Origin of the sequence: Clostridium sp. KNHs214 (assembly GCF_000744935.1) — a bacterium.
Classification (GTDB): Bacteria; Bacillota; Clostridia; order Clostridiales; family Clostridiaceae; genus Haloimpatiens.
In genome coordinates, this window is the sequence record NZ_JQMW01000009.1 from 1,268,774 (window position 1) to 1,326,444 (window position 57,671).

52 protein-coding genes and 2 pseudogenes (2 of these 54 running past the window's edge) are annotated in these 57,671 nt (G+C 30.3%); 5 read left to right on the plus strand and 49 right to left on the minus strand.

Annotation, left to right across the window (positions count from 1 at the left end; translation table 11 throughout):
* Both CC89_RS08500 and CC89_RS08505 read right to left on the minus strand, forming a co-directional pair.
* Positions 1 to 346, minus strand: the 5' portion of a protein-coding gene (locus CC89_RS08500) for an FAD-dependent oxidoreductase (protein ID WP_035291043.1). 1,352 nt of this gene lie to the left of the window's left edge; the window shows 346 of its 1,698 coding nt (coding positions 1-346); its start codon is at positions 344 to 346; the stop codon falls past the left edge of the window.
* A 174-nt stretch (positions 347 to 520) separates the two neighbouring features.
* A complete protein-coding gene (locus tag CC89_RS08505) occupies positions 521 to 1,783 on the minus strand; it encodes a YeeE/YedE family protein (RefSeq protein WP_035291044.1) in 1,263 nt (420 codons plus the stop codon).
* Positions 1,784 to 2,316: 533 nt separating this feature from the next.
* Between CC89_RS08505 and CC89_RS08510 the strand changes: the two genes are divergently transcribed.
* The gene (locus tag CC89_RS08510) at positions 2,317 to 3,207 is read left to right on the plus strand and encodes a LysR substrate-binding domain-containing protein (RefSeq protein WP_035291045.1); all 891 of its coding nucleotides are present in this window, start codon (positions 2,317 to 2,319) and stop codon (positions 3,205 to 3,207) included.
* A gap of 193 nt (positions 3,208 to 3,400) precedes the next feature.
* On the opposite strand, the gene CC89_RS08515 is transcribed toward CC89_RS08510, so the two are convergent.
* The 18 genes from CC89_RS08515 to CC89_RS08600 all read right to left on the minus strand — a co-directional run bounded on the left by CC89_RS08515 (position 3,401) and on the right by CC89_RS08600 (position 22,017).
* Positions 3,401 to 3,931 (minus strand): YeeE/YedE thiosulfate transporter family protein, encoded by a 531-nt coding sequence (locus tag CC89_RS08515; RefSeq protein ID WP_353601160.1) that lies wholly within the window; start codon positions 3,929 to 3,931, stop codon positions 3,401 to 3,403.
* A gap of 9 nt (positions 3,932 to 3,940) precedes the next feature.
* Complete coding sequence (locus tag CC89_RS08520; RefSeq protein WP_035291047.1) at positions 3,941 to 4,174, minus strand: sulfurtransferase TusA family protein; 234 nt, start codon at positions 4,172 to 4,174, stop codon at positions 3,941 to 3,943.
* A 14-nt stretch (positions 4,175 to 4,188) separates the two neighbouring features.
* A complete protein-coding gene (locus CC89_RS08525) occupies positions 4,189 to 4,878 on the minus strand; it encodes a YeeE/YedE thiosulfate transporter family protein (protein WP_035291048.1) in 690 nt (229 codons plus the stop codon).
* Positions 4,879 to 5,110: 232 nt separating this feature from the next.
* Positions 5,111 to 6,142: a PocR ligand-binding domain-containing protein gene (locus CC89_RS08530; RefSeq protein WP_035291049.1), complete on the minus strand. Its 1,032-nt coding sequence runs from the start codon at positions 6,140 to 6,142 to the stop codon at positions 5,111 to 5,113.
* Between the two features lie 325 nt (positions 6,143 to 6,467).
* Positions 6,468 to 7,700, minus strand: coding sequence for an NAD(P)-dependent malic enzyme (locus CC89_RS08535; RefSeq protein ID WP_035291050.1), 1,233 nt, complete (start codon positions 7,698 to 7,700; stop codon positions 6,468 to 6,470).
* 27 nt (positions 7,701 to 7,727) lie between these two features.
* Positions 7,728 to 9,164: an aspartate ammonia-lyase gene (locus CC89_RS08540; RefSeq protein WP_035291051.1), complete on the minus strand. Its 1,437-nt coding sequence runs from the start codon at positions 9,162 to 9,164 to the stop codon at positions 7,728 to 7,730.
* Positions 9,165 to 9,746: 582 nt separating this feature from the next.
* Positions 9,747 to 10,454, minus strand: a complete 708-nt coding sequence (locus CC89_RS08545; RefSeq protein ID WP_035291052.1) for a YetF domain-containing protein — start codon at positions 10,452 to 10,454, stop codon at positions 9,747 to 9,749.
* 15 nt (positions 10,455 to 10,469) lie between these two features.
* Positions 10,470 to 11,165 (minus strand): DUF421 domain-containing protein, encoded by a 696-nt coding sequence (locus tag CC89_RS08550; RefSeq protein ID WP_035291053.1) that lies wholly within the window; start codon positions 11,163 to 11,165, stop codon positions 10,470 to 10,472.
* Between the two features lie 82 nt (positions 11,166 to 11,247).
* Positions 11,248 to 11,709, minus strand: a complete 462-nt coding sequence (locus CC89_RS08555; protein WP_035291055.1) for a spore coat protein — start codon at positions 11,707 to 11,709, stop codon at positions 11,248 to 11,250.
* Positions 11,710 to 12,695: 986 nt separating this feature from the next.
* Positions 12,696 to 13,931, minus strand: a complete 1,236-nt coding sequence (locus tag CC89_RS08560; RefSeq protein ID WP_035291056.1) for a nuclear transport factor 2 family protein — start codon at positions 13,929 to 13,931, stop codon at positions 12,696 to 12,698.
* A gap of 216 nt (positions 13,932 to 14,147) precedes the next feature.
* On the minus strand, positions 14,148 to 15,017 hold the full coding sequence (locus tag CC89_RS08565; protein WP_035291057.1) for a PhzF family phenazine biosynthesis protein: 870 nt from the start codon (positions 15,015 to 15,017) through the stop codon (positions 14,148 to 14,150).
* A gap of 353 nt (positions 15,018 to 15,370) precedes the next feature.
* A complete protein-coding gene (locus tag CC89_RS08570) occupies positions 15,371 to 16,291 on the minus strand; it encodes a metallophosphoesterase family protein (protein ID WP_035291058.1) in 921 nt (306 codons plus the stop codon).
* Between the two features lie 246 nt (positions 16,292 to 16,537).
* On the minus strand, positions 16,538 to 17,017 hold the full coding sequence (locus CC89_RS08575; protein ID WP_035291060.1) for a PTS sugar transporter subunit IIA: 480 nt from the start codon (positions 17,015 to 17,017) through the stop codon (positions 16,538 to 16,540).
* Between the two features lie 71 nt (positions 17,018 to 17,088).
* Complete coding sequence (locus CC89_RS08580; protein ID WP_035291061.1) at positions 17,089 to 17,943, minus strand: MurR/RpiR family transcriptional regulator; 855 nt, start codon at positions 17,941 to 17,943, stop codon at positions 17,089 to 17,091.
* 253 nt (positions 17,944 to 18,196) lie between these two features.
* Entirely contained in the window at positions 18,197 to 19,039 is an 843-nt protein-coding gene (locus tag CC89_RS08585) for a PHP domain-containing protein (RefSeq protein WP_035291063.1), read from the minus strand.
* Between the two features lie 20 nt (positions 19,040 to 19,059).
* Positions 19,060 to 20,460: a PTS transporter subunit EIIC gene (locus CC89_RS08590; RefSeq protein ID WP_051931611.1), complete on the minus strand. Its 1,401-nt coding sequence runs from the start codon at positions 20,458 to 20,460 to the stop codon at positions 19,060 to 19,062.
* 61 nt (positions 20,461 to 20,521) lie between these two features.
* Positions 20,522 to 21,433, minus strand: a complete 912-nt coding sequence (gene murQ / locus CC89_RS08595; protein WP_035291064.1) for an N-acetylmuramic acid 6-phosphate etherase — start codon at positions 21,431 to 21,433, stop codon at positions 20,522 to 20,524.
* 122 nt (positions 21,434 to 21,555) lie between these two features.
* Positions 21,556 to 22,017 carry an MgtC/SapB family protein gene (locus CC89_RS08600; protein WP_035291346.1) on the minus strand — a complete coding sequence of 154 codons (462 nt, stop codon included), beginning with the start codon at positions 22,015 to 22,017 and terminating at the stop codon, positions 21,556 to 21,558.
* A 646-nt stretch (positions 22,018 to 22,663) separates the two neighbouring features.
* Here CC89_RS08600 and CC89_RS08605 point away from each other — a divergent pair.
* The gene (locus CC89_RS08605; protein WP_035291066.1) at positions 22,664 to 23,293 is read left to right on the plus strand and encodes a VanZ family protein; all 630 of its coding nucleotides are present in this window, start codon (positions 22,664 to 22,666) and stop codon (positions 23,291 to 23,293) included.
* Positions 23,294 to 23,663: 370 nt separating this feature from the next.
* Here CC89_RS08605 and murC read toward each other — a convergent pair whose 3' ends face one another.
* From murC to hypB, 9 genes are all read right to left on the minus strand, one after another.
* A complete protein-coding gene (gene murC / locus CC89_RS08610; protein ID WP_035291068.1) occupies positions 23,664 to 25,106 on the minus strand; it encodes a UDP-N-acetylmuramate--L-alanine ligase in 1,443 nt (480 codons plus the stop codon).
* A 224-nt stretch (positions 25,107 to 25,330) separates the two neighbouring features.
* Positions 25,331 to 26,248 carry a hypothetical protein gene (locus CC89_RS08615; RefSeq protein WP_035291070.1) on the minus strand — a complete coding sequence of 306 codons (918 nt, stop codon included), beginning with the start codon at positions 26,246 to 26,248 and terminating at the stop codon, positions 25,331 to 25,333.
* Between the two features lie 639 nt (positions 26,249 to 26,887).
* Positions 26,888 to 27,310, minus strand: coding sequence for a PTS mannitol transporter subunit IIA (locus tag CC89_RS08620; protein ID WP_035291071.1), 423 nt, complete (start codon positions 27,308 to 27,310; stop codon positions 26,888 to 26,890).
* The gene (locus CC89_RS08625; protein ID WP_035291072.1) at positions 27,310 to 28,695 is read right to left on the minus strand and encodes a PTS mannitol transporter subunit IIBC; all 1,386 of its coding nucleotides are present in this window, start codon (positions 28,693 to 28,695) and stop codon (positions 27,310 to 27,312) included. The genes CC89_RS08620 and CC89_RS08625 overlap by 1 nt, the downstream gene beginning before the upstream one ends.
* A 32-nt stretch (positions 28,696 to 28,727) precedes the next feature.
* The gene (locus CC89_RS08630; protein ID WP_035291074.1) at positions 28,728 to 29,504 is read right to left on the minus strand and encodes an SDR family NAD(P)-dependent oxidoreductase; all 777 of its coding nucleotides are present in this window, start codon (positions 29,502 to 29,504) and stop codon (positions 28,728 to 28,730) included.
* 209 nt (positions 29,505 to 29,713) lie between these two features.
* Complete coding sequence (locus CC89_RS08635) at positions 29,714 to 30,463, minus strand: GntR family transcriptional regulator (protein ID WP_035291075.1); 750 nt, start codon at positions 30,461 to 30,463, stop codon at positions 29,714 to 29,716.
* A gap of 902 nt (positions 30,464 to 31,365) precedes the next feature.
* Positions 31,366 to 31,707, minus strand: a complete 342-nt coding sequence (locus tag CC89_RS08640; RefSeq protein ID WP_035291076.1) for a hydrogenase maturation nickel metallochaperone HypA — start codon at positions 31,705 to 31,707, stop codon at positions 31,366 to 31,368.
* Between the two features lie 44 nt (positions 31,708 to 31,751).
* The gene (locus CC89_RS08645) at positions 31,752 to 34,442 is read right to left on the minus strand and encodes an FAD-dependent oxidoreductase (RefSeq protein WP_035291077.1); all 2,691 of its coding nucleotides are present in this window, start codon (positions 34,440 to 34,442) and stop codon (positions 31,752 to 31,754) included.
* A 33-nt stretch (positions 34,443 to 34,475) separates the two neighbouring features.
* Positions 34,476 to 35,147, minus strand: coding sequence for a hydrogenase nickel incorporation protein HypB (gene hypB / locus CC89_RS08650; RefSeq protein ID WP_035291078.1), 672 nt, complete (start codon positions 35,145 to 35,147; stop codon positions 34,476 to 34,478).
* Between the two features lie 271 nt (positions 35,148 to 35,418).
* On the opposite strand from hypB, the gene CC89_RS08655 reads away from it, so the two are divergent.
* Positions 35,419 to 36,126 carry a FadR/GntR family transcriptional regulator gene (locus CC89_RS08655; protein WP_051931613.1) on the plus strand — a complete coding sequence of 236 codons (708 nt, stop codon included), beginning with the start codon at positions 35,419 to 35,421 and terminating at the stop codon, positions 36,124 to 36,126.
* A gap of 108 nt (positions 36,127 to 36,234) precedes the next feature.
* On the opposite strand, the gene CC89_RS21435 is transcribed toward CC89_RS08655, so the two are convergent.
* From CC89_RS21435 to CC89_RS08695, 10 genes and pseudogenes are all read right to left on the minus strand, one after another.
* Positions 36,235 to 36,672 (minus strand): hypothetical protein, encoded by a 438-nt coding sequence (locus CC89_RS21435; protein WP_353601185.1) that lies wholly within the window; start codon positions 36,670 to 36,672, stop codon positions 36,235 to 36,237.
* A gap of 93 nt (positions 36,673 to 36,765) precedes the next feature.
* Positions 36,766 to 37,086: pseudogene (locus CC89_RS21440) on the minus strand (immune inhibitor A domain-containing protein); the annotation flags it as partial.
* Positions 37,083 to 37,385: pseudogene (locus tag CC89_RS21445) on the minus strand (immune inhibitor A domain-containing protein); the annotation flags it as partial. The pseudogenes CC89_RS21445 and CC89_RS21440, both read right to left, overlap by 4 nt.
* A 392-nt stretch (positions 37,386 to 37,777) precedes the next feature.
* Positions 37,778 to 37,981, minus strand: a complete 204-nt coding sequence (locus CC89_RS08665) for a helix-turn-helix transcriptional regulator (protein WP_035291080.1) — start codon at positions 37,979 to 37,981, stop codon at positions 37,778 to 37,780.
* 1 nt (position 37,982) lies between these two features.
* On the minus strand, positions 37,983 to 38,393 hold the full coding sequence (locus CC89_RS08670; protein WP_035291081.1) for a hypothetical protein: 411 nt from the start codon (positions 38,391 to 38,393) through the stop codon (positions 37,983 to 37,985).
* Positions 38,394 to 38,618: 225 nt separating this feature from the next.
* Complete coding sequence (locus tag CC89_RS08675; RefSeq protein WP_035291082.1) at positions 38,619 to 39,734, minus strand: hypothetical protein; 1,116 nt, start codon at positions 39,732 to 39,734, stop codon at positions 38,619 to 38,621.
* A 7-nt stretch (positions 39,735 to 39,741) separates the two neighbouring features.
* Positions 39,742 to 40,956: an ABC transporter permease gene (locus tag CC89_RS08680; RefSeq protein WP_035291084.1), complete on the minus strand. Its 1,215-nt coding sequence runs from the start codon at positions 40,954 to 40,956 to the stop codon at positions 39,742 to 39,744.
* On the minus strand, positions 40,956 to 41,822 hold the full coding sequence (locus CC89_RS08685) for an ATP-binding cassette domain-containing protein (protein WP_035291085.1): 867 nt from the start codon (positions 41,820 to 41,822) through the stop codon (positions 40,956 to 40,958). Before CC89_RS08685 ends, CC89_RS08680 begins: the two co-directional genes overlap by 1 nt.
* Positions 41,823 to 42,013: 191 nt before the next feature.
* On the minus strand, positions 42,014 to 43,132 hold the full coding sequence (locus CC89_RS08690; protein WP_035291087.1) for a sensor histidine kinase: 1,119 nt from the start codon (positions 43,130 to 43,132) through the stop codon (positions 42,014 to 42,016).
* Positions 43,122 to 43,811, minus strand: coding sequence for a response regulator transcription factor (locus tag CC89_RS08695; RefSeq protein ID WP_502685629.1), 690 nt, complete (start codon positions 43,809 to 43,811; stop codon positions 43,122 to 43,124). Before CC89_RS08695 ends, CC89_RS08690 begins: the two co-directional genes overlap by 11 nt.
* A gap of 399 nt (positions 43,812 to 44,210) precedes the next feature.
* Between CC89_RS08695 and CC89_RS08700 the strand changes: the two genes are divergently transcribed.
* Positions 44,211 to 44,516, plus strand: coding sequence for a hypothetical protein (locus tag CC89_RS08700; protein ID WP_035291089.1), 306 nt, complete (start codon positions 44,211 to 44,213; stop codon positions 44,514 to 44,516).
* Positions 44,517 to 44,818: 302 nt separating this feature from the next.
* On the opposite strand, the gene CC89_RS08705 is transcribed toward CC89_RS08700, so the two are convergent.
* The 7 genes from CC89_RS08705 to CC89_RS08735 form a co-directional block, all read right to left on the minus strand.
* Positions 44,819 to 45,526, minus strand: coding sequence for an ABC transporter permease (locus CC89_RS08705; protein ID WP_035291090.1), 708 nt, complete (start codon positions 45,524 to 45,526; stop codon positions 44,819 to 44,821).
* A complete protein-coding gene (locus CC89_RS08710; RefSeq protein ID WP_035291091.1) occupies positions 45,510 to 46,439 on the minus strand; it encodes an ABC transporter ATP-binding protein in 930 nt (309 codons plus the stop codon). The genes CC89_RS08705 and CC89_RS08710 overlap by 17 nt, the downstream gene beginning before the upstream one ends.
* A gap of 243 nt (positions 46,440 to 46,682) precedes the next feature.
* Positions 46,683 to 47,609: a sensor histidine kinase gene (locus CC89_RS08715; protein WP_051931615.1), complete on the minus strand. Its 927-nt coding sequence runs from the start codon at positions 47,607 to 47,609 to the stop codon at positions 46,683 to 46,685.
* A 1-nt stretch (position 47,610) separates the two neighbouring features.
* Positions 47,611 to 48,312, minus strand: coding sequence for a response regulator transcription factor (locus CC89_RS08720; RefSeq protein WP_353601169.1), 702 nt, complete (start codon positions 48,310 to 48,312; stop codon positions 47,611 to 47,613).
* A gap of 630 nt (positions 48,313 to 48,942) precedes the next feature.
* Complete coding sequence (locus tag CC89_RS08725) at positions 48,943 to 50,586, minus strand: ABC transporter transmembrane domain-containing protein (protein WP_035291095.1); 1,644 nt, start codon at positions 50,584 to 50,586, stop codon at positions 48,943 to 48,945.
* Complete coding sequence (locus tag CC89_RS19510; protein WP_051931617.1) at positions 50,567 to 51,613, minus strand: helix-turn-helix domain-containing protein; 1,047 nt, start codon at positions 51,611 to 51,613, stop codon at positions 50,567 to 50,569. Before CC89_RS19510 ends, CC89_RS08725 begins: the two co-directional genes overlap by 20 nt.
* Positions 51,614 to 51,923: 310 nt before the next feature.
* Positions 51,924 to 53,138, minus strand: a complete 1,215-nt coding sequence (locus CC89_RS08735; protein WP_035291096.1) for a dicarboxylate/amino acid:cation symporter — start codon at positions 53,136 to 53,138, stop codon at positions 51,924 to 51,926.
* A gap of 373 nt (positions 53,139 to 53,511) precedes the next feature.
* Between CC89_RS08735 and CC89_RS08740 the strand changes: the two genes are divergently transcribed.
* Complete coding sequence (locus CC89_RS08740) at positions 53,512 to 54,819, plus strand: IS110 family RNA-guided transposase (protein ID WP_035291097.1); 1,308 nt, start codon at positions 53,512 to 53,514, stop codon at positions 54,817 to 54,819.
* 911 nt (positions 54,820 to 55,730) lie between these two features.
* Here the strand turns inward: CC89_RS08740 and CC89_RS08745 are convergent.
* From CC89_RS08745 to CC89_RS08755, 3 genes are all read right to left on the minus strand, one after another.
* On the minus strand, positions 55,731 to 56,042 hold the full coding sequence (locus CC89_RS08745; RefSeq protein WP_035287744.1) for a PTS sugar transporter subunit IIA: 312 nt from the start codon (positions 56,040 to 56,042) through the stop codon (positions 55,731 to 55,733).
* A 48-nt stretch (positions 56,043 to 56,090) separates the two neighbouring features.
* The gene (locus CC89_RS08750; RefSeq protein WP_035287745.1) at positions 56,091 to 56,699 is read right to left on the minus strand and encodes a copper homeostasis protein CutC; all 609 of its coding nucleotides are present in this window, start codon (positions 56,697 to 56,699) and stop codon (positions 56,091 to 56,093) included.
* A 332-nt stretch (positions 56,700 to 57,031) separates the two neighbouring features.
* Positions 57,032 to 57,671: the 3' portion of a glycosylasparaginase gene (locus CC89_RS08755; RefSeq protein WP_035287747.1), read on the minus strand. Its footprint extends 320 nt past the window's final position; only the last 640 of its 960 coding nucleotides appear in the window; the start codon falls outside the window, past its right edge; it ends in the stop codon at positions 57,032 to 57,034.

A 57,671-nucleotide genomic window follows, 5' to 3' on the forward strand; every position in this document is an offset into this window, starting at 1 on the left:
CCCCTGGAGATAAAACCAATTTGTCATAGGACTCTTCATATTCTTCTCCTGTAAGAAGATTTTTCACTACTATTTTCTTTTCTTCTCTCTTTATCTTTATAACTTCACTGTTAACTCTAGCTTCAATATTATATTGCTTTTTAAACTGCTCCGGACACATTAAAACTAAGTCATCACCATTTTCTACCATTCCACTTAAGTGAAATGGTAAAGCACAGTTAGAAAAAGATACGTGAGGTCCCCTTTCAAACATTATTATTTCTGCTGCTTCATCAATTCTTCTTGCTCTTGCTGCAACTGAAGCTCCTCCAGCTACTCCACCAACAATTAAAATTCTCTTACCCATAATTTAACGCCTCCTATAATTTTAATGAAATTAGCCAATGTAAATGTGCATATGCAAAAGCCATAAATATTTTCCATTGACTTTAGATTATAAAGTTTCATCTATATGTATAGAAACCTAGCAGTCATAGACTGCTAAGTTATGTGTTTACAATTTATTTAAATGACTATATTGTTACTTGAACCACTTTCTTGCACACTTATTTCCTACAATACCACCTATAACCATGAAAATTAAGAATATCCAACCGGAAAGTGAGAAGTTTGCAATAGGTGTATATAATGCTCCTACGTTACATCCGTTTGCAAATCTAGTACCTAATCCCATAGTGATTCCACCTAATGCAAATAGTACTACTTCCCTTACTGTAATGTGCATCTCTGACATAAAGGTCTTCATGAACTTACCAGCTGTTAGCAAATATATTGCTGTTCCTAATAGTATTCCAAAATTCTGAACTGAAACCGCATGTTGAAAGAATGGTAGAGCGTATGCCTTTGCTGGCATTTTTGTGAAAGCTGCTAATGTTTCTGGTGAAACTCCAAATATCATTAAAAATTTACCAAACCAAATTCCATAAGGAGTAGATGCTCCCCATCCAGCTTTAGTAACACCCATAAGTAGTGCAAATAATATACTGATAACTACAGCTCCTTGTACTAAAGTCCAAGGTTTAGAAAATATTCTATTATAGTTTTCCTTACTTAAGAACTTATATTCCTCAGTGTCGAAAGTTTCATTCTTATCTTGTAATTTTTCCATAGTGTGTCCATTATAAGTGTTATTCTTCTTACGATTTCTTTCATAAGCATAGGCAATAAATACAACAATTCCACAAAATATAGCTGTTAGTACTAATGCACCTAAATAGCCCTCAAGTCCATCCCATTTAAATAGGTCAGGCATGAACACACCACCTGCTAATTTTTCACCTACTGGTGTCGAAAACCAAGAGTTCTTAATCCAATCAGCAGTATTTTGTATAGGGAATCCTAAAAATACACCTAATCCAAAGAATATTAATGTAACAAGTGCCCTAGGTAAACCAGTTACTAGATCTGTAAGTACCCCTGAAGCGCAGCAGGATGAAAATGACATACCAAATCCAAATAGAATTCCACCAACAATTAAGCCAAAATTAATTGGATTTATCCAAAGATCGTATTTAGTTGGGTCCGCTTTAAACAAAAATGCGGTAGTTAATAAAGATGTGATAAAGAAAAGAAACATAAGAGTTCTCATTAATTTCGTTGATCCAGTGTTAAATGCACGATTTACACTGCCTGCAAATCCTGTGTAAGCTCTAGACAAAGCGTAACCAAGTCCTACACCCACTAAAAGTCTAAAAAATAGCATGTCCGTTTTTAAAAATGTCTTACCTAAAATTAATACTAATAAAATTCCTATAAATCCTAAAATTTGTTCAGTCTTCTTCATTTTTTTCCTCCTTATTCTTTAAATTATTTATGTTGTGTGATTTTTTTAACGGATATTAACATAACATAATTGTACTCTGCTCACTTAACCTAAAAGATATTACAAATATGTTAACTAATCTAGTCAATTTAGTCACCTAATACTTGGATAATAAAATAAATTTATGTATATTTTTATAAATTTGAACTGCGCAATTTTGTTTGTTAATTATCTATCAAAATTATATTACATATTATTCATGTTTCATAGAAAGTAAATGCTATATACTATAACACTTTCCTTTAGGTACATGAAAAGAAATAACAAGTCAAAGATGCTGGTATATTTTGTGTCAGACAAGGAAGCAGGTTCCGCCTTTAGATTACTATCGGCGGAACCTGCTGACGCAGTATGACGCAAAGTAGACTAGCATACTGACTTGTTATTTATTTGAATGTGCCTTAGCTAAATACAAAATGGACTAACTTGAATAAATATATTTATTTCTGTACAATAATAGGGTAGATGTATAACTATTTTTAGGATGTGATTTTATGAATCTTGAATACCTTCAATCATTTTATATGACAGTAAAACATAATAGTATTTCAAAAGCTGCTCAAATTCTTCACCTTACCCAACCTGGACTCAGTGGACAGCTTAAAAGTTTAGAAAATGAACTAGGTGTAAGTCTTTTAAACCGAAGTAACAAAGGTGTTGAGCTAACAGAAGAAGGAAAGGTTGTATTTAACTATGCAGACACTCTACTTTCTATCCAAGGAAATATTAAGAGAGATTTGATAAATTTGCATCAAGACCGACCAAAGTTAATGATTGGTGCTTGCAAAAGTGTAGGAGAATATGCTCTACCTTGTAGTATTTTTACTTTTAAACACTTACACGAAGAAGTGGATATTCGTATGGAAGTAATAAATTCAACTGAAGTTATCCAAAAGCTGCAAGAACATACAATTAACATTGGAATCATCCAACACGCTCCCAAAATAGATGGTATCGTTACTCAGCCTATTATCTCAGATGAACTTCTCTTGGTGGGAAATAGTAATAATTCACCTAAAAAAATTTCTAAAGAAGAATTGAAAGAGATTCCCTTAATTTTACGTGAAAATACTTCTGGCACTAGATATGTGATTGAAAAATCATTAAAAGAAAATAAAATAAATGTAGAAGATTTAAATGTGATTTATGATTTAAACTCTCCAGAAGCCATTAAATCTTCTATACTTTCAGGAAAAGGTTTTTCATTTTTACCCAAGTTAGCAGTTGCTCAAGAACTAAAAAAACACACAATTGAAACAGTTCAGGTAGATGATTTAAGAATTTCTTTTAGCTATTACATAGCTTCAAGAAAAAAATATACCTTTACAGAATACGAGCAAATGTTTGTAGATTTTATAATTTCCAATAAGCGAGGTTTTTGTTAAAACCTAGTCCACCTCAATGCTTAAGTGGTTATAATTTAGTTGCCGCCTGTATTCAGTTCCTAGGTTCTAGATACTGGATTCTAAAAAGAATGTCTAATGGACTATATTAGTAATATAACCTAACACCTAAAACCTAGGAATTAGTACATAACTAAAGACCATTAAAAATAATATATTAAATAATTTTTCTCATTTATATAAAAAATCGAATTAAAATCTTAACTCCTACCCATGTACCAATTATAACAAAAATTCCAAAAACCCAAGCATGTAAGGAAAAGGATGGTATTCCACTAAAAAAAGCTCCAATATTGCAGCCAACAGCAAGCCTAGTTCCATATCCCATCATAATCCCTCCTATAAGGGCAAATATAAGCTGCTTTTTACTCTTTATTTTCTTCCATTTGAATTGTGAAGCTAATAATGTTGCAACTAGAGATCCTATAACTACACCTATATTCAAAATTGTATATTGGTTAATAAATACATTTTCATGCAAAATCACAGGAGAATAATAGGACTTGAAATGGCTAAAATACTGCCAGTTCAATGGATTTAATCCAACCCATTGTAATACACCAACTCCCCATAGCAAAAAACCGCTAGTTATTTGCCAACTCACTCCAGTTAAAGCTAGTAAAATCACATTCATTATTCCTAATAATATTCCTCCTACCCAATGAGGCCAAGGTTTTTTAAGATATTTGCTTATAGACTTCATCATATATCTCTCCTATTTTTCTTTTGGCTTTTGAATATACACTTCCCATTCTCCTGCACCCAGCTCAAGAAGCTTTACAGGATATTTTTTTTCTGTTGCCCATTTCTCTATATCAATGGCCACACAACTATGATCAGAACTAAGAATCAAAATATCTCCTGGTCCCATTGTCTTAAGTTCCTTCATAGCCCGTAGCAAGGGTACTGGACATAATTCACTTAAACAATCTAGTTTTCTTACGGTCATATGAAATTCCTCCATTACAATTCTTTAAAACGTCTATTTTCATACCATACTGCCAATTTATATAAAATCATCAATACTATCATCTGCAATAAAACAACAATTTTTAAATCTAAGTACTCAGAAAAATAAATTGTCTTTGCATTTTTAATAAAATGCTCATACCAGAAAGAATAATCTTTTGCCCCTAGCAAGGTTCCAATTATAAAGCCTATAAGAACAACCCAATGAAGGGCATGTCCTTCACCAATTCTCATAAGTACACCCGAAGCACATCCTCCTGCTAAAACCATTCCTATACCAAATATAAATGCACCAATCATTACATGAACGCCTACAGAACTAACAGCTCCTGGAATCATTTCATAATTAGCACCTTTGCTATGAATATACCTGGATTGTATTACAGCAAAACCAATAGTACTTACCATCATAGATAATATCATACCTCTTAGCACCCTAGTACTACCCGTAATAAAAGGATCCCTAAATGCTGCGGTGAAACAAAATCGTGAATACCTTAAAATTATACCGATTATAATTCCAACACTTAAAAATGTCACATATCTAGGCTGCTTTTGCCAAAATATAATGCAAAGCATAAATGCAATTAAAATGAGCATAATCCCATAGGGAATCTGACTCTTTTCCTTTCTTACTTGTGACTGACGCTGTTTTACCAACTCATCTATTTCATTTGAAAACATATTATCATCCCTCTAAACAACTCTAATATTTTTACTTTCATAATTATATACTATATGTACATTACAATCAATGACATATAATGGTCACCCTAAGCTGCTCCACGTATTTAAAGCATTGGTCATATTTGAATTTAGTAGCTATATATTCATTCTTTATACCTACCTGCAAAAAATAAAAAAGAATCGATCTAAATCGATTCTTAATTTTACAGTATACTAATTAGCAATTCTATTATTTTTGTTTTGCCATATCATTAAGTTCATTAGTTAATGCTAGTAGCTCTTCAATACTTGCAGTTGTTTGTTGTATTGCCGCTGATTGTTGTTCAGTATTAATCATTGTTGATTCTGAAGCTTCTAAAGTTTTTTGAACTGAACTTTCAATATGAGCTGTTAACTTTACTATTTGCATTGCTGTTTCCTTTGAACTTTCTGAAAGCGTTCTGATTTCTGTAGCAACAACTCCAAAACCTCTTCCAGCTTCTCCAGCCCTTGCAGCTTCTATAGCTGCATTTAATCCAAGCATTTTAGTGGCATCGGCAATACTTTTAATTGAATCTAATATTTCATTAATTTTTTCTGATATATTTTTAACATTTACAATTTCCTTGTTAAGTGTTTCTTGATTATTGGTAATAGTTACTGAAGAGGAAGCAAGTTCTTCCATTGTGGCTGAAATTTGGGAAAAGCTTTCCACCAAATCGTTACTTGTGTTCTTTAATTTAAGCTGTTGATATCCAACTTTAGACAGAGCATTTGCTACTATAAAAAGCACTTCGGCAGCAGCTCTAATATTTTTTTCTGTTGATATTTTTACTTTATTAGCAGCTTGTATGTAACCATCTTCATCTACGCCAATTTCCCTTGCGGTTTTTCTAAAACCATCCTCTTGGGGTTTTGATGTAAGTATTTGTCCTCCAAGTATTGTTCCAATTTGCGTTCCATCTACAATAATAGGTGCTGCAAAATCTATAAGTCCCGCATGACATGTATATACATATGGTCTTCCAGTCTTTGCAGCTTCTTCTCCTCCCTTTCTATGAGATTGAGCACATCTATCATCTCCTGCTTTTGTTGAATGAGTATAATCCATACAGAAACTAGTATAGGAGCTTGGCCTTGTAACAGGGTTTCCTTCCATATCTACCGTAACACTTGCTAAATCCATACTTTGGGCAAAATTATCTTGAAATTTTTGAAGCAGTTCTATATCCAAAACATCTTTTAACTGAATTTTGGATAAGTAAATATCATTCTTTCCCATTATTGTTCCCCCTTAACCCAATGTCATTTTTATATATTTTTCGACTCCTTTATGAAATTTATTTTATCATATACTTTTCTAAATCACAATATTTTCTGATAATTTGTTTTTTGCATTGTTACATAAATTTTCAAATTGCTATATGCTACTTTATTTTGTAGAAATTTTGCAGAAAAAACCCTATTAAACTTTGTTGTTTAACAGGGTTTTTCCTTTACTAGACATTAATCATGGATACTCTTATTAAATTATATTTTTGTATGAACGTGTTTTTAGTTTTTTATCTTAGATGTTTTAACAAACATATTTTTATATGCTAAGAAAGTTAAATACCTAGTATCTTCTTTGTATGTTCTTCTACCATTTCAGGAGTAACATCTTTTCTTCTTGCAACACCTGTATCTATAGCTGCCTTTGCAACACCGGCTGCTACCTTTGGTGCTATTCTCAAATCAAATGCCTCAGGAATAACGTAATTTGGATCTAACTTTTCTTCTCCTACTAATCCTGCTATAGCATAAGCTGCTGCCATTTTCATTTCATCATTTATCTCGGAAGCTTGTACATCAAGAGCTCCTCTAAATATTCCTGGAAATGCTACTACATTATTAACCTGATTAGGGAAATCTGATCTTCCTGTACACACTACTTTAGCTCCTGCTTCTATAGCATCTTTTGGTAGTATCTCTGGGTTAGGATTTGCCATAGCCATGATAATAGCATCTTTATTCATAGATTTAACCATTTCTTTAGTTACACAATTTGCAACAGATACTCCTAAGAATACATCTGCTCCCTTTAACACTTCAGCTAAATTTCCTTTCACTGAATTCTTATTTGTTATATTAGCCATCTCATCTTTATATTTATTCATTCCTTCTGGTCTTCCCTTATATATTGCACCCTTGGAATCGCATAATATAACATCTTTTGCTCCCATTTTTAAAATTAATTTTGTGATAGCTGTTCCCGCAGCACCTGCTCCATTTACTACTACAGTTATATCTTCAAACTTCTTATTTACAACCTTTAAGGCATTTATAATGCACGCAGTTGAAACCACTGCAGTACCATGCTGATCATCATGAAATATAGGAATATTTGATATTTTCTTAAGTCTTTCCTCTATTTCAAAACATTCTGGAGCTTTAATATCTTCTAAATTCACTCCTCCAAAACCAGGTTCCATAAGTTTTACAGTTTCTACAATTTTATTTACATCCTTTGTATCTAAACATATTGGGAAAGCATCTACTCCTCCGAAAGCCTTAAATAAAACTGCTTTTCCTTCCATGACTGGAAGTCCTGCCCCTGCTCCTATATCGCCAAGCCCTAATACTGCTGTGCCATTAGTTACTACAGCTACCATATTTCCTTTAGCTGTATACTCATATATATCTTCTGGGTTTTTATTGATTTCCAAACAAGGTTCAGCTACTCCTGGCGTATATGCCATAGTTAAATCTTCATTACTTTTAACAGGTACCTTACATTTAAGTTCAATTTTACCTCTATAATCTTTATGAAATTTTAGTGCTCTTTCTTTTAAATTTCCCATTATATAACCCTCCTTGTATACTATGCTTTAGTTTGCTGTAAGACATTTTGTAGTTATACCTGGTTCTGTCATAGCCATAGCATCAAGCACTTCATCTATCTTTTCTTCATTTAAAAGTCCTGACTTTAATATTATTTTTCTTACGGACTCTCCTGTTTTCATAGCTGTTTTTGCAATTTTAGCAGCTTCCTTATAACCTATGTATGGACAAAGAACTGTAACTATACCTATACTATTTTCAACCAAGTTTTGACATCTTTTTTTATTAGCTGTTATTCCTATTATACAATTATTAATAAAAGTGTCTACCCCATTAGTTAAAGTTTCTATAGATTCAAACAAATTATAGAATATAACTGGTTCAAAAGCATTTAATTCCAATTGACCAGCTTCTGCAGCCATAGTGATAGTCATATCATTTCCCACAATATTAAATGCTATTTGACTCACTACTTCTGGTATTACAGGATTTACCTTACCTGGCATTATAGAAGAACCATTTTGCTTTGGAGGAAGGTTTATTTCTCCAAATCCTGTTCTTGGTCCTGAAGACATAAGTCTTAAATCATTTGCCATTTTTGATAAACTTACAGCACAAGTTTTAATAATTGAAGATACCTCTACGAAACAATCCACATTTTGAGTTCCATCTACTAAATTCTCTGATTGTTTTAATGACATACCAGTAACTTTTGCAAGATTAGGTACTATTTTATTTTCATACTGTTTATCTGCATTTATACCTGTTCCTATAGCTGTAGCACCCATATTCACAGTTTTTAAACTTTCCATTACATTTTCAAGTCTTTTAATATCTCTAGCTATTACTGCACTGTAAGCTGCAAATTCTTGTCCCAATCTTATAGGCACTGCATCCTGCATCTGAGTTCTTCCCATTTTTATAACTTCATCAAATTCTTCACTCTTGCTTAATAATGCTTCATGAAGTTTTATAAGCTCTTTTATTGCCTTTGGAATAAGCCTTAACGCAGTTATTTTACCTGCAGTAGGAATTACATCATTAGTAGATTGTCCCATATTTACATGATCATTAGGATGAACTATACTATAGTCTCCCTTTTCTCCACCTAAAATTTCAATGGCTCTATTGGCAATTACTTCATTTGCATTCATATTCATAGAAGTTCCTGCACCGCCTTGAATAGGATCTGTTATAAATTCATCATATAATCTTCCATCTATTATTTCATCACAAGCTTTTTTAATAGCATTTTGAATGCCTTTCTCCATAAGTCCAACTTCTGCATTAGTTATTGCAGTTGCTTTTTTTATTTGTGCAAGACTTCTTACAAATTCCTTATGAATTTTTAATCCTGTTATTTTAAAATTTTCCACTGCTCTTAAAGTTTGCACACCATAATAAGCATTTTCTGGTACCTCTCTAGTTCCGATAGAATCACCTTCTATTCTGAAACTCTTTTCTTCACTAACTAACTGTTCCATAAACTGACCCCCTAAATGAATGTAAAATTGCTATATGAAATTGCAATTAAATATTTTATGAATTTTTTCTTTCATTTTTCATTATATTACTTTCACTTACTAAATGCAACATATTTTGCAAGATTTATTTCATTTTAACACTTTTTCTGTCTTTTCTTATGAAATTTTTTTATTATAATATATTTAAAACAAAATTTTATCGATTTTGTCATATAAAAATTTCAGCAATGCCCTTTTTTTAAATAAATAAAAAGTTATATCATGATTAACCCACAATAAGTATTACATTGCTTGAATTATGAAATTTCTCTGGAATGAGTTGCATAAGAAGCGAAGGAACTATTTAAATTTAATTTTAGAAATTCTTCTTTTAGACAGATAAAATTATCGTAACCCTTAAAAGGACGCCAGGCTAGCGAACCTGAGGCAGGACGCTGAATGTGAGCGTTAGATAATTTTATATGGCTAAAAGATTAGAATTTCTTAAATTAAATTTATTGTTCCAAGCTCTTATGCAACTCATGGAGGAGAAATTTCATAATTCCATTACATTCTACCTTATTGTGGGTTAATCATATCATTTCATATATCTTTTTTAGAAACATACATTTTTTTAGACTCATCCATAGTAGTCAAATAAATTTTTGTAATATCATCTACATTATACATACTGAGCTTATTCATAAGCCACTCCTTATCTACACCTAACTTCTTTAAATTCTCTTCGAATAGTTTTCCATCATTAATTATTACCAAGGGTAAATTTATAGGTTTAGTATATATCTTAAAATCTGTTGGCGTAACTGGTCTATTGCTCTCTTTTTTTATAATACTAAAATGACCATTAGGTTCTAAAATTACATATTTCACCTCTGAAATATCAAAAATATTCTTAAGTCTTAATTCACTTAATAATAAATCAATATTTATAAATTGTTTCTTTAAATTTTTTCTAATAATTTTTCCATTCTCTATAAGAATTATAGGCTTACCATTAAAGAAAAATGATAATTTTCTATTTCTTAAAGATATAATACTTATTATATAGTGCCAAAAAAATAAAGTTACTAGGGGAACAATTGTATATGTAAAGGAAATCTCACCATCCAATAGTGGTGCAACTGTAAGAGCTCCTAATATCCAAACTACTGTAAAGTCATACGAGGTGAGCTGATTTATAGTTCTTTTCATCATATATCTTCCTACTACAAAAGATATTATGCCTACTACAAAAGCTCTTATAAAATATCCTAATAAGGAAATATCTTTTACAACACCAAAAACTTTCAAATAAAACTCCTCCCATTAATTTAAAAATAATTTTTTATCTGGAGTTAAAATTCCCAAATAAATACTATTTATATTATCTAGATTATTTACCTTAAGCTGTTCTTGTACCCAATCGTAATTCAAATCGTTTTTTTCAAGAATATGCTCATCAATTATTCCTTTATAAATAAGAATTTCTGATAAAATATCCTGGGGAGTACTTATTGACATATCAAACTTAGTCACAGGGAGGCTGTTACCATTAATAGCCACACTAAAGTCTCCTGTTGCTTCTGCTACTAGGTATTCGACATTTTGAAGGTTATGGGCATTTTTTTGTCTCAATATAGAAAATAAATTATCAATAGTTAATTTTGATTTTGAAAGATTTTCTCTGATTATTTTGCCCTTTTTAATCAATATCCTAGGCTTTTGCGTAACTATGGACGGAGCCTTAAAATACAAATAGGAAATTCCTAAATATATTAAAGTGTATACTGTTATTATTGTAACTGCATCAATTGGTCTTGATTTAGGACTCACCATACGAGAAGCAGCAATATGACTGATTCCAGCTGCCATTAAGAAATTATATGGAGTTATTATGCCAGGCTGACGAAATTTCATTACTTTAGTAGAAATAAACAAAATAAAATATAATATTGATGTTCTAATAAACAATTCTAGTATATTTAATTTCTCTGCATCTAAAAAAATATTTTTTATCTCCATAATACCACCTTTTATATAAAATTTAGAAAAAGATAAGTCCAATATTTGAACTTATCTATAATTTTTCATTTATAATAAAATTCTATTTCACATTATACATTTGATGGCTATTCATATAATTAAAAAGCTCTTCACCATGTCTTTGTTCATCTTGCTGTATATGCTGCATTGCTTGCCTAACTATAGGATTAGCAGATTCAAAAACATCAATACCATATGTACCTGCAACATATTTTTCTGTAGATAACAAATCATTACAAAGTATTTTATCGCTTTTATTGTTCATAGTACCTTGAAAATTATTTGGAATTGTGGCTTGCTGAGCCTGCTGACCATGGCTTAAATTTGGCTGCTGTCCTTGAAGCAATTGATTGATAATATCATAGTGATGCTGTTCTTCTCCCGCAAGTTTATTGAAAAGTTGCTTTAACTCTGCATCTTGAGCCTGTTGAGCATAATTTTCGTATTTTTGGATGCAAATTTCCTCTTGAATTTTTCCATCCTCTAAAAACATTCTTTCTTTTTGACTAAGTTGTATTTGCATAATAATTCACCTCCTAGGGTATTTTTAGCCAAATTGTTTAATATTATGTATTAAATAATTATTTGTATTTTCGTTCCTATTCCCAGTTGACTTTCTATATTTATCTTTCATTTTAAGTTTATTTAATGCCTCTCTAACTATAATTAGGTACATGAAAATAAATAACAAGTCAAAGATGCAGGTATATTTTGTGTCAGACAAGGAAGCAGGTTCCGCCGCTAGTAGAACTATCGGTGGGTTCTGCTGACGCAGTATGACGCAAAATAGACTAGCATACTGGCTTGTTATTTATTTGAATGTACCTTAATAAAAAATCTCATGATATGAATTAAATACTTAAACTTTAGGGTACAATTAAATATAATAAACGCTATGTTTAGAAAGGATGACTATGAAATGAATTTTGAAATTTTTAAAATATAAAATACCGCTAACTAAGAAAAACTTCTTAATTAGCGGTATTTAGTGTATTCTTTATTATATTATCTATTTACTGATTATCCCACAAAAAGCATTACATTACCTGAATTATGAAATTTCTCTGGAATGACTTGCATAAGAAGCAAAGGAACTGTTTAAATTTAATTTTAGAAATTCTTCTTTTAGACAGATAAAATTATCGTAAGTCTGGCAAGGACGCCAGGCTAGCGAACCTGAGGCAGGACGCTGAATGTGAGCGTTAGATAATTTTATATGGCTAAAAGATTAGAATTTCTTAAATTAAATTTATTGTTCCGAGCTCTTATGCAAGTCATGGAGGAGAAATTTCATAATTCTATCACATTATACCTTTTTGTGGTTTAATCATTTACTTATTTTTTTATTTAGTACCTTGTTGATTAAATTGCATATTATCAAAACTAGCTACATTAATGATGTCTTGTTTTGTATCTACATATCTTATATTTACCTTATCTACTTCTTTAGTTATAGGCAGTTTAAGTTATATTTCGCTTTTACAAAATTTCAAAATGAACACATAAATTCTATACAACATCATCTAATTTTCCTTCCATTATCCAATAGAATGGAAATGAAAAATGTATGTGTTCAAATACAGGACCTTTGCTCTGATTTAAAATTACTGCAGTTAGCCTGATTGGACAAGTATAGTTTGGCCCTATAGCACTTTCCTTTAATACATATGATATATTTCTTTGAATAGCAAATATCTTTTCTTTTGAAGTAAGATCAGCATTAACTAGGTTATCCAATTCTTCAAGAGAACGTTCAGCCAGCTCATCTTCTGTCAACCTTTGCTTCAGTACTCCTGTAACTGTTATCCATGAAATCTCACCAGATTTTGATGCAATTGCATGTTCTAAATCTAGAGAAAGTGTTGAATCAGCATTATCATTAAAAAATTTTCTTATTTCTTCAGCACCACAATACCACTGATTTTCTGGACCAATTACATATGGGAGATTATCTACTGCAAAATACTTGTTCACAATTTCCTTTGAAATATATTTTTGCCCAAAGAATTCTTTTTCTAAACTTTTAACCAAAGTTTTTAGTTCTTTAGTCATTTGGTTATTTTTATACTCATTAACTATATCATTTTGCTCATTGTAACTCCTTATATATTCTTCTGAACTTTCAAAACGTTCATCTGGGAAAATAGGTTTTGGTATAGAAAATTGAAGATGAGCAATTTTCCACTTGCCAGCATCCTTTAAAATAACCCCACTTAAATCCAATGGCCATAAGTATTCCCTCATATTGCCCTCACGTTGATGATATACTAGAGTCAAAAACCAATTAATAAAAGAAATCTTTTGCTTTGGTGTAAGTCCTCTCTCTTGGATCTTCTCTTTTATATACTTAACATGGCGATCATACTTTTCTGGTGCATCTTCAAAAGTGTATTTTACTGAGCCATTAGTTGCAAACCATGCCACATTACCTTCAACAGAAATATGTGCATTTTGCCAATCTATATTTACATCACCCCAGTATTCCCAATCCCCTGCAATCAATTCTTTTACGTTGTCACTTCCTAAATACAGCTCTCCGGTACCAGTACCTAGAACATGTGTATCCTTTCCTGCTACAAAAAGTTCATCTATAAAAGTATTAACTTTTTCTAAATTTCGCTCAGAATATCCATCTTGTAAACTCTTAAGAACTTCTCTAATCTCTGCGTGATTCTCTGTAGAGTTATGAAATATCTCCCACATTTTTAATGTTCTGCCTAAATACTGTGTCCCAAATCTTTTCATATATAATTTCCCCCTTTCTATTCTCTACTAATTTATTTCTACATGATTAAATATTTTCAAATCAAAGTTTCTTACTTATTTAGCCTATGTCTTTGTAATTTTTAATTGCTGCATCTATAATTTTAATACAGCAACTTTTGTAGATAAAGGTAAACTATATTTCGGTATCATTCTTTACCAAATTCTTAACTATTTCCTCCTAAACTTTGTCTTTTCTTAAATACTAACTTCTATTTCTTTTAGATTTAGTGCTTTTCCACCAACTTTCACTTCAGTAATCTCTTTACCTTGAACATTTAAAGACACGAGAATTTCCGATGGCATTTTCATTGAATAACCTTGTTCAATAACTATATTCTTATAATTTTTAGGACTAATTATGCCATATTTAAACAAATAGCAAGCAAGGGCACCATTAGATGTACCTGTTGCTGATTCCTCTGGAATTCCATATAGAGGTGCTAAATTTCTACAATGAGCATTGGAATTATTAATAGAGTGTAAGCTGAAGATATGATAACCAGTTGCATTGTATTTCTTGCTAACTTCCGCTACTTTGTTAAAATTCGGATTGATTGAATTAAGAACATCTATGTTTTTTATTGGAATCATTATATCTCTAAGTCCAGTAGATACGATCTGTATAGGCAATTTTTTATCTATACTATCTACAGCAATGTTCAAGGAGTCAGCAATTTCTGATTTATCTAATATTTCAAAAAAGCTTGGAGTCGTCTGATTCATCATTATTGATAAATCTTCCTTTACCTGGACATCTAATATCCCTACTTTTGTTTCTTGCGTATATTTACCAGGTTTAATGTAGCCCTCAGCTAGTAATGTAGAAAATGTTCCAATTGTGGCATGTCCACAAAGTTCAACCTCTTCAACAGGCGTAAAAAATCTAATCTTAAAATCTGCACAATCTGACCTCATAACAAATGCCGTCTCACTAAACCCTAATATACTAGCTATCTCCTTCATATTATTTTCAGATAAAGAGTCTGCATTTATTACAACTCCTGCTGGATTTCCACCCTCTACAGTTTTAGCAAATGCATTTATTTTATAAGCTTTTATTTCCATAATCATTACCCCCAATTTTATGTGTCCTATATTCTTTATCTAATACATAATTTATATTCTAATTGTATTATTGACATGTTCAAAATAGCAACCTCCTTTTCCATTAATTTTTAATAATTGCAGCGTATCCATGTGTACCACAAAAAAAGCAGTTAGATACTAAAACTGCTTTAAAATTAATTTAATAGTCTTCGTCAAGTGTATAATTTATTACTACAGTAACTACTTAAATCACCTGTAGTTAATTTATATTTACTATTAATAGTAACCTCTTGCCATTTTACTCTTTGCTAATAGCTAAGATTCTCCTGTTTTTTCCCACTGCTCAACTTGTTCAATAGCCTTCTTTAGTTTTACTTCCCTAGTTTTACTTCATATTTATTTATCCACTTGTGGTTAGAAAATTCTCTACACCTAACTACCACTTTATGATCAAAAACTTCAACTACTAATCCCTGACTTAAATTTACAGGTTCATATCTATCTCCTTTTGTCATTATATAATTTACTGCACCTGTATTAAACATGGTAAAATCTTTTTTACACATAGTTTTTTCATTATCTAAGTTATAATGAGAATGCCCTGTAAAAAACATAACTTGAGGGTACATTTTTAAGATATTGTATAATTCTTCATGATTTTCTATGCCTGCCCAAGCGTCACTTCCAAAGACTGTATCATAAAATGGTTGATGTAAAAATACAAAAATAGGTTTATCTGCACTTGCATCTTTACTTATAGTATCCTTAAGCCAGTTTAATTGTTTATTAGAAAGCTTGGCATAACCATTATTTTCTGGAGCTAAGATTATAAAATGATATCCTTTTACCCATTTATCATAATATATTGCAGGCATACCAGTTTCACTTACAAAAGTACCTTCATGTTCTCTATTAGTAAATCCCTTACAATAATACTCGTGATTTCCCATAGATAACATAACCTCTGCATTGGATTCTTTATATTTATTTAAAATAGCCATAAAACTTTTATATTCACTTTTCCTACCACTATTTGCGGAATCGCCCACTATAGCTATTGCATTGTAGTTTGGATATAATTCTTTTAAATCTTTAAGTGCACTTTTAAATTTTCTCTCTGAAAATAAAGCTCCCCCAATATGTACATCACTTATTACAGGAAAAACCAATTTAGCCTTTTTTAATTCATCTGATTTAGTTTTTGCTCTTATATTTTCCATTGAAGAACTTATTACAAAAATACTACATATAGCAAAGATTATCCCAAATACTATTCTCAATTTTTTCTTCATATGTTATTATCCTCACTTAAGTTATTTTATAAGTTATTTTTCCCGTTGCAAGGATAATTTATATTTATATATTGATGGTTCAGAATCCAATAATTGTCGTAAATTTTATATTTGCAAAAGTTATTTAAAAATTACTTTAATTCAACTATTATATTATTATTTCATTTAATGCTCAATATTGAATTTTTAAAATTTAGTTATATGTAAAGCAAAAAGAAAAACATACTAAATTCTAAAAAGTATAACCTATAAAAAACAAGTAAATATAAATTCATCTCCTCTTTTAATATCTCCACTATTTTTTTCAATATGTTTAACTTTATCCATATTGGTTATTATCACCAGTGTTATTGGTGATTTTCCATGCTCCATAACCAAATTTGGATCAAATTCCATTAGCATATCTCCTTTTTTAACTTTGCTGCCATTTTCAATCCTACGCTTAAATCCTAGTCCGTTTAATTCAACAGTATCTAAACCAATATGAATAAGTACTTCTAACCCCTCTTTAGTGACTAGTCCAATAGCATGATTGGTTGGAAATATAGTTGCAATAGTTCCATCTACTGGAGACACAATCTTACCATCTTTAGGGACTACAGCAACTCCATCCCCCATTATTTTTTCCGAAAATACTTTATCTGGGACTTCCTCTATAGGTAATATCTTTCCCGCAATTGGTGATACCAATTCTACAGTCTTATTTTTCTTAAGAAATTTAAACATTTTATTTCCCCTTTCTAAAAACACAGCAAGCACCTTTGTAAAGTTATTTTAAAAAAAATTCACCAAAACATTTAATCTTTCATTTTAAGATCTCCAATTATATGACCTGTTTTTAAAATATACGGTGGTATTACATCATAGTTTTTCTTAATAATATTAACAAATAATATATCAATCACTGTAAGTTGAGCTATTCTTGATGCTATAGCACCCATTCTAAGCTTGGTTTCTATTTCAGAAGTATATATATTTATATCAGCCATATCACTAATAGGATTATTTCCAAATTTAGTTATAGATATAGTTTTAGCTCCTGCTTTTTTAGCTATCTCTAATGCTTTATACGTTTCTTTTGTTTTTCCGCTATGAGAAATAGCTATAGCTACAGATTTTTCATTCATATTTGAAGCTGAAACTAATTGTAAGTGATAATCTTCATGTAAGACTGCTGGCATATTTATTCTAACTAGTTTATATTGAAGATCTGCTGCCACTAAAGAAGAACTACCTACTCCAAATAAATTTATTTTATCCGCATTAATCATAACATTTGTTGCTTTATCTATAGAATCCTTGTCTAATAATTTTATAGTATCTTTTATAGCTTTTATATTTTCTAATGCTATTTTTTCTATAATCTCAGTAGTAGAATCCTTACATGTAATAGCTTCATAAATTTTATTTTCATTAAAATTATCTTTTTCTGTATCCTTAGCTATAGCAATTTTTAATTCTTGAAACCCTGAATAACCTACTTTTTTAGAAAATCTTATAATACTTGCGGGACTTGTATTCGTGGTATTAGCTAATTCTTCAGCAGTTAAATTACAAACTTCAATTCCATGTTCTAATATATATTTAGCTATTTTGTTTTCAGAATCCGTAAAACTACTCTGCAAATTTTTTATTTTTAAAATACTACTCAAAAATCCACCTCCATATAAATTAAGCACTATCATTACTACTAAATGGCTTAATTTTATACATATAAAGTGATTATATTATATCATGATTAACCCACCATAAGGTATAATATGATGGAATTATTAAATTTCTCCTCCATGACTTGCATAAGAGCTGGGAACAATAAATTTAAACAGTTCCTTTGCCTCTTATACAAGTCATTCCAGAGAAATTTCATAATTCAGGTAATATAATGCTTTTTGTGGGATAGTCATATCATTTATTTTGTAAATATGGGGATAAATTATCATAAATACATTTGGGAATTTCTATTCCACAAATTGGGGTTTTAGCTTTATTATATTCGCCATGATAATCCGATCCACCTGTTATAATCAATCCTTTTTTATCAGCTATTTCTTTAAGTTCTTGCCTTAATTTCAAACTATTTGCAGGATGATATATTTCTAATCCATCTAACAAACTACTATTTATTAAATTTTCATACAACTTATCATCTTTCTTCTTTATTTTTTCTGGATGAGCTAAAACTACTATGCCATTATTGTTCTTTATTAAATTGCATATTTCTTGAAAACCATAGTATTTAAAATTGTCTTCCACATAATAAGGAGCATCTTTTCCAAAATAAAATCTTAAAGAAGTCATTATATTTTCTTTCTTTAAATATCCATGTTTACTTAGTACTTTAAGCATTTTAGCTCTATAAAGAGGGCCTCCTTGACCCTCTTTATAAAATTCTTCTTCTTGAATATTAATACCATTCTTTTGCATTAATTTTATCTGTTTTCTAGACTTATTATTTAATTTTTCCAATATATCTTTGGAGTATCCTATTAATTCTGAAGAATTATAATCTATGCCATATCCCAAAACATGGAACCTTATATCATTTTCTAAAGCTGTAAATTCTGCTGCTGGTATAAAAGGTATACCATATTTTTTACTTAATTCATTTGTTTTTTCAAGACCTAATACTGTATCATGATCTGTTATTGCTAGAGCAGATAATTTTAAAGATTTAGCGCTTTCAAATATCTCTTCAACTGTAGAACTTCCATCTGAATAAACGGAATGCATATGAAATTCAAAATTCATTATAATTCCTCCGATATTAACTATTTTAAATGCAACACTTCATTTAATACTGAATTTTCTTCCATTCCCTCTCCCATATCATCAGATAAATCATCCCATTTAGTAAAATAAGTTAGTAAAAATGCTCCTACATAAGCTAATAAAGTTCCTATTATATAATGAATTATCTTTTCTGATGGTATCAATAAAGTTAATGGTAATCCAGATAATCCAATACCAATAGATGCTACTTTCATTATAGATATATATGCTCCTCCTATCATAGAGCCAACACATGCTGTAACAAAAGGCTTTCCTAAAGGTAATGTTACACCAAACATTAGTGGTTCTCCTATTCCTAGCATAGCTACTGGCAATGAACTTCCTATTATATTCTTTAATTTTTTATTTTTTGTTTTTAAGTAAATTGCTATTCCTGCTCCAACTTGTCCAGCTCCGGCCATTGCTAAAATAGGTCTTAATAAATCCAATCCTGTTTCTTTTAATAAACTTACTTCTATAGGTGTTAAAGCTCTATGAAGTCCTGTCATTACTAATGGTAAAAATGTTCCTGATAAAACTGCACCAACTAAAACTCCACCTTTATCAATTAATACATTTACAACATTACTGATTCCCTGAGTTAACATTACACCCAAAGGATGTACTACATAGATACTACCTAGCCCTATTACCAATAAAACTATGGTAGGTGTTAATATTAAATCTAGAATTGATGGCATTATTTTTCTAATCTTTTTCTCTAACCATGCACCCAACATACAAGCTATTAAAACAGCTATTATTCCACCTTGCTCTGGTACAAGATTTTTACCACTTATAGCGACTTTAGCCAAACCTGGTGAACTTAAAATACCAGCTATTGCTCCTCCTAAAGTAATACTACCACCAAATTCTTTGGCAGTATACATACCTACCATTATACTCATATAAGTAAATATAGCCTTACCTATAACTCCCAACATAGCATAAGTGTTTTTATTTATTACTCCTAAATTCATTAACAATTTAGATGAACCATAAATAACTCCACAACCAACAAATGCAGGTATCAACGGAATAAAAATATTTGATAAATGCTTTAAAAATAGTTTAAAATGAGTACTGTTTTTTGCTTTTAGCTCTTCTTTTCTAGCCTTTACTTCATCTACTTCTCCTACTTTAAGACCAACAAGCTTTCCAAATTCATTGGCAACTTTTCCAGCAGTACCAGGTCCTAATATAATCTGAAATTGACCACTTTGTTCTACAATACTCAGAACTCCATTTACATTATTAAGTTTAGCCTTGTCCACTAATCCTTTGTCTTTTAGAACTAACCTTAATCTAGTAGCACAATGAGTAACTGATAAAACGTTTTCTTTGCCACCAATATTTTCTAAAATCTTTTCCCCTAATTGTTTAGGTAATAATTTAGACATTACATGAACCTCCCTAATATTTTTTATTTATTTTAAATAAAAAAAGATATTTAAAATATACCTATTTGTTTTCTACAGACTCTAAAGCCTTTCTAACATATCCTTTATGTTTATATAAAGTATCCTTTGATTTTAATTTGTCTAATCCCGTTTTTATCATAAATATTGATAGCTTAACATCATAATCTGTTATTTCTAAATACTTTTTAGCTTCTGATTCATCAACAGAAGTAGCTTCCATAACTATCTTCTTACATCTTTCCTGTAATTTAATATTAGTTGATTCTACATCTACCATTAAATTTTCATATACCTTCCCCAGTTTTATCATAGCTGCTGTACTCAGCATGTTTAAAACCATTTTTTGACCAGTACCTGATTTCATTCTAGTTGAACCTGCAATTACTTCTTCACCTACCTCAACTGCTATACAAACATCTACTATCTTTGATATTTCAGAATTATAATTATTTGTAACCCCTACAGTAACTGCTTCTATACCCCTAGCGTATCCAAGTCCGCCAAGAACATATGGAGTTCTTCCACTTGCAGCTATTCCTACTAACACATCACCTTTATTAAAATTAATTTTTTTCAGATCGTTAACTGCATCTTCTTTACTATCTTCTGCTCCTTCCACAGCACTAAATATTGCTTTACCTCCCCCTGCTATTATACCTTGTACCATTTCATGAGAAACTCCAAAGGTTGGTGGACATTCAGAAGCATCCAATATGCCTAATCTGCCACTAGTACCTGCCCCTAAATAAATTAATCTACCACCTTCATATAATTTTTTTGTAATCAAATCAACAGCTTTTGATATATTTAATATCTCTTTTTCTACTGCATATGCAACTTTTTTATCCTCTTCATTTATAAGTTTTATGATTTCTTCCGTTGGTAATTTGTCTATTTCAATTGTATTTGGATTTCTCTTTTCAGTAGTTAATAAATCAAGGTTAATATTCATAATTAAACATCCTCTCTATAAAAATTAAATAGATTTTTGTATAAAACTTAATTAAAATTTTATTTACCTTTTTCATATGTAATCGGAAATTTTATTTCATATTATGCAAAAAATTATTTCTCTTAATTCTTATCTTGTATCCTAAATTTCACTTTTTTTAACAAAACCAACACACAATAAACACCAATAGTGGATACGATACTTAAAAAATAATACCCCATACCTATTGCAATACCTATACAGGCTACTACCCATAAAGTAGCTGCAGTGGTAAGACCTTTAATAGACCCTTTATTATGTATTATTGTACCTGCTCCTAAAAAACCAATTCCTGATACAACTTGTGATATAATCCTACCGCTATCAACTTTAAGAGCATTTGTAAGTTGAGGATATTGTCCTATTATATCTATGGAATCTTGAACCAAATATAATTGTATCATAGAAGTAATTGCAGCTCCTACGCAAACTAATATATTCGTAATAAATCCAGCAGGTCTCTTTTGATACTCTCTTTCATATCCAATAATTCCTCCCATTATTACAGCTAAAGAGAACCTTATCAAAACCTGTTGATATGTCATACTGCCACCCCCAGTCAGTCCTTGAATATTATATATATTTAAGTATTTAAAAATTTTCAAACAATTGTAACTATAATTTCTTAACTACGTCCATTATAATATGTTTGCAAAATAATTTCAAGTTTTTGATTTCATAATGAAATATTTTTTCATAATTATTTATCTACTTGCGAGTATAGCCTTCTCTACTCCTCAATAATATCTTCTCACCAAAATTTCAACTACTAATCCTTGACTTAAAGATATAAATCATATCTTATTTTGCCATTATATAATTTATTGCGCATGTATTGGATGACTTATAAATATTTATAAAAAGATAAAATTTATTACTACAGAACAGTTAAGATTTAACATGCAAGTGCCTAAAAGATTTTTAAAAACATATTAGTAAAATATGCAAAGTGGCTACTATATTTTATAGGGACTTTGCACAATATTTATTGAATAGCCCTTTATTACAAGTATTTTGTAATTACTATATTAAGAAAGTTTTAAGATATTTTTAAATTAATTTTAAATAGTTAATTATATAATATATTTGTATTTGGCAGTAAAAATTTCAAAAGGAGTATTTTTGTTTAGTTTTAAATTTTAATTAGGTAGTTAATATTAAGTTTAAAAAAGAGAGGAGAGATAAAACAATATGAGTGAATTACTAGGTTTTATAATATCATTTATTTTAATAGCTATTTTAAATATTTTCTTAGCCAAGAGTAATAAGGACTTTGAAAATGAAATAAGTTGGCAACATTACTTTTTTGGATACATGTTTATATTGTATCTTGTAATTGCATTGACACAAGTAGTAGGATTTCCTTCTTTAGGGGAATGGCAAAGGCTTTCGGGGCTCAATAGACCTATATTTGATCCTAATATAAATTTAATACCTTTTAAAGATGGAATTGAAATATCATCAATACTTAATATAATATTTTTTATGCCTTTTGGATTTTTACTGCCAACATTATGGAGAAAATATAGAACATTTTTGCCAACACTGTCTCAAGGAATATTATTTTCACTTATTATTGAAATTGGTCAACTGTTTATTCCATATCGTGCAACGGATATTGATGATTTAATAATGAATACCATAGGGACTATTTGTGGGTGGATTGTTTTTAATATTATGAGTAAAGTTTTTCATAAACTTGCTAATAAAACAGCGCTCCAAACAACGCCTGACTGTAGAACAATTACAAAATTGGAACCTTATCTATATATTATGATTGCAGTTATAAGCTCATTTTTTCGTTTTACACTAAAAATATAATCTTGATGCTGTATTAGTCGCATCTTAACTTTAACAATATAATTAAAGGAACCAATAATATGATTAACACACAAAAAGTATTACATTACTTGAATTATGGAATTTTTCTAGAATGAGTTGCATAAGAATCGACGGAACTATTTAAATTTAATTTATTGTTCCCAGCTCTTACGCAACTCATGGAGAAGAAATTTCATAATTCCACTGCATTGGTTAATCATAATATATAAAGACACTGTAAACTTCAAATTTGAATTTTACAGTGTCTTTGCATAAATATACAAAGAAGTTGTGCTTTTAGGCACAAGCTTCATTGCTTTACAACAATATCTCTGTAAGATTATTAAAAAATGGAGTAAAATATACTGTTTTATGCCTTCTTAATAGTATTCTTACTTTTTTCTTTTAATACTTCAATGATTTTTCTAGATAATTTATACGATTCACCAGCTCCAAAAACTATAATTATGTCTCCATTTTTAATTTCATTAACAATTTTGCTGCATATCTCATCATAGTTTTCTATATATTCTGCTGTATTTATATTTATTTCACTAATAAGTTCTTCTAAATTAATTGGTTCAATATTTTTATTTGCTTCCCTCCCTAAAAATGGTTTTGAAATAATAACTCTATCTGCTTTTCTTAATGCTGAAGCAAACTCATTAAAAAACAGCTTTATTCTTGAAATTTGATGTGGTTCAAAGATGGCAAAAACTTTTTTTCCTGGATAAATAATTTTAATTGAATCCAATGTTGATGCCACAGCTGTAGGATGATGAGCAAAATCATCATAAACCTTAATATCTTCAATGCTCCCTATTAATTCTAATCTTCTTCCTATTCCTTTAAAATTTTTAAAGGAATCCCTTATTATATTTATATCAATACCTAACTCTAAAGCAGCAATAAATACACCTAAAGAATTCTCAATATTATGTTTGCCTATTAATCCTAATTGAAAATCACTTTCTTTACCCCCATTTATTATTTTATATGTTGAATATTCAGTAGTAGATGAACCCAATATCGCTTTATATTCAACATCAAAAGGGAACTCAAACCTATTATTTATATAATATCCTATAACCCTTACTTGTTTCTCTTTTATCCAATCCTTTAATTCATCTAATACTTCTCTAAGAGCTATACTTTCCTCATTGACAATTAAAGTTCTTGGGCTTTTAAGCTTTTTTATAAAATTTTTAAAAGAATCTTTAACTTCACCTAAATCCTTAAAAAATTCCGGATGATCCATTTCAACATTGTTTATTATAGCTATAGAAGGATTATAATTTAAAAAATTATTATTAAATTCATCCGCCTCACAAACAAAATAATTTGAATTTCCTATTCTATAACCCCCACCCCATTGCTTAAAAGTTGTTCCTGCTTCAACAATTGGATCTAACCCTGCCTTTTCCAAAACAAGGCCCATTAAAATTGTAGTTGTTGATTTACCGTGGGTTCCTGCAATAGAAATAACAAATTTTTCATTTTGTATATATTTAGATGAAAATTCTTGCCAAGTCATTAAAATTCCACGTTTCCTAGCTTCTACAATTTCTGGATGATTAGGAGAAATATCTAAAATAGCAGGTGATATAGCTAAAATATCAACGTCCTTTATATGTTTTAAATCATGACCTTTTATAACTTCTATATTGTTTTCTGTAAGGACATCACTATAATAACCAGACACATTTAAGTCACATCCTGACACATCAAATCCCATGTTTTTTGCTATAATTGCTATAGGTGCAGCTCCGCTTCCACATACTCCCATAAAATGTATTTTAGTTTTATTTTTCAATATAATCCACTCCCATTATTATAATGTTACAGTTAATATTCTCCACAAAATTTTACGAACTTTCTATATTTTATAAGCAAACACTAATTAATTATACCATGTTGATACTTTTTATCCAAAGCATGTCTTTTATTTTCCTAAATAATGTAATAGCTAGTAAAACTTAATGAATTTTACTAGCTATCTATTTAATATATCTTGCTTAATTTGTAATTATTTTATCTTTATAAATTATTTTTAAAGGCCTTTAAAATCCTAGCTCTTTTCACAGATATATAGCATCTCCATATTTTAGTCACTTCTCTTGAAATTTCACTGTCTACTCCCCAAGAAAAATTAGGCTGCCAATAACCTTCTTCATTTAATGAATGGAGCCAAAAGTTTATATTTTCTTCAATATATGGCTCAACTAGCTTGTACCACTGGGAATCAGGCGATGCTACTAAATCAAGTGGTTGTGCCACATACTCCATCCATTTTTCTGTATCTGTGCAAAGACACCCCAAAATTCTTCTATTCATATGAAGTATTGTAGTATGAGTAATTAAATCTGAATGAATTTCCTGTAAAACTTTAATAAGTGTTTGAAGACAATAACAATCATGATCATAACACGGCTCGTCACTATTTAAAAATTTAATGCACCTTTCTGCTATTTTATGTCCTAGTGATTTTTGAGATTCACTGCCATATTTTAAAAACGCAGAAGCTACCACTGCACAAGGATTAGGTGTAAACCTTGTTTCTTCAGAATAGTTCCACCAAGATGCATGGGGATACTCTTCTACCTTACCAGATACTTTTTCCCAAAATGAACAAATTATAGTTTCATCTTCAATGGTATTTTCAAAATAATTTAGTAAGTTTTTAAACCAGCTTTCCTTGCAATTTAATTCATATTCATAAGCAATAAAAATAGCTTCAGTTGACGCAATGCTAGATGAATAAGGCATCAAGATATCAGCCTCAAGCCCTTTGCCAAATCCACCGTCACTATTTTGATATTTTAATAGTTCTGAAATGATAGCATCTTTATCACCAGCATTAAAGGTATAATTCCACTTTGCTTTTTCAATAGTTCTGCCATTTTCCATTATGTAACTTTCTATGTTCTTTAGCTGATTTTTATTTATTCTCCTCATATGGCACCTCCAATTATTTTTAACACTTTCACTTTAGGTACATGAAAATAAATAACAAGTCAAAGATGCTGGTATATTTTGTGTCAGACAAGGAAGCAGGTTCCGCCGCTAGTAGAACTATCGGTGGGTTCTGATGACGCAGTATGACGCAAAATAGACTAGCATACTGACTTGTTATTTATTTGAATGTGCCTTAGGCTTGAATAATTAAATGATTTTGTAATGTAATAATTCTTTCTACAATATACTACCATTATATTCTATACTTGTACATATTTTAAGCATACTAGCAGTGCTGCTTTATGAGATGACTATACAATACTGATATATAATCAGTATAATTTTTAGATTTATGAGATAAAAAAGATTGTAAAATTTGCCCCCCTAAATAATATAGGAGGTCACAAAATTTAATCTTATATTTAGTTATTAAGACTTAACCAAACTTCCATAACTCCATCCAACTCTTTACTTAATTCCTCTTTCCTAGAATATAATTTATCAAGCATCCATGCCATGAATTCAATTGGCTCTACCAATATATTTTCTTTTAAGCTTTACCACAGTTTCCATGTGCATTGAATAGGGTAAAAGGAAAAAGAGCCAGATGGGAAATCCTCTGACCCTTTTATTTTGCTGCTACTCGGTTTTAAATATACCTATAAATTCTTCTGGTGAACCTGCATTTATTAATCTTTTTACCTTTTCTTCTGAAGAAAGTTTTACAGCTATTTCAGATAATATTTCTAAATGGTCACCATCTAAACCAGCTATTCCTATAATAAGGTTTACATCGTTCCCACTATAATCTATACTCTCTCTAAAATGTAGTATAACTACTCCAGATTTATTAACATATTTCTTTCCCTTTAATGTTCCATGAGGGATAGCTACCTTATTTCCTATATATGTTTGATCTGTCTTTTCTTTTTCTAGCATAGAATCTATGTACTCTGGCTCTATTAATCCATGTTCTAGTAATTTCTTTCCTGCTAGTTTAATAGCCTCTTTCTTTTCCATCTTAGGTAAATCAAAGTATAAAATATCTTTTTCTATATTCATTACTTAACTTCTCCCTTCTTAAGATCTTCTATAAGAATATCATAAGCTGGATCATTTAAAAAGGATTCTACTGTTTTAATTTTCGCCTTTGGTAAATTTTTCCTTGCTCTATTATATAAATTTTTATGACAAACTACTAATTTTATTCCTTCTGGTACCTTATCTACTGCATAATTTTCTACTTTTATATTCAAACCTATTTTCTTTATCTTATTTCTTAAAATACCTGCTCCCATAGCACTTGAACCTATTCCTGCATCACAAGCAAATACTATAGTGTCTATATCTTTTGTCAATAAAACAGAATCTTCTTTTTCTAAACCTAACATATCACCAATTTCATCACTTAATCCCATTTCTTCATCCTCTTTCTCACTTTTATCTGACTTTAAAAAGAAAGATGCTAATAAGAAAGAGCCTACTATACCTGCTAATATACCTAGCATAACTTTAATAAATCCACTTTTAGGTAACATTACTAAAAATGATACTATGCTTCCTGGGTGAGGATATCCTGCCAACCCTGCTCCAACCAAATTCCAAACAAAAGCCTGGGCTACACCTCCAAATATTACTGCTAAAAACATAACTGGCTTCATTAATACATATGGGAAGTAAACTTCATGAATACCTCCAATAAATTCAATCAATAGTGCTGATGGTGCTGATTTTTTACTATTTCCCTTGCCAAACATTGAATAAGCTAATAATATTCCTGCTCCTGGTGCTGGACTTGAAACTAACATAAAGAATATAGTCTGTCCATGTTTTGCTATGTCTTGAACGCCTAATGGAACAAAGATTCCTTGGTCTATAGCATTATTTAAGAATATAACTTTTGCTGGCTCTATAATAACTGCTAATAATGGTAGTAACTTAGCCTTTATAATTGCATTTATTCCTGATACAGCTACATTTGTTGCTGTACTTATTATAGGCCCTATTATCTTAAATGAAAATATAGCCAATACCATACCTAAAATTCCTATGGTAAAGTTACTAATTAACATTTCAAAACCTGATTTTACCTTACCTTCTAAAAACTCATCTATCTTCTTAATACAAAAAGCTCCCAATGGTCCTAAAATCATAGCTGCCATAAACATAGGTATATCTGAACCTACTATAGCCCCCATTGTAGCAACAGCTCCTGCCACCCCTCCTCTTTGACCGTGAATCATCTTACCACCTGTAAAAGCTATTAATATAGGCAGTAAAAATCTTATCATTGGCTGAACCATACTTCCTAGTTGTTCATTCGGAAACCATCCAGTAGGAATGAAAAATGCTGTTATAAGTCCCCATGCTATAAAAGCTCCTATATTTGGGATGACCATTCCTGCTAGGAAACCTCCAAACTTTTGTATTTTTATTTTAACGTCCATTTACCTTCCTCCTCACCTTATTTAAATAAAATTTAAGCCATATAATCTCCACCATTAACATTTAATGCTTGACCTGTTATATAATCTGAATCTGATGTTGATAAAAACACTACTAATTTCGCTATATCTTCTACTGTTCCTATTCGATGAGCTGGAATTTTCCCTCTAAAGTAATCCATTACTTCGTCTTCCTTTAATTTTTTCTTCTTACCATAATCAGCTGCCTGTTTCTCCCACATAGGAGTATTAACTACACCTGGACAAATTGCATTTACCTTAATTCCTTCCTTAGCAAATTCTTTAGAAAGTGATTGAGTTAATCCTATCACTCCAAACTTACTAGCACAATACGCCTGATAATTATTTGTTCCTACTTTACCCGATTGAGATGACATATTTATAATACTTCCACCACCATTTTCTAACATCTGGCTGACTGCTTCCTTGCAACATAGGAATTGACCTTTTAAATTAATATTCATTGTCATATCCCAAATTTCTTCAGTATGTTCAAAAAATGGAGTTATTATAGATATCCCTGCACTATTAACCCAAATATCCACTAATCCAAACTCTTCCTTAACTGAATTACCTACTTCTTTAATATTCTTCATATCTGTAACATCTAATTTATAAGCACTAGCAATGCCACCATTTTCCTTAATAGCATTAGCTACTTTCTCTGCTCCTTTTTTATTAATATCTGTTACAGCTACCCTTACTCCTTGTTTAGCTAATTCTAAACATATTCCTTCTCCTATACCACTGCCACCACCTGTGACTACGGCTACTTTATCTTTTAATCTCATTTAACTACCTCCTTATGACATCATTATGTCGTGATGTCTATTTTTATTATATTATATCTAAATATTTTGTCAAGATTTTTCTATAATAAAAAAGGGCTGTTGCACTAAAAATAAATACTATAATATATTATGCTGGCTTTAAATTTCCAAGACAATATATTATATGTAAATTTCTTAATGCAACAACCTCTTCTATGTATAAAGGCATATTAACTTTTATATTTTAAAATTGCACTAAACCTAGTCATATCCCCTCTATCTCTTGAAATGGAGTATTCAAAAGGCTTCTCTAAATCATTATAGGTCACGGTTTTAACTAGTTGTATAGCTGTTCCTTCTTCTATATCCAATAACTTGGCAGCTTTCCTATCTGCATTTATTGCTCCAAAGGTCTTTTTAGCATAATTTATTATCACATTGTAATCTTTCTTTAATGTAGAGAATAAAGATACTTCGGAAAAATTATACTTATCCAACCCTGGTGCTATTTCGCAAGGAACATAAGTATCCACTAATACTGACGGTTCATCTTCCACATATCTAAGTCTAATTAATTTATAGAATCTATCATACTTATCTCCAAAAATATTTTTTAATTCTTCATCTAAATCTACTATATTCATACCTAACTCTTCTGTTCTAGTTTCTAATCCTTGTCTAAAAGCTTCATCTTCAAAGCTTCTCAATTCTTCCAAGCCCCAAACATTATATTTTTTCTGTTTCCTAACAAAAGTTCCTACTCCACGTTTAATCTCTAAATAATCTTCCCTAACTAATATATCCACCGCCTGTCTTACTGTTGTTCTGCTGACATCAAATAACTCCATCAGCTCTTTTTCAGAAGGCAATTTATACCCAACTTCATATTCTCCACTAGCAATTCTAGCTATAATATCATTCTTTAATTGAGAATATAAAGGAATTTCCGAGTTCTTATCTAAACTAAATTCCCTAGTCATTTCTTCACCTCTATTTTATATATACAATAACCTTGAACATAACTCTAAGGCCTTAATATTACTAACCCGTAAGGAAATCTCAATGTGAGAAGTTTACTCAAATCACTGTCCTTAGGGATTTTTTAGAAAATAATTAGTTTTTTCAAGACAGGATTTATGATACCAAAAAATAATAATAAATGAAAGAGATATCTTTAATAAATTAATAATAACAGTAAATTTAAATTATTTTAATAGATAAATAGTTACCTATATCTATATTTTTCTTTATTATATCATCTTATGCATTTTGTGTAAATATAAAGCATAAAGCCCATTTTTGTACCAAATTTTAAGTTCAGTTACATTTTTAAATTCTATATGAGAATATTATTTCGTGTTTTACAGCGAAAAACATAACTCTATACACAATAAATATATTAATAGATTTAATTATATCTATAAAAGGAGTAAGATAGTCCATCTCAAGCTGGGTTATCTCATTACCTTGAAGAGAAATGTATTCTCCCACGTCTTTAGCTGAAAATCTCTTGTAGCTATAATTAGTTATAGTTCTAAAGAAATCTTTTTTTAAACTTACTTCAAAAGCAATATCCAGTTTAAAATTTAATAAATTTTCTATGTAACTCCCTTTTCTATACGTAAACTTTTTATTTATTTTCCAATTTCAATAGCCATACATTTATCCTCCAACTATAATTAGGTTGATTCATGAATCAACCTAATTATAGTTTACACTGTTTTTATATTCAATAACTTGTATTTTTATATAACTAAACCAATAGTTGAGGTAAATATATCTATATTCATCCATTTAAAAAAGCCGTCAATCAAGAAGTTTTGCTCCTCAATCGGCAGCTCTATTAATTTAATAAAATCAATTACATTTTTTTTGATTTATTTTAGTAGGCAATAATTTCCTTAATCATAAACTCTTTTCCGCTTAATAATCCAAAGTTATTACTTCCACACTTTGGGCATTTTTTACCATCCTTAATAATATTAAAAACCTTGCTACATTCTTTACAAATAGCATTTCCTGGTATTATCTCAATTTTCAATTTCGTATCTTGCAGCATTGTTCCATCAACCGCTGCTGGATAACACTCCTCAATATACTTTGGAATCATTGATGAAAGCTCTCCTATTTGTAAAACTAATGTATCAATTTTAGTAAGCTTTTGCTTTATTGCAATTTTTTCTATAGTGTTAACAACTTCAATTACAACACCTAGTTCATGCAAATTAATCACCTATCCCATCTTCTGCTTATGCATATAATCTTAGACTAATGCTTTTTTGCAAAAAGTTTTTGAAACTTCCTAACTGTAATTCTTCCCTTACGTTTTATCACATTCTTAACAACCACTGGTTTTAACTTTTCTAATGGTACACTTTCATTGTCATACTTTCTAACAAGTGAGACAGCATCAAATTTACACTTAGTTGTACATTGACCACATCCTACGCACATAAATTCATCTACAATTGCAGCACCACAACCAAGGCAACGACTAGTTTCCTTTTTCACCTGTTCTTCTGTAAATGTAGCACGTACATCTTTAAATGACTCTTTTGCATTTACTCCATTTATATGTCCTGGTCTTTGTCTTTGGGTGTTATCATATCCTCCAATTTCAACACTACTCTTATCTAATTCATGATACTCTCTTCTATCACGACCATTAATTAAACTTTGTCCTGGCTGAACAAACCGATGAATTGAAATTGCCCCCTGCTTACCTGCAGCAATAGCATCTATAGCAAATCTTGGGCCAGTATATGAATCACCACCAGCAAATATATCAGCTTCCCCAGTTTGATAAGTAAATGGATCAGCTTTTATTGTTTTATTTGGATTTAATTCTACCTTGCTACCTACAAGTATATTGCCCCAATCAATTGATTGACCTACTGAAAGTAGTACATAGTCTGCTTTAACAAATTTAACTTCTTTTTCATCATAAGTAGGATTAAATCTTTTATTTTCATCAAATACAGAAAGGCATTTCTTAAACTCCACTCCAACGACCCTACCATTTTCAGTAACAATACGTTTAGGTCCCCAAGAATTATTTATGCCAATATCTTCTAACATGGCCTCTTCAATTTCTTCCTCAAGAGCTGGCATCTCATCACGACTTTCAAGACAGAACATATGAACTTTTGCGGCTCCTACTCTTGTAGCGTTTCTTGCCACATCAATAGCAACATTACCGCCACCGATTACAATTACATTCCCCTTAAGATTTATATCTTCTCCCAAGTTTACATTACGTACAAAATCAACGCCTGAAATAACTCCCTCAGCATCCTCTCCTTCTACGCCAATTTTTCTCCCTGCCTGAGCACCAATTGCAAGATAAAAAGCTTTGTATCCCTGTTCTCTTAAATCATTAAGAGTAACATCTTTTCCAACTTCAACGCCTGTTTTAAACTCAACGCCTAATTCTCTTAAAATGTCAATTTCTGCATTAACTACTTCTTTTTCAAGTCTAAAAGATGGGATTCCTAGTGTTAACATGCCACCAAGAGCCTTTTGCTTTTCAAATACCGTTACTTTATATCCATCAATAGCTAAATAATAAGCACAGGAAAGTCCAGCTGGTCCCCCACCAACAATAGCAATTTTCTTTCCATAATCATGTCTCTTTTTTGGCACATAACGATTTTTCATATTTAAATCCTGTTCTGCAATGAATTTCTTAATTTCATCTATAGCAATTGGATCATCAATGTCTCCTCTAGTACAAGCAGATTCACATTTTCTAGGACAAATACGTCCACATACTGCTGGAAACGGATTTTCTTTCTTAATTAGTTCTAACGCATCTGTATATCTTCCTTGAGATGCTAGTTTAATATATCCTTGTACAGCAATATGTGCAGGACATGCAGTTTTACATGGACTTGTACCTGTGTCAACAACATTCTTTCTATTAATTCTATAATCTACATTCCATTTATCAGGACCCCACTCTGCATTACGTGGAGTTTCCTCTCTCACTATTGCTTCAACAACAGGTTTGCTAGAACAAAGCTTTTGCCCCAACTGTATAGCATTTACTGGACAATTTGCAACACATTCACCGCAAGCAACACATTTATCCTTATCCACATGAGAAACATAGTTAGAACGAACCATATCAGCATTTGTAAACATTGAAGCTCCCCTTAATGAAAGACATGAACATCCACAGCAATTACAAATGGCATGAGTTTTTCCTGAACCATCTAAGTTTGGTATCTGATGCATTAAACCATTTTCTTCTGCTCTTTCTATAATTTCAAAAGCTTCTTCACGAGTAATCTTTCTACCTCTTCCTGTACGAATATAATATTCAGCAGCATGACCTAGTTGAATACACATATCCTCTTTTAGGTGACCACAACCCTCACCCATAAGTTCTCTTGCAGTACGACAAGCACAATCGGAAACTGAGAAAATTTCATTTTCATTAAGGTACTTTGATATTTCCTCATAGGATGCTCTTCTTGTTTCCCCATTTATAGAAGTTTCTATTGGGATGACACGCATAAGACCAACTCCTGGTGGAAAACTACCTGTTGACCTCGGTCCATTTTCTATGCCATATGCATCGAAGGATTCAGCAATTTGAGGGTATTTATAAGCATATTTTCTATTATTAACCATCATCTCCATAATACCTGGTACCCATGTTTCATACCAAAATTTATCTTCTCCATTGATAGTGTTAACAAAGCAAACACCTATATCTGCCAGTTCTAATAAAAGTTCTTTTGTTCTTTTAACACTTTTTCCGCATAAAGGTGCAACCTCTTCTGCTGTAACTTTTTTTCTAAGGGTCATACAAAGCAAAACTTCTGCCATTTCATCTGTAACAACAGGTTCAAGAATTCTATAACGTGCGTCATTCTCTGTAAACCAACCTCTAGATCCAGGCTTATTGCCACTAACTTGATTTGCAAATCGAAGCACCTTTTGTTTTACTGCCATATTCATTACCTCCCAAAAATAAATTTCCTGTAATTATCGTTCACTCCATATTTTAACTTCATTACGTAACCAATTTGTCCATTCTTCTATGCCTTCACCTGTCTTTGCAGAAATTGGAATAATCTTAATATCTGGATTTAATTTTTTTACTCTCTCCTTGCATGCTTCTAAATCAAAATCAAAATAGTCTAATGTGTCAATTTTATTGATTAATAGAACATCACAAATAGAAAACATCAAAGGATATTTTAATGGCTTATCATCACCTTCAGGAACACTTAATATCATTGCATTTTTTGATGATCCCGTATCGAATTCTGCGGGACAGACTAAATTCCCTACATTCTCTAAAATTGCAAAATCAATTTCTTCAGTACCTAATGCACGTAATCCTTGTCTAGTCATATCTGCATCCAGATGACACATCCCACCTGTATGCAATTGAATAACCTTTGCGCCAGTTTGAGAAATAGTATTGGCATCCACATCTGAATCAATATCCGCCTCCATAACTCCTATTTTCATTTCATCTTTTAAAACATTGATGGTTTTCGTGAGAGTGCTGGTCTTACCAGAGCCTGGAGATGACATTAAATTTAGCAAAAATGTTTTTTCCTTCTTTAATTCTTTTCTAAGCAAATCAGCATCACGGTTATTGTCATCAAAAACACTTTGCTTAATTTCAATAACCTTATAAGTATTCATAATATATCTTCCCCCTATTTCTATCCCTTATTTTATTCTATTTTGCTTATGTATGACTTATGAATTCTACATCACATTATTTTATTTTGTGGTCATACCAAGCTTGTCTAAATTTTAACATTATATGTATCAAAAATCAATATTTTCTGACAAAGTTAAAAATTCATGTAAAATTACTATACTTCATCTACTAATCAATTGACTTTTTTTGTAGATTTCTCTACAATAGTCTTGTGCTCTTGGTTAGACCAATACAAAGGATGTGTTAAAAATGTCTTTACGTAAAATAGTGCCTCCTACAATGAAAGAACTTTTTATTAAAGAAATTGAAGGAAAAATATTATCTGGAGAATGGAAAATTGGCGATCGATTGCCTACTGAACGAGAAATGGCGAAAAAAACTAATGTGAGTCGAACTGTTATTAATTCAGGTCTCTACGAGCTTGCTCAAAACGGATTTGTTGAAATCATACCGAGAAAGGGCGTTTTTGTTGGGGATTATATTAGAAACGGCCAATTAAATACACTTTTGTCAATCATCAACTTCAACGGAGGAAAATTTGACAAAAAAACCTTTGACTCATTAACATCATACCGCATACATTTTGATTGTGAGTGTGCATATTTAGCAGCTCAAAACCGTACAGATGATGACTTAAAACTTATGCGTTCCATTTATAAAAAAGCTCTTGAAACTACCGATAATACAGAAATTTTTCAATTAAAATTTGAATTTCTTCATGCTATATATTGTGCTACAGGTAATAATATATACCCATTAGTATGTAATTCTTTCAAAAAACTGTGCATTACCTTTAATGAAATAATATATAGGATTTTTGGCTGCGAACCCATTACTTACATGAGTAAATTAATAGATGCCATTGAAAAAAAAGAAGCAGATGAAGCTCGAAGAATAATGTATGAATTTTTAACTGAGCGCATTGATGATCTGAAACAAGTATACTTTAAAGATTGATTTAGATATAGCAATATTTCTAAATACTATAAGCGGTAAATATACAGTCACATAGACAAATATATTTACCGCTTAATTTATAGTTATATTGATATTAAACATCTATTTTCAATTAAAAGCACTTAAATCAAAGGTTGCATTCACCCATTGTTTATTTGAACTGCCAGTTATACCATGTCCTGGATTTCTTCTTTTTATTTCTTCTGGGGTTTCATTATCCCTAACCCACTGATCTACAGTGTCAGTAGTTAAATTCCCCTTTACAGAAATCCAATCATTAGTACCTAATTCCTTTACTTGAACTGAAGCAAAATCAAAGCCTGGATCTATATTATACCAAGTTCTGAAACTTAATTCAGCTTTATCTTTTCCTACTAATTCCATAGGCTTTTTGGTTGTCATATAATTTTCTAAGTTATCCCCTTTACCACTAAAATAGCAGTACTTACCTTCTGGTGGGGTTACAACTCTTTCATCATTATATTCCGATAAACTAATTCTTATAGTATCATTGTTTTGTCCCTTGATACTAGCTTGATCTAACACTACATCAATACCATTCTCATTTATATTTTCTAAATTTAAAACCTTAGAGTTTTGCCAATTAGCTATTTTACCTGGCTTTGTAAAATCCTTTTGCAAAAATTCCCTGCAATAGGCACCATAGCTAGCTGGTTCAGAGCCTCTAGGGTCTCCTGCATAACTTCCTCCCATTATAGACCAATTTTCCACTGGAGGCTCATTAGTTCCATATAAATCTGGAAGTCCAAGAACATGTCCAAATTCATGATTAAATAAATCTACTGGTAAGTCCTCTAATTTAAACTCTTTTCCACTTCTATCTTTTACTGTAGGATTCTTAGCAGCTATAGCTTGTTTATTTTGTGCACTTAGTTTGTCCATATCTTCCCCAAAAATATTAAATCCCCATCTGAATGGCCATATAGCATCTTCTCCTAAAGATCCTCCACCCCACTACCTTCGTTTGAGCCATATTCTTTTGCATTATTATCGGCTGTATACCACCCTACAACTTTTCCCTTAAATTCATAGGTTCCACCAGATTCTTCTTTAAAGAATTTATTTACTGTAATGTGCTTATTTCCATCTGAAGTTTCATAATATTCATCTCCAAAGAAAAGGTTTTCATAAAATTCATCAGTAGTTTCTGCCCCCTTAAAATTATTGATTCTAAAATTCTTTTCCCTTTTATCTAAGTCTGTATATTTATAGTCAGGAAAATCAATTAAAATAACTAATGGTTTTGATGTGAATTTTTTTCAAATATTTTCCGTATACACTTTTTCGACATTACACGTATAAAATCAATTACTTAAGTACCATTGAATGTATTAAGTTGTTTTCATATACATATATTTATTTAATTTATAAATAATCTATATAAAACTTCGTATAAAATTTGTAAAAATACAGAAGACATAAACCTACATTTTATGTCTTCACTTTCTTATATGCACTATATGGAGAATACATTACCATAATGAAGAAATAATAATGCACATTTCTACAGATAATGCATCTATGAAAAAATTTGGGACTTTATCAAATGGCGGGGAATGTATCATAAATAAAATTGCTACTTAAGCTGTTTTACTTTTAGCAGGAAGATCTATATTTAGTTATGATTTACTTACTCTATAAATTCAAACAATTTGTCTACACTGGTATTAAAAATTTTAGCAATATCCATAGCAAGTTTTAAAGAAGGATTATATTTGCCATTCTCAAGATGCACAATAGTTTCTCGTCTAACACCTACTAAATCAGCCAATTGGCTTTGCTTCATATTTGCCTTTTCTCTAAATTCCTTTATATTAGTTTTTAAAATAGTCATTTTATAATCCTTTCCTATTGTAATAATAAAACAAACTTGCTTTAAGAGTAGTAATTATAAATAGTAAAATCAATATTAATAACCCTATAACATCTCTTGTAACGTTAACATTACTATACATAGGTGCTGCAACAAGAATAGCCAGTAAGAATAATCCTATATTAACAACAACTAGAACAATGTTATTTACTCTATATAAAATTTTTTCTGCCAATTCATCCACTTTTTCTTGTTTTATAAATCCAGTAAGACCGTATAAAACTAACACAGAATAATAAATCTTTGAAATAATGTTGTGATATTGGTTAAATCCAAAGTTGTCTCTACTCACAATATATAAAACAAGTATTAAAAATACTACTAATGATTTAAAAAACAGCTGGTTTGCTAGTTTAATTTTATTTGTCCTCATGTCAAGACCTCCATGTGATATATTTATAACTTTCATATTATAAATATATCACATGGAGGTTTGAATGTCAATTTAATTAGAAAATATATTTTTACAATTTATATCATAAAATTCATACCAACTCGAAAAATAATCTTTATTCAAAGGATAACTTGATGAATTTTTAATTACAATTTCAAAATTGTAAAACTTATTTTTAACCGCTTATTTTTAGAAAATAAATATCTAAATGCACTTTCTATTAATAGCAACAACTAGTGCTGTAGCAGCTATTATAAATACCATTAAAATCTCCAGTATGATTGCATAAGGTTCCCATATTCCAAAATTGAGAGAAAATCCACACAAACTTGCTGATATATGAGAGCTCGCCATAGGGATTGCATTTAGTATATAATTCATAAAACTTGTTGAAGATGACACAATTTTGCTTCCCACCATATAAAATATACTTAAACTGACACCTGAAGCTATAGCTATGGTGGTTTTCTTTGTCTTTAAAGATATATATCCCATTAAAATTGATAAAGCAAGGATTCCAATGATTTCTGCTAATGCCGCTATCATGATAGCTTCCCCTATAGAAAGATTGCCAAAAGAAAATAATGAAAGCATCTTATAGCTAGTCTTTAACGTTTTAAATCCTACCGCAGAACCGATTATTCCTACTGTTCCTAAAATGGTAATTAGCGTCAATAATACTCCATAAAAAATTACCGGTAAAGTTCTAACCATCATATTTTTCTTACATCCTTTGGTGGTTCTAATAATTTCTATGCTCTCATCTTCAAAGCTGTCAGAATAGGTTCCTGAAGCAAAAAATGTCACTAAAAACATAGTAACTATAAAAAGTAACTTCATATTTTGAAAGACATCATAGTAAAAATAATGTCCAGGATATTGTGCAAATGGCGTTTTAATTTTGGTTAAATTGTTCATGGCAATTTGTTGCTCTGATGCTGGAAGTCTTTTAATTAATTCCTTAAATTTATTTCTCCAACAATCATAAAATTCTGTAGCATATTTATCAGGATAGTCCTCTATCTTATTCTCTTTATAAAGAATCCCTGGATAATCCTTAACAAGATTATCGATTACCCAAATTTGTGATTGGTAATAGTAGCTTTTAGATTTTTCATCTCGCACTTTCTTTAAAGCTGAATAAAGATTTTTCTCTGTAATATTTCCTTCATAGGAGTTCTGCTTTTTTAAATCATTAATATAATCCTTTTGATCATTTACTGTTATAAAATTCAAACCTATAGTTATAATAAAAATAACCAGTATAGATAATAATACATTTTTTGTATATAAACGACGTTTCATTTCCAATAAGATCATGAATTTATTACCTCCTAACATAATTCCATGAAGCCATTATCAAACTTATAAAAAGTATCAATAAACTGATAACTGAACAAAATTTAAAATAGAAAAATGCCTTTCCAAATATAGAAACTACAGGTACTTTAAATTTCATAATGTCAGAAAATGAAAATACCAAACTACCTGGTAAAACTAATTTTATTACCCTCAATATTAGATTGTTTAAATCTCTGCCAACACATAATAAAAATCCACTTACAATAACTAGTACACTAATACTCATTGCTGTTGATTTTTTCTTAACTTTAGAAGAAATAAAAATTGCAAATGAACAAAATGTAAGTGTCCCAATAAATCCCACCAAGATCATGCTTTTTATTAAATCACTTAAATTATAAGGTAAAATAGTTGTTGATAACTGAGCTGATGTTTTAAGAGCATTTGCTGGAAGATAGTGCTTTAAAATTCCTATATATGTTCCCATTCCAAGCACGTACATAGAAAATCCCATAATAATTGGTATAAAAAGTTTAGCAAACACTAATTTCTTTCTCCCACATTTTGTTGAAGATATAATTTCATCTAATTCACATTCTTTATCCTTAGCAATAATTCCACTAGAAAAAAAGCCCATAATTATTAAAAGTACAAAAGTAAATAATTGAATATGTGAAATGCCATCTTCCCATACTTCATAACCAGAATAGTAAGTATAAGGTTTTTCTACCTGATTCCACATTTTATAAGCTAATTCTTTTTCAGATTGATTCTTTGTGTTTTTAGAAATAAGCTCTTGATAATATAAGTCTTCATTTTCATAAAAATGAGAACCAAAATCCACAGGGAATTTTTCACATTCTAGATTAGCATCTCCTGATATTTTTTTAAGTTTATAATTTTGCATAACCAATGTATCTGCATAAACTGCCAATTTTAATAAATCGTCATTCATTATAATCTTATCTTCTTTATTTTTCGAATTCAAAAAAACTTCTCCACTTTTTTGAAAATTTTTCTCAAGCATTTTACCAGCATATACATTTCTATCCTTAGCTGCAGCTTTTATTGCCGACATTCCTTTAAGTCCCTTATAGCAGCCAGTCATCATGAATCCTTCTGTTGCTCCTCCTATAATAAACCATGCCCATAGTATTGCTAAAATAATAGAAACCAGAAGGTAAGATATGAATCTCTTCCCGCCCATTTGACGTTTTAGCTCAGAAATAAATAAATCCATTATTTAGCCTCCTTTACCTTTGAAAGATAGAAATCATTCAAATTAGGTTTCACCTGCTTACTGTTTCTCAGTGGTAATTTTGCAACATATCGAATAGTCACTAATCCATTCCCTTCATTACGAAAGTTCATGATACGATATTGTTGTTCTATATTATACATTTCGCTCTCTTGTATAGCTGTTTCAAAAACCATACCATCAATAGAATTAATTAATGTGCGACTTTCTCCCGATTCAATAATTGCTCCTTTCTCCATGAGTATGAGATAGTTTGCAATAAACTCTATATCCGATACAATATGAGTGGAAAGAATAATTATTTTCTCCTTACTAATGGTTGTTAAATAATGGCGAAAATTTCTTCTCTCCTCAATGTCCAAACCTGCTGTAGGCTCATCCACAATTAATATATCTGGATTATTGATCATAGCTTGACAAATACCTACTCTCCTTTTCATGCCACCAGAAAGCTCATCTACTTTTTTGTGTTTTACATCAGATAAATTAAATTGTTTCAATAACTCTGTAATGCATGTACGTCTTGTAGCTTTATCAATATCCTTTAGAACACCTATATAGTTTAGAAAGTCTTCTACACTTTGATTCTTATCATATCCAAAATGTTGAGGTAAATATCCTATCCTTCCTAAATACTCCGCTCCTAAACTAGAGATTTTATTATTGCCAAAACAAATTTCCCCTTCACTAGGTTTTAAATTTCCTACCATCATTCTCATCAAAGTTGTTTTTCCAGCACCATTTGGTCCTAAAAGCCCCCATATACCTGGAATAAAATTCAAACTAACATCTTTTACTGCCTTTAAATCTTTAAATTTTTTTGTTACCTTATCAATCCTTAATTCCATTTTCAGCCCTCCCTAAAAAAAATAAACCTTTATCTTATAGCATGATTATTCCACAAAAGGCATTACATTACTTGAATTATGAAATTTCATAATTCCATCGCATTGTACCTTTTTGTGGGTTAATCATATCATTAGTTTATCAATGATAAGATAAAGGTTTATTCACACTTTATGTAGAATTTATAAAGATTTTATAAAGGTTTTGGTAGATAAACACTAAAAGTTGTATGACCTTTTACGCTTTCTGCTTTTAATGTTCCCTCATGACGTTCAACAATTTGCTTCGCAATAGCAAGACCTAATCCTGAACCTGATGCTTGGCTCCTTGCTTTATCTCTACGATAAAATTTTTCGAATATCAGTTTAAGTTCTTGGTCAGATATAACATCCCCATCATTCTCTATGGTTATAATAGTTATTTTAGGGTCTCCTATACCTGTAACTTTAATAAAAGAATCCCTATTACTATAACTAATAGCATTCTTCAAAAGATTATTCAAAACCCTTGCCAAAAGATTACCATCACCATATATTTTTAAATCCGATGATACTTTTAAATTAACTTGTAAATTCTTAGGCATAAATAGAGGATAAAGCTCATCTGTTATTTGTTGTAAGAAAAATTCTCCATCAATTTCTGCTTTATTTAAAGGAATCTCTTGAAGATTAAATCTTGTAATGTCAAAAAACTGATTAGTTAATTCTTCTAAGTGATAAGCCTTGTCTAAGACTTTTCTTAAACAATCCTTCCTAATTTCTTCTGTAACTTCAGACTCTTCTAAAATATTTAAATATCCAATAATACTAGTTAAAGGTGTCTTTAAGTCGTGAGCTAAATAAGTTACCAAATCATCTTTCTTTCGGATTTCCATCTCCTTTTCTTGTTCCACCCTTGCCTTTTCATTTAAAATTGATTTAATTTCCACATCAATAAACTTTAGCTCCTGATCATCTCTAGGCTTTTCATCATCTCGAAATAGGCGCATCCTCTCCTCAACTTCAGCTATAACTTTCTTTTTTTCATCATTTCGAGATATTTTAGAAGCTATGTAAATACTAATTTGCACTATAAAAAAAACTGAAAAAACTATAAATGTCAATATACTTCTTAATCTATCCCATCGAAAAATTCCCCTTATTGCATGGTATCCATTGTAATTCAGTACTACTTCTTCTCTGTCATCAAGTAGCCTCCTTACAAAATATTCTCCAACACTTCCTTCTAAATATATATCAACAAAAAATAATATAAGTATAAAAGCTACAAATGATATAATATAATAATTCCACTTCCATTTTTTACATTTCAATGATATAACCTACCCCCCACACTGTTTTAATATATTCTGGTTTTTCAGAAGAATCTCCTATTTTTTCTCTTAAATTTCTAATATGAACAGTAATAGTATTAGTGGATTTAGAATAATAATCATTCTCCCAAATTAAATGAAACAGTTCCTCACCACTTAAAACTTCTCCTTTTCTTTCCAATAAAACTTTTAAAATTTTAAACTCCGTTGGTGTGAGCTTAATTTCTTTTTCATTAATACTTACTTGCTTACTTTTTTTATTTAAAGTAAGTCCTTTATAATAAATACTATCTGCATCAGTGCTGCTTTGGGTATATTCTTTATAACGTCTCAATTGGGCCTTTACCCTGGCAACCACTTCTAAAGGATTAAAGGGTTTTGTAATATAATCATCAGCACCATAGCTCAGACCTAATATTTTATCACTATCTGCATTTTTAGCTGTAATCATAATAATTGGGAAGTGGTATTTTTCACGAATATTTTTACATATACTTAGTCCATCGGTGTCCGGAAGCATTAAGTCTAAAATAACAAGATCCACTTGCTTGTTTAATTGTTTCATAGCTTCAGCACCATTTTCTGCTTCCCATACCTTGTAAGTTTGTCCTTCTAAATAGATTTTTAGAATATTCCTTATATCAGCATCATCTTCAACAATCAATATTTTATCCATTATATCACCCGTTTTTATTATACACTACCTTATCTATATGTTTATTAAGAAATAATAAAGATATTTAGAACTCTCCCTAAAATCCACTAATTCATAGTATCTTACTTTGTTATAATCATTTTATTTATTAATGTAGTAAATAAAATAGATGATGTATAATCTTCTAAATACAATTATTTAATTCTAGTTTTATAAAATGTCTACTTCTACTTATTAAATTTCAAAAAAACATACAAAAAACTCAATTGTATAGGCATTTAAAATCTTCCTTCAATACAATTTTCAAAGACTTATCGTAATTCATTGATTTCCACGGTAATTGTACTGCATTATTGTGGTAATATTTATTTCCAAACAACTTGTTATATGGTAATATACTAGTGTAAGGAAGGTGAAATTTACATGGAATATACAGTATTGTTGGCATTTATTATTATATCTGGGTTATTTGCATGGAACTCAATAGGAGATTTAAATAATAAAAATCAGAAACTTATGGCGCGTTTGGATAGCTTGGCAGACAAAACAGGGAATCCTGAATTATCAAGCAAATATGTTTCGGTTTCTCTAAAAGATGAATTAATCAACTTGAAAAATGAGGGAAAAATGGTCAAGGCAGTCAAATTGTTAAGAGATAATACTTCTTTCAGTTTAGTTCAGGCCAAAGAATATGTTGACAATTTAGAATTTCAGAAACAGGAAGATTAAAAAATATCTAGTTTGATTAATCTACAAATATGATTAAACCACAAAAGGATACAATGTGGTGGAATTATGAAATTTTTCCTCCATGACTTACATAAGAGCTCTGAACAATAAATTTAATTTAAATAGTTCCTTTGCTTCTTATGCAACTCATTCCAGAGAAATTTCATAATTCAAGTAATGTAATACTTTTTATGGGCTAATCATAATATATTTTTATATTGTAAGAATATATAAAATAGACACTATAATGTCCTAAAATTACCAGTTCATTATAGTGTCCATTTTTATAAAAACTAATTTAGCTAAGCAACATCTACATCGTCTATAGTATTTATCTTTTTTATTATGGTATATGCTGACAAAGTCAAGGTAATCAAAGTGATAATAATTAATTTAATAAGTGTATCTATTAATTGTGGTTCACTTCCTATTATAGGCTGCGCTAAAGCTGCTATTACTACTGCTGTTACTACTGTAGATGGTACTGATTTTTTCTTCATGCCAACAGTAAAGGGAAGTAATGACATGATTCCTGTCATTACAGCAAATGCCAAAAATATTAAAGATGCAGAAGAAATATAACTAAAACTAAAACTTCCTGCAACCACATCAACAATAGAATCTAAAATTACTGTATACAGTATACATAGTGTATTACTAATAAGTACGCATGACATTCCAAATACACCTACTATAAATAGCTTTGACAACATTATTTTTTTTCTGTCAATAGGATAACAAAACATTACTAAAATTGTTTTATCCTTATATTCTCCTATAATAATCTTCCCCATTATTGTTGAAGAAAATATCAAAAAAACATCAAATGATAAAACATTTATCATCCATATAACACTTTGATATGTATCTAAGTCGTTTGGTGAATGTACCTTATTATCAATATATGACATGGTTAAAAAAGCCATTATAAAAAGTATAGCTATAAATACTCCTTTAATATATTTTTTAAGTTTATATTTCCTTATTTCTAATTTAATTAATTGCAGCATAACTATCCTCCTGTATCAACTTTAGAAAATATTCTTCCAAGGTACTTTCCTTTTTACATATACTTTCTAATTCAACACCATTTTCAATGAGTACTCTTGAAATTAGCTTTTGGGATTTTTCTATATCGTATATACGAATTTTGTTTTCAGAAATCATCTTGTAGTTTAAAATACCCATTTCTTCTTTAATTAAATATCCTGCTTTACTTGGATTATTTACTTCTAATTCTATATATTCACTGCTATACTCATGAACCTTTTCCATAGATACTTCTTTTAATAGCTTGCCATTTTTTATAATACCAACTGTATCTGCAATTAACTCTATTTCTGAAAGAATATGACTTGAAATAATTATTGTTATTCCATATTTTTCATTTAATGTTTTTATAAGTGAACGAACTTCCTTAATTCCTTCTGGATCTAAGCCATTAATAGGTTCATCCAATATAAGAAATTCTGGTTTTGCAAGTATTGCTCTTGCAATTGCTAATCTCTGTTTCATGCCTAATGAATAATTACAAACTGCTTTTCCTTCAATATCCAATAACCCTACTAAACTTAAAACTTCATCTACTCTTTCTTTATTGTGATAACCCATATAATCACAATGCAACTCTAAATTTTCCCTTCCTGTTAATTTGCTATAGAAATAAGGATTTTCTATAATAGAACCTATCCTTTTTAAAGTTTCAAAATTATTTCCATTAACTTCTTTCCCAAAAAGGATAATTTCACCTTTACTAGGCTTTACTAAATTAAGAATCATTTTAAGTATTGTACTTTTTCCTGCTCCATTTGGACCTAGGAACCCGTAGATTTCACCTTTTCTTACATGCATCTCTACATTATTTACTACCTTTTTATCCTTATACATTTTAGTAAGTCCATTTGTTCTCAATATGTAATCCATATTAATCTCTCCTTTCTATAAAATTAATATAACAAATCAACTTATCTTTTTTCTATCATGAATCTTACTTTTTTCTTAAGTACATAAAAATAAATAATAAGTCAAAGATGCTGGTATATTTTGTGTCAGACAAGAAAGCAGGTTCCGCCGCTAGTAGAACTATCGGTGGGTTCTGCTGACGCAGTATGGGGCAAAATAGACTAGCATACTGACTTGTTATTTATTTGAATGTGCCTTAAGTTGCTATTTTTCTTTTGGAAGTATTATATTAAATAATGTTTTCTTGTTGGGAATACTAGTTAACTTAATTTTCCCATTCATATGCTCCACAAGTTCCTTGGATATTGTTAATCCTAATCCACTACCTTGGTAATCTTTACTTCTTGAATCTTCTAATGTATAAAGTCTCTCAAAAACATTTTCCTTATATTTTTCCAAAATTCCCTTACCGTGATCTTCAATTCCAACACAAACTGTGTTTTCACACACATCAATACTTATCCCTATGTATTTTCCATCGCTTCCATATTTAATAGCATTATGTATTATGTTTTTTAGGACACGACTTAGTGCTTCTTCATCTGCACTAACGTAAATGGGATTCTCTGGTATATTAATGTCCACATAAAATTCTTTCTCCGAAAGGATATTATAGAATTCAAACATATTTTTTCTACATATCTCACATACATTTACTTTTGTAATATTAAGTATTTTGTCACCAGACTCCAACTTAACAAGATTGAAAAATTTATTTATCAATTCTAATATTTCATTAATTCTCAAATCCACCTTCTCAATCATCTTATCATTATTGAATTTAAGCCTTAGCATTTCCACATATCCTTTTAAAGTAGTTAAGGGGGTTTTTAAATCATGTGACATATTTGATAACATTTTCATCATGGATATTTTGGAATTTTCATATGCCATCTTATTTTTATTACTATAATCTAATAAATGATTAACACTTGACGCAATAGACTTTACTACTTCATTTTCTGTAGGAATCAATATTAATTCCAATGTTTCATTCTCAATAATTTCTTCTATTTTGTTAGCTATATATTCAATTTGTTTTGATTGAAGAGTATATTTCCTATGTTCTAAAATATATATTATTATAAAAATTAAAACTAAAATACCTAATAATATTGTCATTATGTTCATGCTATTTGTCCTCCATCTTATATCCAATTCCCCACAAAGTCTTGACATATTGAACGTTACTTTTGTCCTCACCTAATTTATTTCTTAATCTTTTCATATGCACATTAATAACATTTTCCTCTCCAAAATAAGGCTCCTTCCAAATTTGATTATAAATTTGTTCTTTTGAAAAAACTCTTTCCAAGTTAGAAGCAAGTAGCTTTAAAATTTCAAATTCCTTACAAGTCAAATTTAATTGCTTTCCTGCCTTAATAACAGAATGCTTATATATGTTAATCTCCAAGTCTTTAACACAAATTATTTCATCTTCATGTTCATGATTATTTTTTTCTTTATTATACTTTGTTACTCTTCTTATATTTGCCTTAATTCTCGCTGAAAGCTCCACTAAAGAAAATGGCTTAGTTATATAATCATCCGCTCCAAGTCCTAACCCCATTGCTTTATCTGTATCATTATCTTTTGCTGTTATAATAATTATAGGAGTAACATCCTTCTCCCGTATTTTTCTCATAACATTCAATCCATGGATTTTAGGAATCATTAAGTCTAATAAAATCAAATCATAGGATTGTTCTTGGAATTTAACCATTGCTGACTCTCCATCGTAAGCTTGTGTAATTTCATACCTATCATTTATTAAATACTCAGTAACCATTTCACTTATGTTTTTATCATCTTCTACTAATAATATTTTAGTCAAAATCCCCCTCATTCCTTTCATTCTATTATTGATTTTTATATAAAACTTTAAAATTCTGATATAATTTTTTGTTATTCTTATTAATATATAATCTTAAATCATCACTTAATAGTATAACAAAAATAAATAATTCAGTTGTAATGATTATATAACATTATACTTATAATAATACCTTCTCTAATATCTCATAATGCCATAAATATAACTGTAACAGTATGATTATCCCACAAAAAGTATTGAATTACTTGAATTATGAAATTTTTCTTGAATGACTTGTATAAGAAAGAAACTATTTAAGTTTATTGTTCCCAGCTCTTATGCTAGTCACTTAGAATAAATTTAACAGTTCATCCACATTTTGACTTTTTGTGGTTTAATCACAGTATAATTTTAATAAAATAAAAATGAGCTGTGGAACTAAGAATAAATCATACAATACATTGTGTTAAGTTTAAACTTGCAAAACAGTATATTGTATGTAAATTTCTTAATGCCACAGCACTTTATATTATAGTATAATTGTATAAGTGACCTCTTAATAAACATAACTTTCTAGTTTATTTCACGCCCATATAGCCATTATAAAATGCCGCTAGATAGACACTTTATTGATTACTACCTTTAAAACCTTTAAGAAGCATTTCGCAATTTTTTATATTCCATGGACTCACAAATCTCTTCATAGGTACCATTTTGTACAAGCTTTCCATTTTCCATTAGAAGAATTTCATCAAAGTATCTCAATTGTTCCGATAATTTATGAGTTATCATAATCATGGTTTTATCTTCCATTGATAATAAGAACCTTTCTAACTTATTAGTAATATTCATATCCGTTGCAGAAAACACTTCATCCATAAGGCAAATAGATGCATCAGCCAAACACATTCTATAGATAACTAAAACCTGTTTTTCTCCGCCACTTAAATCTTGGCAATTTGATTTTTCAGCTATAGAATTTAGCATATTTTTATCTAAAACATTTTCTAGAAAACTAACCTTATTAAAAGGAAATGAATTAAAGATTGTCACATTGTTTTTATACCCGCTAGCAAATATATGCTCCTGTTGATTTACATTATGAATTATATAAGAGGTATCTAAATCCTCTAGCTTTTCATCATCTATATAAATATTCCCCTTATTTAATTCCACATATCTCATTAAAGCATTAATTATAGTGGATTTTCCTGAGCCACTGTGCCCAATTATTGCGTACTTCTTATTTTTTTCAAATCTGTAGCTGAAATCTTTCAAAGAAAAGTTTTCATAATTTACAGTTACATTTTTAAATTCTATATGAGAATTAAATTCTTTTTTAACCATCAAGTCTTTGTAATTTTCATTAATTCTTAAAAACTCCAAAACTTTAAGCTTAATGCTTTTAGTTGACTTTATAGTATTTATATCATAAATCAGTGACTCCATGGGACTTATAAAGCACTCTATATAGCCAAAAGTAGCCACTGCTGTACCTATGGTGATTTCCTTTTTTATAAGTAAATACCCCACCATAGCAAAGGAAATTATGTGCAATAAATATATAAAAGCTCCGTTAATAATTAAGGCAAAGGACTTTAATTTACCGTACTGAAATCTATATTCGGCTGTATCCTTAAGAAATCTTTCCTGCTCATTAAAAATATTATTTCTCGTTTTACTCTTAATTAACTTAAAACCTTCTAAAAGGTCTTTTATCTTAGATACATAAAGACCCATATTGTCTAGATATACCTTTCTCCTTAAAGATAATTTTTTAGCAGTAAGATTAGGTGCAATTAAAGTAGCTATTATAGAGGAAAAAAGCATCACTAGTGCAATTCGCCAATCAATAAAAGCGAAAAACATAACTCCATACACAATAAATATATTGATAGATTTAATTATATCTATAAAAGGAGTAAGATAGTCCATCTCAAGCTGAGTTATCTCATTACCTTGAAGAGAAATGTATTCTCCCACGTCTTTAGCTGAAAATCTCTTGTAGCTATAATTAGTTATAGTTCTAAAGAAGTCTTTTTTTAAACTTACTTCAAAAGCAATACCCAGTTTAAAATTCAATAAATTTTCCATATAGGAAAGACCCAAATTTAAAACATTACATCCAATATATATTAAAATTAGAATTCCTAAATATGTTTCATCAGAATTTCCAATAGAATCAAATAGCTTTTTGGTTAAATAAGGAATATTAGCTAAAGATATAGTAGCTAGTAGATCACAAATTACATTTAAAAGTATTAAATGTTTTATTTCATAGAGATACTTTTTCATAATATTTTTTAAGCCTTTCTATTTCTCTTTTTGGTTTATCTATCATTTCGCCTGAGGAAATATTGTGCTCCTCTTGAAGGATGGAAATCTCTCTCTGCAAAGCTTCAACAGCATTCTTATACCTTCCTAGAATCTCATATATCCATGCCATAAATTCAAGTGGATCTACAAGACGAGGTTTCTCCTGTAATTGCATAGACTTTTCATAATCTTTAAGTGCTTTTTCATAATATCCCACTCTTACCATACGATCACCATGAGAAATATAGGCCTTCCAATCTGATGGGAATTCATTTACTCCTTGACCCCATAACTTTATAGCACTCTCCCTATGACCTAACTGAAATTCAATGTCTCCTTCATACATAAAATCTAGTGAGGTATGCTCAATCTTCTTCACCTTCTTTAATGTATCCCTAGCCTTATCGTAATGCCCATCCCTAATTAATTGATCCAAATAAAATAAATGCCCGCTCCAATAATTTGGATGCTCTCTTGTAAATTCTTCATAATATTTAATTAAACCATCATGCCTATTATAATATTCATCACCAAATACACCATTTTCTGCATGAATAAGTGCACCGTGATAATCCTTTTCATAAGGTTCATATTTTAAAGCCTCTTTTATATAAATGGCTGCTTTTTTATGATCATTTTCAGCCCTATGATTATAAAGTTTTCCTAAAAGGAAATACGCTTCGGATTTTTCAGGCTCATCCTTAAGGGTATTTTCAAGAAAATTCACAGCATAATTAAATACTTCTGGACTTATTATCCTTTCGTTGTAAATCATATTTCCTATTCTTTCTATCTGAACTTCAGAGGGTATAACAAATAACTCATCAATAGTAACTCCAAAGTAAACTGAAAGCTTTGGCAATAACTCAATATCCGGTGATGTAATATTATTTTCCCATTTAGACACCGCTTGATAAGAAATACCTAAATGCTTTGCTAGCTCCTCCTGAGTAACCCCTTTTTCTATACGTAAATTTTTTATTTGTTTTCCAATTTCAATAGACATAAATTTATCCTCCAACTATAAATTAAGTTGATTCATGAATCAACTTAATTATAGTTTACGCCAGTTTTATATTCAATAACTTGTATTTTTATATAACTAAACCAGTAGTTGAGCTAAATATATTAGAAAATATTTAAATAATAATTAATTATAAAAATGCTGATTCATACTAGCAACATAAAATTGCAGGTATGAATCAGCTCAATCATTCAAAATATTATATTTAGCAAACATAAACCTCCAGTTTATGTTATAAAACCTTAGATTCGATAAAGTTAAAAGTTATTAAAAACAAATGTATATTTCACTTTTACTTATTTTCAAACCATCTTTTTCCTTCAACAAATCGTGCTACAATCATGGCAACACCCGTATCACCAGTTACATTAATTGCAGTAGCAGGAGCATCTGTGATTGTTCCAATCAAAACCATAATTGGTATTGAAACAGCCGGAAAGCCAAATGCTGAAACAATAAATATTTCTCCCACATAACCACCAGCTGGTATAGCTCCCATAACAGTTGAAGCAACTACCGCTACAATTACTGCAATAACAATATTTTTAGGTGTTGTAAAGGGTACATTAAATACAGAACACATAAATGCAATTTTTAAAATTGTTATAATACATGCTCCATCTTTATGTAAATTGGCTCCCATAGGAATTGTAATATCACTTATATCATCAGGTATACCTATTTCCTTTGCAGCTTTTAAATTTACTGGAATACATGCAGCACTAGAGCAAGTTCCAAGAGCTGTTAAACATGGTGTAATTGCAGTTTTCCAATAAGCTCGAACACCTTTTTTACCTGCTCCAATATAAGCAAATATAGTATTTGAAAGCATATAATAAATGGCAACTATAACCATGTATATGATCATGGCCCTAGACAATGGTCCCACTAACTGTTTTCCGTTCTGACCCATTAAAATTGCAAAATAACATCCTAATCCAATTGGAGCTAATTTCATAATAATTCCAACTAATTTAAGAATAACATTTGACAATGAATCCATAAATACTGCAACTGGTTTTCCCTTTTCACCAACCATAACAAGGGCAATTGCAAAGATCATTGTAAAAACCATAAGTGCCATCAAATTTTGCCTTGATAATAAACCAGGAAAATCATTAACAGTAAACATAGATAAAAAATTACTGTTGCTACTTAGGTTGCCCACTTTTTCTGTAAATTGTATATTAGAACCTTTGGCTGGATCAAATATGCTAAGTACTCCAGCTGTAAATAAACTAGCTATTGCTCCAGATCCTAAAAAAGTTACCATCATAACCAATAAAATCTTTTTTAGTTTTGCTAAATTCTCCATCTTAGCAATAGAAGATACTAATGAAACAAAAACCAATGGTACTACACTACAATATAATAGATTTAAAAACACATCTGCAATCGGTTGCAACACAGATGCACCTTCACCCCAAAAGTATCCTATTGTACCACCAATTATCATTGAAGCTAATAATAAAAGTGAAGAACCATATGTTTTTATAAACTTTTTCATCATTTATCCTCCTTGTATAATAATGATGTAGTCATTAAGACTACTCATCTCAATTTAATTGTTTCTATAATAGATAACAGAAGAAGGATTTCTTCCTTCATCAGATGTTATCTTAGTTAATTATCATGCTTGACGGTTCCTATATAGACTCCAGACTTTTCATAAAGTATAATCTTCAAGGATAGGACAAATAATGTTTTCCTCCTTGGGAAGTCAGTATCTGCTGACTCATACCCGTGATTTAGTCAATTAGTCCATTCAATGAGGTTTTATGATTCGGCTGGTTGGGAGCCTCAGGCTATACCTGTATAACTCGCAAGGTTGTGTACTCATTAGATGGAAATGGATTCCTATCGGAAAGGAGCTTTTGCTCATGTCAAACATTTTATTTAAAAATTTATTTATCTCGGTCGGTATTGATGTTGGTGCAGATTTCAGTTGGATGTCTATCGCACTTCCTAACCAGGCCTTTGTTGGAAAGCCTTTTAAAATACTACATTCAAACATTGATTCCCTTGAACTCGCTGTTTCTAAAATAAAAGAAGCAGAAGAGTTGTATTCTTTGGAAAGTCGCATTTTCCTAGAATCCACGGGAATTTATCATTACCCACTCTTCTGCTATCTTCGTGATACTGGATTTAATGTTAACCTAATTAATCCTATCATCACTAAGAATAGCACAAACATTAACATTAGAAAAGTGCATAATGACAGATTTGATTCAAAAAAAGCTGCCTTAATAGGCTTAAAGCCAGATTTAAAAGTATCTCTTATGCCATCAGATCTTGCTCTTGATTTAAGAAATCTTTCAAGAGAGTATTATGATTTGATGGACAACCGTTCTGCTTATGTGAACAAACTTCAAAGTGAACTTCGGATGGTATTTCCAGAATACCTTAAAATTTTTTCAAAAATAACTACTAATACATCATTAACCTTATTAGAAACATACACATCTCCAGATGCATTTTTAAATGCTTCCAAAGAAGAGATTATTGATTCTATAAGATCTACAGCTCGTTTTGGGCTTACATATGCTAATAATAAGTATAATGCCATTATAAAGGCTGCCAATGATGCAAAGACCTTCGGTTATTCTGTAAGTAGTAATTTTAAGCGTATTAGATTATACATAAGCTTTATTCGAAAGTATGATGAAGAGATTTCTTCTATACTCTCTGAAATGCATAAGCTTGTTGATGAAAATGAAAATACTGATTTTGTAAAGCAAATTCACTTGATTGAAACATTTAAAGGTGCAGGTTTTCTTTCTGCTGTAAGCCTCATGGGAGAAATCGGAGATTTCTCTGCGTTCAACTCACCAAAACAGCTTTTTGCTTATTTTGGTTTAGATCCAGCAGTAAAGCAATCTGGCAACTTTAATGGCACAAAAATCAGTATGTCAAAGCGAGGCTCTCGAATTGCCAGAAGAGTAATTCACACTATGGCATTAATCAGCATAAGCAAAAACAAAGATGGCTCCGCCAAAAATCAAGTACTTCGAGAATACTATCTTTTAAAGTGCCAAAGTAAGCCTAAAATGATTGCTCTTGGGGCAGTTATGCATAAAGTTTGTAACGTATTATTTGCCATTCTTCGTGATGGGAAAGAATTTGAAATAATTACACCAGAAGAACACCAAAAGAATTATCTCAAAGCGAAATGCGGCTTCGCTGCGTAGTATAATTCCATAAATATAATTTCCGTTTTTTGTTAGTCTAACAAAAGTTTATTAAGGTTACCCTTTTTTAAGATAATAAAAATATTAATTATTTTTTTAATTCTTATTGACATTTCTTAGCTGGACTAAAAAATTAATATGAAATATAGATTTTTTCTTTCATGAAAAATCTTAGAAAATACTTATTTTTATCCGATGACTACCTGCCGTAACACTCCCACTTCTTACAAAGTGGGAGATAACGGCAGCTACGTCCCTGGATAACGCTCTCTAACCTTCAGTTGGAGTAAAAACTCCATCTGAAGCTAAGAGCTCTGTTTATAAAACAAAAAACCCACAGAGTCACTCTTAAATCGTGACTCCGCAGGTTTAAATTCTAATCTGCGTGTAGGAAATTTCTTTGTACATTTAGAAAGTCTCCCTGTACCGCTCAGGTATAACTTTAATTGAAGTATAAATATTAGCCCAGCAACACACTAATAACTAATGCTATGCTCAGGTGTAACTCTAATTTAAGTATAACCCTAGATACACTCACTTCATGGTATATTTCTTGACAATTTTAAGTGAAAAATTACAACCTTTAAGTTAACTAAAAACTAATACTCCAGTGCACTGAAAGCTGTGAAATATCACTTAATTGTGTAATATATTAACATGTTCAATAAAAACTGTCAATAGTACAATTACAAATTTCCTTAAATGTTTTAATTAAACTATATCATGATTATCCCACAAAAGTATTACATTACTTAAATTATGAAATTTCTCTTGAATGACTTGCATAAGAAGCAAAGGAGCTGTTTAAATTTATTGTTCCCAGTTCTTATGCAAGTCATGGAGGAGAAATTTCATAATTCCACTACATTGTACCTTTTGTGGGCACTCTCTTTTGTGGTTGAATCATATGATTATTTTGAGTATTTTTTATGTGTTAAAATCATTTCCTCGGTAATTGCTTTTAATGTTTCTGTGGTCATCAATTGATCTTCTGCATGCATTAAAAGCAATGATACTTTTACTGGTTCGCCCGAAGCTTCTTGCTGAATTAATGAACTATGTGATTCATGAGCCTTTAATAAACTTGCCTCTGCATCTTCAACACATTTTTCTGCTAGCTCAAAATTCTCTTCTCTTGATGCTTTTAGAGCCTGAAATAAAGATGACTTTGCATCTCCTACATTACTAATTAATTGGAATGATATTAATTCTAAATCCTCCATACCTATCTCCTCTTTTCTTTTTTAACTGTCCATTATTAAATTTAACTTTTAAACTACCTTACTGCCATGAATTTCAGTTGCACCTGTATAATCTAAAATATATTGTCTATTTTCTTTGGTAACACCTTTTCCAGGCATAATTGTAATTCTTCCATTAGCATATTGGACTAAAGCTTTCAATTCATCTTTTCCCTCTAAGGCATTAACTTTTCCGCCTTTAGTTAATATTCTATCTACTTGCAAACTTACCAGCTGATCTATAGCAGAGAACTTGTCCTCTATTTCATCAAAAGCCATATGGAAAGTTACACTCATTGGCTTTGATATTTCTACTAGTTCTCTCACTGTTTTTATATCTATATTGCTATGGACTAAGGCACCAATAACTACTCCATGAGCACCTAATTCTTTAGCTATTTTGATGTCCTCTTTCATTATTTCTACTTCTTCCCTTGAATATTCAAAGGAACCCCCTCTTGGCCTAATTATAACCATTACAGGTATTTTTACATTAGCTATAGTTGTCTTTATAGTACCATAGCTTGGAGTAGTGCCATCCTCTAATAAATTATCACATAATTCTATTCTGTTGGCTCCTAACTTTTCCATAGAGATAGCATCTTTGAATTTTCCTACACAAGCCTCATAAATACTCACTGCTTTTCCCCCTTGTTTTATATGCTTATGAAACTCTCCCGCCACTTCTTATGCTAAAGTGCAGTTTTGTTGACTAATAATTATAAGTTTATTTCATATACCTATGCATACTTATAATATCATAACTGTATTTTAATCTACAAAACTAATTATTCTATAACATTGCTTTATCTATATATAATACTACTTTACCTATAACATTGCTTTATCTATAACACTTCTTAATCTATAGTGCTAGTTAATTCAAGAAACTAAAAAATGTGTATTTGAAAAGTACTGTAATGATGCAAAATGCTAGTAAACTAATTTGAATTTTAAGCTATTATAATAAACTAATCAAATGTTATAGGAGATGTTATTCTTTTAGTGTATGCATCTAACCATTCCTGACTTGCTACTTCATAGGTTGTTTTTCCATCTACATTTTTACATACATAAACTGTAGGTTCCTTACTATCTGTAGCCACTGAAAAAGAAAATCCATCAATATTAGTTGCTACTCCAAATTCACCCTTATTATTTAAACATACTACAGATAAATCTCCTGCTTTCTTTCTCTTTTTAATTAATTTTTCATTCAAATCTTCAACAGCTTTATCTGCAGCTTCCTGTGGAGTACATCCATCTTTCATAAGTCTAACTATTTCATAGGAAATGCAGCCCTTCATTAAGTCTTCTCCAAGTCCAGTAGCTGTTGCTCCTCCCACTTCACTATCTACGTAGAAACCTGAACCACAAACTGGTGAATCACCAACTCTTCCTTTTCTTTTCATAAATAACCCACTAGTTGATGTACCAGAAGCCATAGAGCCATTAGCATCTAATGCTATCATACCAACGGTATCATGTCCATCATAAGGACTTAAACCTTTTTCTACAGTTTCTTTAACTCTTTTCTTGTAATGCATTTTAGCTCTATCTGTTAACATATTAACTCTTTCAAAGCCATTTTTATGAGCATATTCATCTGCT

What these genes read in the sequence shown, in the direction of transcription:
- CC89_RS08505 (WP_035291044.1), bottom strand. Translation starts at nt 1,783, where the DNA reads ATGAAGAAGACTGAACAAATTTTAGGATTTATAGGAATTTTATTAGTA.
- CC89_RS08510 (WP_035291045.1), top strand. Translation starts at nt 2,317, where the DNA reads ATGAATCTTGAATACCTTCAATCATTTTATATGACAGTAAAACATAAT.
- CC89_RS08515 (WP_353601160.1), bottom strand. Translation starts at nt 3,931, where the DNA reads ATGATGAAGTCTATAAGCAAATATCTTAAAAAACCTTGGCCTCATTGG.
- CC89_RS08520 (WP_035291047.1), bottom strand. Translation starts at nt 4,174, where the DNA reads ATGACCGTAAGAAAACTAGATTGTTTAAGTGAATTATGTCCAGTACCC.
- CC89_RS08525 (WP_035291048.1), bottom strand. Translation starts at nt 4,878, where the DNA reads ATGTTTTCAAATGAAATAGATGAGTTGGTAAAACAGCGTCAGTCACAA.
- CC89_RS08530 (WP_035291049.1), bottom strand. Translation starts at nt 6,142, where the DNA reads ATGGGAAAGAATGATATTTACTTATCCAAAATTCAGTTAAAAGATGTT.
- CC89_RS08535 (WP_035291050.1), bottom strand. Translation starts at nt 7,700, where the DNA reads ATGGGAAATTTAAAAGAAAGAGCACTAAAATTTCATAAAGATTATAGA.
- CC89_RS08540 (WP_035291051.1), bottom strand. Translation starts at nt 9,164, where the DNA reads ATGGAACAGTTAGTTAGTGAAGAAAAGAGTTTCAGAATAGAAGGTGAT.
- CC89_RS08550 (WP_035291053.1), bottom strand. Translation starts at nt 11,165, where the DNA reads ATGGAGATAAAAAATATTTTTTTAGATGCAGAGAAATTAAATATACTA.
- CC89_RS08555 (WP_035291055.1), bottom strand. Translation starts at nt 11,709, where the DNA reads ATGCAAATACAACTTAGTCAAAAAGAAAGAATGTTTTTAGAGGATGGA.
- CC89_RS08560 (WP_035291056.1), bottom strand. Translation starts at nt 13,931, where the DNA reads ATGAAAAGATTTGGGACACAGTATTTAGGCAGAACATTAAAAATGTGG.
- CC89_RS08565 (WP_035291057.1), bottom strand. Translation starts at nt 15,017, where the DNA reads ATGGAAATAAAAGCTTATAAAATAAATGCATTTGCTAAAACTGTAGAG.
- CC89_RS08570 (WP_035291058.1), bottom strand. Translation starts at nt 16,291, where the DNA reads ATGAAGAAAAAATTGAGAATAGTATTTGGGATAATCTTTGCTATATGT.
- CC89_RS08575 (WP_035291060.1), bottom strand. Translation starts at nt 17,017, where the DNA reads ATGTTTAAATTTCTTAAGAAAAATAAGACTGTAGAATTGGTATCACCA.
- CC89_RS08585 (WP_035291063.1), bottom strand. Translation starts at nt 19,039, where the DNA reads ATGAATTTTGAATTTCATATGCATTCCGTTTATTCAGATGGAAGTTCT.
- CC89_RS08590 (WP_051931611.1), bottom strand. Translation starts at nt 20,460, where the DNA reads ATGTCTAAATTATTACCTAAACAATTAGGGGAAAAGATTTTAGAAAAT.
- murQ (WP_035291064.1), bottom strand. Translation starts at nt 21,433, where the DNA reads ATGAATATTAACCTTGATTTATTAACTACTGAAAAGAGAAATCCAAAT.
- CC89_RS08600 (WP_035291346.1), bottom strand. Translation starts at nt 22,017, where the DNA reads ATGACATATCAACAGGTTTTGATAAGGTTCTCTTTAGCTGTAATAATG.
- CC89_RS08605 (WP_035291066.1), top strand. Translation starts at nt 22,664, where the DNA reads ATGAGTGAATTACTAGGTTTTATAATATCATTTATTTTAATAGCTATT.
- CC89_RS08615 (WP_035291070.1), bottom strand. Translation starts at nt 26,248, where the DNA reads ATGAGGAGAATAAATAAAAATCAGCTAAAGAACATAGAAAGTTACATA.
- CC89_RS08620 (WP_035291071.1), bottom strand. Translation starts at nt 27,310, where the DNA reads ATGAATATAGAAAAAGATATTTTATACTTTGATTTACCTAAGATGGAA.
- CC89_RS08625 (WP_035291072.1), bottom strand. Translation starts at nt 28,695, where the DNA reads ATGGACGTTAAAATAAAAATACAAAAGTTTGGAGGTTTCCTAGCAGGA.
- CC89_RS08630 (WP_035291074.1), bottom strand. Translation starts at nt 29,504, where the DNA reads ATGAGATTAAAAGATAAAGTAGCCGTAGTCACAGGTGGTGGCAGTGGT.
- CC89_RS08635 (WP_035291075.1), bottom strand. Translation starts at nt 30,463, where the DNA reads ATGACTAGGGAATTTAGTTTAGATAAGAACTCGGAAATTCCTTTATAT.
- CC89_RS08645 (WP_035291077.1), bottom strand. Translation starts at nt 34,442, where the DNA reads ATGGCAGTAAAACAAAAGGTGCTTCGATTTGCAAATCAAGTTAGTGGC.
- hypB (WP_035291078.1), bottom strand. Translation starts at nt 35,147, where the DNA reads ATGAATACTTATAAGGTTATTGAAATTAAGCAAAGTGTTTTTGATGAC.
- CC89_RS08655 (WP_051931613.1), top strand. Translation starts at nt 35,419, where the DNA reads ATGTCTTTACGTAAAATAGTGCCTCCTACAATGAAAGAACTTTTTATT.
- CC89_RS08665 (WP_035291080.1), bottom strand. Translation starts at nt 37,981, where the DNA reads ATGACTATTTTAAAAACTAATATAAAGGAATTTAGAGAAAAGGCAAAT.
- CC89_RS08670 (WP_035291081.1), bottom strand. Translation starts at nt 38,393, where the DNA reads ATGAGGACAAATAAAATTAAACTAGCAAACCAGCTGTTTTTTAAATCA.
- CC89_RS08675 (WP_035291082.1), bottom strand. Translation starts at nt 39,734, where the DNA reads ATGATCTTATTGGAAATGAAACGTCGTTTATATACAAAAAATGTATTA.
- CC89_RS08680 (WP_035291084.1), bottom strand. Translation starts at nt 40,956, where the DNA reads ATGGATTTATTTATTTCTGAGCTAAAACGTCAAATGGGCGGGAAGAGA.
- CC89_RS08685 (WP_035291085.1), bottom strand. Translation starts at nt 41,822, where the DNA reads ATGGAATTAAGGATTGATAAGGTAACAAAAAAATTTAAAGATTTAAAG.
- CC89_RS08700 (WP_035291089.1), top strand. Translation starts at nt 44,211, where the DNA reads ATGGAATATACAGTATTGTTGGCATTTATTATTATATCTGGGTTATTT.
- CC89_RS08705 (WP_035291090.1), bottom strand. Translation starts at nt 45,526, where the DNA reads ATGCTGCAATTAATTAAATTAGAAATAAGGAAATATAAACTTAAAAAA.
- CC89_RS08710 (WP_035291091.1), bottom strand. Translation starts at nt 46,439, where the DNA reads ATGGATTACATATTGAGAACAAATGGACTTACTAAAATGTATAAGGAT.
- CC89_RS08715 (WP_051931615.1), bottom strand. Translation starts at nt 47,609, where the DNA reads ATGAACATAATGACAATATTATTAGGTATTTTAGTTTTAATTTTTATA.
- CC89_RS08725 (WP_035291095.1), bottom strand. Translation starts at nt 50,586, where the DNA reads ATGAAAAAGTATCTCTATGAAATAAAACATTTAATACTTTTAAATGTA.
- CC89_RS19510 (WP_051931617.1), bottom strand. Translation starts at nt 51,613, where the DNA reads ATGTCTATTGAAATTGGAAAACAAATAAAAAATTTACGTATAGAAAAA.
- CC89_RS08735 (WP_035291096.1), bottom strand. Translation starts at nt 53,138, where the DNA reads ATGAAAAAGTTTATAAAAACATATGGTTCTTCACTTTTATTATTAGCT.
- CC89_RS08740 (WP_035291097.1), top strand. Translation starts at nt 53,512, where the DNA reads ATGTCAAACATTTTATTTAAAAATTTATTTATCTCGGTCGGTATTGAT.
- CC89_RS08745 (WP_035287744.1), bottom strand. Translation starts at nt 56,042, where the DNA reads ATGGAGGATTTAGAATTAATATCATTCCAATTAATTAGTAATGTAGGA.